At 58.0% G+C, this 57671-nt stretch carries 42 protein-coding genes and 1 pseudogene (2 of these 43 cut by a window edge); 21 read left to right on the forward strand and 22 right to left on the reverse strand.

Features of this window, described 5'->3' with window-relative positions; genetic code table 11:
- On the reverse strand, window positions 1-39 hold the 5' end (the start) of the coding sequence (locus E4K65_RS34940; RefSeq protein WP_135178037.1) for an IS110 family RNA-guided transposase. Its footprint begins 1149 nt before the window's first position; 39 of the gene's 1188 nt are visible here — the first part of the coding sequence; the start codon lies at window positions 37-39; the stop codon falls past the left edge of the window.
- Between the two features lie 250 nt (window positions 40-289).
- Between E4K65_RS34940 and E4K65_RS34945 the strand changes: the two are divergent.
- Window positions 290-509, forward strand: a pseudogene (locus E4K65_RS34945) (transposase domain-containing protein); the annotation flags it as partial.
- Between the two features lie 221 nt (window positions 510-730).
- Here the strand turns inward: E4K65_RS34945 and E4K65_RS34950 are convergent.
- The 4 genes from E4K65_RS34950 to E4K65_RS34965 form a co-directional block, all read right to left on the reverse strand.
- Window positions 731-3628 carry a Ulp1 family isopeptidase gene (locus E4K65_RS34950; protein ID WP_235885843.1) on the reverse strand — a complete coding sequence of 966 codons (2898 nt, stop codon included), beginning with the start codon at window positions 3626-3628 and terminating at the stop codon, window positions 731-733.
- A 2210-nt stretch (window positions 3629-5838) separates the two neighbouring features.
- The gene (locus tag E4K65_RS34955) at window positions 5839-6672 is read right to left on the reverse strand and encodes a YopT-type cysteine protease domain-containing protein (RefSeq protein ID WP_135177997.1); all 834 of its coding nucleotides are present in this window, start codon (window positions 6670-6672) and stop codon (window positions 5839-5841) included.
- Between the two features lie 666 nt (window positions 6673-7338).
- A complete protein-coding gene (locus tag E4K65_RS50075) occupies window positions 7339-7758 on the reverse strand; it encodes a DUF7694 domain-containing protein (protein WP_135177998.1) in 420 nt (139 codons plus the stop codon).
- Window positions 7759-9726: 1968 nt separating this feature from the next.
- Window positions 9727-9933: a hypothetical protein gene (locus tag E4K65_RS34965; RefSeq protein WP_209312117.1), complete on the reverse strand. Its 207-nt coding sequence runs from the start codon at window positions 9931-9933 to the stop codon at window positions 9727-9729.
- Between the two features lie 2457 nt (window positions 9934-12390).
- Between E4K65_RS34965 and trpD the strand changes: the two genes are divergently transcribed.
- The 7 genes from trpD to E4K65_RS35010 all read left to right on the forward strand — a co-directional run bounded on the left by trpD (window position 12391) and on the right by E4K65_RS35010 (window position 19319).
- Window positions 12391-13404 carry an anthranilate phosphoribosyltransferase gene (gene trpD, locus E4K65_RS34980; RefSeq protein ID WP_135178000.1) on the forward strand — a complete coding sequence of 338 codons (1014 nt, stop codon included), beginning with the start codon at window positions 12391-12393 and terminating at the stop codon, window positions 13402-13404.
- 238 nt (window positions 13405-13642) lie between these two features.
- On the forward strand, window positions 13643-13825 hold the full coding sequence (locus E4K65_RS34985) for a hypothetical protein (protein WP_235884872.1): 183 nt from the start codon (window positions 13643-13645) through the stop codon (window positions 13823-13825).
- Between the two features lie 440 nt (window positions 13826-14265).
- Window positions 14266-14790: a flavin reductase family protein gene (locus E4K65_RS34990; protein ID WP_235885845.1), complete on the forward strand. Its 525-nt coding sequence runs from the start codon at window positions 14266-14268 to the stop codon at window positions 14788-14790.
- Between the two features lie 446 nt (window positions 14791-15236).
- Complete coding sequence (locus E4K65_RS34995) at window positions 15237-16361, forward strand: M20 family metallopeptidase (protein WP_135178001.1); 1125 nt, start codon at window positions 15237-15239, stop codon at window positions 16359-16361.
- A 740-nt stretch (window positions 16362-17101) separates the two neighbouring features.
- Window positions 17102-17338, forward strand: a complete 237-nt coding sequence (locus E4K65_RS35000; protein ID WP_135178002.1) for a hypothetical protein — start codon at window positions 17102-17104, stop codon at window positions 17336-17338.
- Window positions 17335-17598 (forward strand): hypothetical protein, encoded by a 264-nt coding sequence (locus E4K65_RS35005; protein ID WP_135178003.1) that lies wholly within the window; start codon window positions 17335-17337, stop codon window positions 17596-17598. The genes E4K65_RS35000 and E4K65_RS35005 overlap by 4 nt, the downstream gene beginning before the upstream one ends.
- A 404-nt stretch (window positions 17599-18002) precedes the next feature.
- Window positions 18003-19319 (forward strand): preATP grasp domain-containing protein, encoded by a 1317-nt coding sequence (locus tag E4K65_RS35010; protein ID WP_135178004.1) that lies wholly within the window; start codon window positions 18003-18005, stop codon window positions 19317-19319.
- Window positions 19320-20024: 705 nt separating this feature from the next.
- Here E4K65_RS35010 and E4K65_RS35015 read toward each other — a convergent pair.
- The 16 genes from E4K65_RS35015 to E4K65_RS48985 form a co-directional block, all read right to left on the reverse strand.
- Window positions 20025-20702, reverse strand: coding sequence for a 2OG-Fe(II) oxygenase (locus tag E4K65_RS35015; RefSeq protein WP_135178005.1), 678 nt, complete (start codon window positions 20700-20702; stop codon window positions 20025-20027).
- A 6-nt stretch (window positions 20703-20708) separates the two neighbouring features.
- The gene (locus tag E4K65_RS35020; RefSeq protein WP_235885846.1) at window positions 20709-22199 is read right to left on the reverse strand and encodes a GFA family protein; all 1491 of its coding nucleotides are present in this window, start codon (window positions 22197-22199) and stop codon (window positions 20709-20711) included.
- Window positions 22200-22987: 788 nt separating this feature from the next.
- The gene (locus tag E4K65_RS35025) at window positions 22988-23830 is read right to left on the reverse strand and encodes an electron transfer flavoprotein subunit beta/FixA family protein (RefSeq protein ID WP_135178006.1); all 843 of its coding nucleotides are present in this window, start codon (window positions 23828-23830) and stop codon (window positions 22988-22990) included.
- A gap of 574 nt (window positions 23831-24404) precedes the next feature.
- The gene (nifA, locus tag E4K65_RS35030; protein WP_235885848.1) at window positions 24405-26159 is read right to left on the reverse strand and encodes a nif-specific transcriptional activator NifA; all 1755 of its coding nucleotides are present in this window, start codon (window positions 26157-26159) and stop codon (window positions 24405-24407) included.
- Window positions 26160-26413: 254 nt separating this feature from the next.
- Entirely contained in the window at window positions 26414-27250 is an 837-nt protein-coding gene (locus E4K65_RS35035; protein WP_135178008.1) for an SDR family NAD(P)-dependent oxidoreductase, read from the reverse strand.
- A gap of 633 nt (window positions 27251-27883) precedes the next feature.
- Window positions 27884-28090, reverse strand: a complete 207-nt coding sequence (locus E4K65_RS35040; RefSeq protein ID WP_135178009.1) for a hypothetical protein — start codon at window positions 28088-28090, stop codon at window positions 27884-27886.
- Window positions 28087-29193: a nodulation protein NodZ gene (locus E4K65_RS35045; RefSeq protein WP_135178010.1), complete on the reverse strand. Its 1107-nt coding sequence runs from the start codon at window positions 29191-29193 to the stop codon at window positions 28087-28089. The genes E4K65_RS35040 and E4K65_RS35045 overlap by 4 nt, the downstream gene beginning before the upstream one ends.
- Entirely contained in the window at window positions 29190-31238 is a 2049-nt protein-coding gene (locus tag E4K65_RS35050; protein ID WP_135178011.1) for a carbamoyltransferase family protein, read from the reverse strand. The genes E4K65_RS35045 and E4K65_RS35050 overlap by 4 nt, the downstream gene beginning before the upstream one ends.
- A 323-nt stretch (window positions 31239-31561) precedes the next feature.
- A complete protein-coding gene (locus E4K65_RS35060) occupies window positions 31562-32350 on the reverse strand; it encodes an ABC transporter permease (protein WP_135178012.1) in 789 nt (262 codons plus the stop codon).
- Window positions 32351-32353: 3 nt separating this feature from the next.
- Entirely contained in the window at window positions 32354-33274 is a 921-nt protein-coding gene (gene nodI / locus E4K65_RS35065) for a nodulation factor ABC transporter ATP-binding protein NodI (RefSeq protein ID WP_135178013.1), read from the reverse strand.
- Window positions 33275-33276: 2 nt separating this feature from the next.
- The gene (gene nodU / locus E4K65_RS35070; RefSeq protein ID WP_135178014.1) at window positions 33277-34986 is read right to left on the reverse strand and encodes a nodulation protein NodU; all 1710 of its coding nucleotides are present in this window, start codon (window positions 34984-34986) and stop codon (window positions 33277-33279) included.
- 13 nt (window positions 34987-34999) lie between these two features.
- Window positions 35000-35629: a nodulation methyltransferase NodS gene (gene nodS / locus E4K65_RS35075; protein WP_135178015.1), complete on the reverse strand. Its 630-nt coding sequence runs from the start codon at window positions 35627-35629 to the stop codon at window positions 35000-35002.
- A gap of 11 nt (window positions 35630-35640) precedes the next feature.
- Window positions 35641-37017 (reverse strand): chitooligosaccharide synthase NodC, encoded by a 1377-nt coding sequence (gene nodC, locus E4K65_RS35080; RefSeq protein ID WP_135178016.1) that lies wholly within the window; start codon window positions 37015-37017, stop codon window positions 35641-35643.
- Window positions 37018-37033: 16 nt separating this feature from the next.
- Complete coding sequence (gene nodB / locus E4K65_RS35085) at window positions 37034-37693, reverse strand: chitooligosaccharide deacetylase NodB (protein ID WP_135178017.1); 660 nt, start codon at window positions 37691-37693, stop codon at window positions 37034-37036.
- Window positions 37690-38322, reverse strand: a complete 633-nt coding sequence (locus E4K65_RS35090) for a NodA family N-acyltransferase (RefSeq protein WP_135178018.1) — start codon at window positions 38320-38322, stop codon at window positions 37690-37692. Before E4K65_RS35090 ends, nodB begins: the two co-directional genes overlap by 4 nt.
- A 41-nt stretch (window positions 38323-38363) precedes the next feature.
- The gene (locus E4K65_RS48985) at window positions 38364-38705 is read right to left on the reverse strand and encodes a hypothetical protein (RefSeq protein ID WP_235885849.1); all 342 of its coding nucleotides are present in this window, start codon (window positions 38703-38705) and stop codon (window positions 38364-38366) included.
- 451 nt (window positions 38706-39156) lie between these two features.
- Here E4K65_RS48985 and nodD1 point away from each other — a divergent pair, with 451 nt between their 5' ends.
- From nodD1 to E4K65_RS35145, 10 genes are all read left to right on the forward strand, one after another.
- Window positions 39157-40101: a transcriptional regulator NodD1 gene (gene nodD1 / locus E4K65_RS35100; RefSeq protein WP_135178019.1), complete on the forward strand. Its 945-nt coding sequence runs from the start codon at window positions 39157-39159 to the stop codon at window positions 40099-40101.
- A gap of 635 nt (window positions 40102-40736) precedes the next feature.
- The gene (gene nodD2, locus E4K65_RS35105) at window positions 40737-41708 is read left to right on the forward strand and encodes a transcriptional regulator NodD2 (protein ID WP_135178020.1); all 972 of its coding nucleotides are present in this window, start codon (window positions 40737-40739) and stop codon (window positions 41706-41708) included.
- Between the two features lie 229 nt (window positions 41709-41937).
- The gene (locus tag E4K65_RS48990; RefSeq protein WP_235885851.1) at window positions 41938-42498 is read left to right on the forward strand and encodes a hypothetical protein; all 561 of its coding nucleotides are present in this window, start codon (window positions 41938-41940) and stop codon (window positions 42496-42498) included.
- A 120-nt stretch (window positions 42499-42618) separates the two neighbouring features.
- Window positions 42619-43332 carry a MerR family transcriptional regulator gene (locus E4K65_RS35115; protein ID WP_209312119.1) on the forward strand — a complete coding sequence of 238 codons (714 nt, stop codon included), beginning with the start codon at window positions 42619-42621 and terminating at the stop codon, window positions 43330-43332.
- A gap of 303 nt (window positions 43333-43635) precedes the next feature.
- Window positions 43636-44745: a branched-chain amino acid ABC transporter substrate-binding protein gene (locus tag E4K65_RS35120; RefSeq protein WP_135178021.1), complete on the forward strand. Its 1110-nt coding sequence runs from the start codon at window positions 43636-43638 to the stop codon at window positions 44743-44745.
- Window positions 44746-45221: 476 nt separating this feature from the next.
- Window positions 45222-46253: an LLM class flavin-dependent oxidoreductase gene (locus E4K65_RS35125; RefSeq protein WP_135178022.1), complete on the forward strand. Its 1032-nt coding sequence runs from the start codon at window positions 45222-45224 to the stop codon at window positions 46251-46253.
- Window positions 46254-46458: 205 nt separating this feature from the next.
- Window positions 46459-46788 carry a hypothetical protein gene (locus tag E4K65_RS35130; protein WP_135178023.1) on the forward strand — a complete coding sequence of 110 codons (330 nt, stop codon included), beginning with the start codon at window positions 46459-46461 and terminating at the stop codon, window positions 46786-46788.
- Window positions 46789-48635: 1847 nt separating this feature from the next.
- A complete protein-coding gene (locus E4K65_RS35135) occupies window positions 48636-49013 on the forward strand; it encodes a NolY (RefSeq protein WP_135178024.1) in 378 nt (125 codons plus the stop codon).
- Between the two features lie 681 nt (window positions 49014-49694).
- Window positions 49695-49922, forward strand: a complete 228-nt coding sequence (locus E4K65_RS35140) for a hypothetical protein (RefSeq protein ID WP_135178025.1) — start codon at window positions 49695-49697, stop codon at window positions 49920-49922.
- Between the two features lie 869 nt (window positions 49923-50791).
- Window positions 50792-51517, forward strand: a complete 726-nt coding sequence (locus E4K65_RS35145) for an outer membrane protein (RefSeq protein ID WP_135178026.1) — start codon at window positions 50792-50794, stop codon at window positions 51515-51517.
- A gap of 336 nt (window positions 51518-51853) precedes the next feature.
- On the opposite strand, the gene E4K65_RS35150 is transcribed toward E4K65_RS35145, so the two are convergent.
- A complete protein-coding gene (locus tag E4K65_RS35150) occupies window positions 51854-52579 on the reverse strand; it encodes a LuxR family transcriptional regulator (RefSeq protein ID WP_135178044.1) in 726 nt (241 codons plus the stop codon).
- Window positions 52580-53920: 1341 nt separating this feature from the next.
- Between E4K65_RS35150 and E4K65_RS35160 the strand changes: the two genes are divergently transcribed.
- From E4K65_RS35160 to hemN, 3 genes are all read left to right on the forward strand, one after another.
- Window positions 53921-54637: a sulfite exporter TauE/SafE family protein gene (locus E4K65_RS35160; RefSeq protein ID WP_135178027.1), complete on the forward strand. Its 717-nt coding sequence runs from the start codon at window positions 53921-53923 to the stop codon at window positions 54635-54637.
- Between the two features lie 64 nt (window positions 54638-54701).
- Window positions 54702-54968 (forward strand): hypothetical protein, encoded by a 267-nt coding sequence (locus E4K65_RS35165; protein WP_135178028.1) that lies wholly within the window; start codon window positions 54702-54704, stop codon window positions 54966-54968.
- Window positions 54969-56578: 1610 nt separating this feature from the next.
- Window positions 56579-57671, forward strand: the 5' portion of a protein-coding gene (hemN, locus tag E4K65_RS35170; protein WP_135178029.1) for an oxygen-independent coproporphyrinogen III oxidase. The gene runs 245 nt beyond the window's last position; only the first 1093 of its 1338 coding nucleotides appear in the window; it begins with the start codon at window positions 56579-56581; its stop codon lies beyond the right edge, outside the window.

Raw genomic sequence — 57671 nt, forward strand, 5'->3', positions numbered from 1 at the left:
CAGGATCGCCACCTGGGCGAACGATCGATGGATGTCCATGCCAACGATTTGCATGCTTGGTTCTCCTTTGTCTTAGGAGCCAGTGGCTTGCACGACATCTACGGATCCGCGCTCGCAGCGCAGCCGGGCAAGTCGTAGGGGGCGGCCAAGTAAAAGCGAGCTCACAGCTCATGGTCATGGCGGCCTGCCACCGTTTCGTGCTCCAGCGCCCCTATCCCGGCTTCGACAGACTAATCCGGACGACCAGTCCTCTCCACCGGGTTTGAGCGCTGAAAACATCATGCCCTTTAACAATTGCGCTGAGCGCGCATTGAGAGGCATCGCGTTGGGAGCGCAACCGGACCTTCGCCGGTAGCCGGCGGGGGGCCGATCGTGCCGCCATCATGCTGACGATGATCAGGACCTGTCGCCTCAACGACGTCGAACCCAAGGCCTGTCTCGCCGAGGTCCTGGTCCGGATCGCCGACCTTCCCGCGACACGCCTGCACGAACTGCTGTCCTGGGAATAGAAGCTCCTGCGCCAGGCCGATAAGCCCGCCGGTCAGCAGGCCGCCTGACCTTCACACAGCTGATCGTAGAGCTCGTTGTGCCCGCGCACATGCGTCAATCAGCCGGCCTTCGTCGTATGCGCACTCAGCTCCTCAGGTGAGACACTATGATGCTCTGCGAACACACCGATGGCGGATCTTCGATCGGCGAGAAGCGCATTTGACTCGGTCGCACACCCTGTTCAGTTGAAGCCGACACCAGCGCCTAGTCGGTCCCCCAGTGCCTGCCGACTGATGACGAGATTATTGAGGTTCAGGTCCGGCCGTCTTGCTGCCAATCGCCTAACCAGTTCCCGGGTGCCGTCCACGACAAAGACGCCGCAGTCATAACCGTTCTGCTGCTGTCTTATCGGGGCCTGTTGCAGGTGAGCGTCGAGCCGTCGTGCGAGCTCCGCTGCGGGCCTGTCATTATATCCCTGCGTGGAGTCATAGTGATAAGCGACCGGCCGGTCCCGATCGCGGCGATCAACCAGCAGCAGCGACCAGTGACTGCCGCGCCGATGTCTATCCGTATTGCTGGCATCGCTTACCGGCAGGAACAGGAAGTCGGCTGTATCATGGAGAAACCACCCTAATGCTCGTTCGGCGACCTCCTTGGAGGGGGATCGCAACATTTGGGCAATCAGGGGATCCACGAACCGCGTCCGGGCGGCGAGATCCGGATTGTTCTGCTGCAACTCATTCGCCAGGAGCTCATAGTCCTGCTGGATATGCTCGTCACCCAGCCACTGCGTGGGGCCTAGCACGGGTCCGCTGCGGTGACCGGAAGAGGCAACGCTAGCCGAGGAGCCGATCTGAGCACCCGGGACAGGAGACGGGCGAGGATGATGGATGAATTGCGCACCGCGGCGTCCTCGCGGCCCCAATGTGATCGAGTACTCACCTTTGGAGACCTCGGTTGGGCCGCTGAACTGGGTCGGCAGGACCCCGATGTTATCCAGGACATCGAGTAAGAAATTTGGCACCGGCTGGGAGCCATGCTGCCAATCCATGTCGACTCGGTCTCCGATGTCCTCAAGCTCTTGAAGTACGCCCGACCGCCCGACGAAGAACGTGGGTTCACCGGCAGGGCTGAGCACCGGCGCTGACTGAGCATCGTCACGCATCTGCTGCGGTGCGTATGGCAGATCAACGAAAGAGTTGAGACCGCGGTAGATGTCTGACGATTGAGCTGGCACGTCTGATAATTCAGTGAAGACCGGCGATTTGGCGGCAGCTCCACTCACCGGCGCCGACTGAGCATCGTCTCGCATCTGCTGCGGCGTGTACGGCAGATCAACGAAGGACTGAAGACCGCGGAAGGTCTCTGCCGACTGAGCTGCCGCGTCCGATGGTCCGGTGAAGAGCGGCGATTTGGCGGCAGCCCCACTCACCGGCGCCGACTGGGCATCGTCTCGCATCTGCTGCGGCGTGTACGGCAGATCAACGAAGGACTGAAGACCGCGGAAGGTGTCTGCCGACTGAGCTGCCGCGTCCGATGGTCCGGTGAAGAGCGGCGATTTGGCGGCAGCCCCACTCACCGGCGCCGACTGGGCATCGTCTCGCATCTGCTGCGGCGTGTACGGCAGATCAACGAAGGACTGAAGACCGCGGAAGGTGTCTGCCGACCGAGCTGGCGCGTCCGATGGTCCGGTGAAGAGCGGCCGTCTGGCGGCAGCCCCACCCACCGGCGCTGACTGAGCATCGTCTCGCATCTGCTGTGGCGTGTACGGCAGATCAACGAAAGACTGAAGACCGCGGAAGGTGTCTGCCGACTGAGCTGGCGCGTCCGATGGTCCGGTGAAGAGCGGCGGCCTGACGGCAGCCTTACCCACCGGCGCTGACTGAGCATCGTCTCTCACCTCCTGCGAGATGTACGGCAGATCAACGAAAGAGTCGAGACCTCGGTAGATCGCCGACGACCCATCTGGCACAGCTTCCGGCGTCGGCCACTCAAAATCGTGCGGCAGGTGCGGCGACCACGTAGAGTTCGACTCGCCACGCCGCGGCTCGCCACCCGCCTGCTCGGAGGAGACGCCCAGCGCAGCGTTCGCCTCGACGAGCCATAGGTAGCTCCGAAGACGATCGAAGCCCATGTCAGCATTTCGACTAGCTTTTTTAAAGTCCGTGTGATCGTCGTTCAACGACTTTTGCTGCTCACTGGTGCCGGTGAGTCGGCTCACTATGCTCCCTCGCCCATTCCTTTGGAGCCAAGCACCGAATCTTCGTTGGTTGCGGGCTAGATTTTGAACAACTTCTCTCCGGCTAGTCTCCTCGGGTTTGAGCATGCTCAGCTCTGCCTTTTCCAGGCCGTCAATGATGCGGGCGTCATCGGGATGAAGATGCAATGTGCGCGACGGGACAGCATGACCGCTGGGCTTCCGAGACGCACCCGCTCTGGAAACGTGCTCGGCATCGCCAACCTTGTTTAACGCGAACAATAGATGCTCGTCCTTCGGGAACAACTTCTGAGCGAATTCAATGCGCGCAGCGTGGTCTAGCCCGGATATCGAGTGGCCCGCAAGATTAAGCGCGTTAGAAAATCTGCGAAGACTACGATCATGACGAGCAGCGCTACCCGACGTCATGCCACTGGCATTAAGCCGGTCTGAGAGGGGCGCGTCGTCCGCTGAGGGGATTGTGCGCGGCCGCCCGCCAGAAGCTACATAGCTCGGGTCATGATACGCACGAAGAACACTCAACCCTTTCTTTATGTCTTCGTCGTTAGGGAAGTAAGTCTTGACGTGACGGACCAGGGACTCGTGGTCCCCCAGATCAATCTTTTGGCGATGAGCGCCAAGATGATTTCCAAGTCGGCGAAGCGCCTGAGTATAGCGCTTAACCGTCTTCGGTTTTGGGTTTTTCTGAGCCGCATATTGGGCAATCGCCTTATCGATAATGTCCCGATCTTCTGCAGAGAGATGGGGATGGTAGTTGCGGCCGCCACCGGAGACAGGACCCGGATCCGGTGGGCGCGCCTCCGCCAAGTGCTGCTCAAAGCCCTCTTGCCCGGCATGCCCCCCCTGGGGCTCTTCCAAGACCGCGTGCTGCACCCGGGACCAAGCTGTTACATTGGATGGATCGAAATTGTACGGGTCCACGATAGCCTCACGTCCAAGAAATCAATTGAGCTGATCCTATTATGGATAGGCTTTCCAGAAGCTGACGAGGCCGTCGCTCGCGAAGCAATGCATCGCCACATCGGCAAAACGACTGCCCGGCGGCTCTCAATCGTCGCGGGGCTTCATGGGTTTCAGGGCCCGCCTTGCTCTCGGCCGATGAAGCTTTCCGGCGGCATGGGAGCCGACGACTTGTCATTGCTTTGCTTGAAACGGCATACCGGCGGCCCCGCACTTGTCCGCGGTCGATCTTCTCTCCCGGCTGGAAGCGTCTGCGCGCGGTCGGCTGAGCGGCCATCAGCGACGTACGCTGCAGTGATTTCTGAAGTATTGGCGATCAAAGGCCGCTCGACGGCTCATAAGCACCGCAGAGATCAAACTAGCGGTCCGAGCTTCATGTTTTAGGATCTAATCTCGACTGGTTATTTCGTCGAACACCGCAAGCTGTTCGCTCGCTACGGCGCTCTGGAGGGCACGCTTCGCGAGCGGCTTGCTCGACTCGCGGCAGCTGATTCAGGAGAGACTACCGTGGGCTTCCGGCCACAATATCGACAAACGAGGAGTTCGTGAAACAGTAAGCGTAGATCGGATCCCGTTTTGACTGGCGCTTCACCGCTATATTAGCCCGCGCGATGCGCTGACGCGCCTTCCACTTTCCGGACAATGCGAAGAGACCGGCATCACTGTCCGCCAATGAAGTGGCGATCACATCTATGGGCCGCACGGGCGCACATGTTCGTGTTCGGGAAAAGACGGCTCACCCTGTGACATCGGGGTATTCGACATCGCCCGACACACCGCCGACATCTTCCGGAGGACGCGACCGAGGGCATCGGGCAACCGTGAAAGGCCGTTCGTTGGCCTGGTGTCCGATCACTTTCGAGCTTGATCGGATGTGCCCGGCTGTCATCGACGTCGCGGAGGTAAAGGATCGTCTTTCGTGAATGATGTCGCAGAGCCGGGCCTTGCAAATATCGATAGGCTTCTGCTGACACCTTCTCGCGGCACATGGCATATGCGAGTTTCACGACCTCTTTGAAGAGATCGGCTTATGTCCATGCTTGACCATACTCTTCGGTCGGACGCCCGCTGGACAGATCGGTGGCTTCCAGTCAGGAGGGCATCGACCCACACCGGCCGCTTTCGTTTTTATGAATCGCGTCGGGTTCGTCAGCTTTCGGAAAGCTTGTCATTCTACAGTGACGTCGAAGTTAGCGGCGCGTGGTAGGGACAGCGCTTACCCCGTGTATGCGTGGGGCTTTTGGGCGCCGAGTCACGTTTCTGCTAACTTCAACCAGTGCGGGCGTGGCAGCGACAGCGTCTGATTCACCGTCCTGACCAGCGCCGAGTCGCGCCCGCGCTGCTTCCGGTGTGACACTGGGATCATATGTAAGCCTTCGGATCTTCCAGAACTAATAGCCAGCCTCCGCGGAGAGGGAATCCAGGCCGTAAATTCGAAAATTGTTGAAGGACCTTGTAGTCGGCTCGCCCAAAAGTTTGACCGTTAGGCTTGGAACGAACACAGTGCATAGTGCTATCAGTTTCGGTTCCGGTGTTGAGATCTTCAACCAGAGCCGGACCTCAGCGAAAGCGCAATGACGAGGACAAGCACGGATTGTTGCCGAGCTCGTGGCGAGCGTCGACTCGGTCGTGCGATGGTGCGACGGCACGCATTGTCGTTGACAGCAGCTGTTTGGCTGGCGAGGTCAGTGGAGAAGCGGCCGGTGACGATTCTAAAGCAGACGAAAATAAAACTAGTGCCGATTGTTTTGGATGCGTGATGCCCGCCCTTAGCCCTGAGCGCAAGAGCTAAAGGCGTCGAAACCCACGCGGGGAGCTTAGCCAACTTTCAGGAAAATCTAACGGGCCGCCGGTCCCGCATGAGTGCAAGCGCAGCCCATTCAGGCTTTGACGCGCCAGGGCACGAGCTCATCAATCTGAGTGACCGACCAGCCTCTCTCTGAGCATTTTCCCCTTGCTGCATTACTTCCAAAGAGCCTCGGCCGAGCATGGCCCTCCAACGTCCGAAGGGGCGCTGTGAGCTCTGCTTCACGTCGGGCGCGCGTTCAGGACGCCACAATCCATGTTCCCTGCCGTAGTTGCACTGCCGGACGCGAGGCGGATGTCCGGCATCGATCGCGAAAGGATCCACTCGCTGGCCTCGGCCAAGTATGTTGCAACCTCCCAAACACTCACGTCATCCTTAGTGTGACGACAGTCGATATATCATGTCGGTTCGGGTTCCTGTAGCGGTCGGCGAGACTTTTGAACAACTCACCCATCTGATCTGAGCGAACAATAAATTCCCCATAGTTGGGATCAAAGAGGGTCGTCATTCCATTCGATGTCGACGTTGCGATTGTGTGGGCGCCACCTGCGGCGAAACGCAAGCTGATCAAGTAGATCGACCCATCGTCGGCGACCTCATTCACGATTTGGTCAATGCGCGAAGATGTACCAAACCTATATCGCGTCTCTTGGGCGAACGGCTCTAGGCCGGCTTCGCGTAACATCGTCCTTTTTGCCTGAAGGTTGTGGGACCCTTCCGCCCTATTCCTTCGCAACAGACTCTTGAGGTCTTCATATCGCTGCTGCCGGATTGCCGCTGAGCTGTGATTTTGAGTTCCTGGGCGCAGCGCCGTCATCCGGGATGATGGGCTGCTCGGGAGATTGAGGAGCCACTCCGCTGCCAATCCAACGCAGATTCCGTCGACATTGGCCTCGGACAATTCAGCAGCCCTGTATTCGAACAGAGGACGAATAGGCCTCGCGGGAGAGGATGGATTTGAGCTGGAGGACAGAGAAGATGTGCTGGGCTCCGAGGTGCTTGGACTATAAATGACTGCATCTGAGGTCTGTGGCTTGCTGCAGCAGAGCCCCATTTTGTCGGACAATTCCCCAGATGGCGGGCTCTCCCGTTGAGCCAGATTCGTCAATGCTTGAGCAAATTCGTAGCTGTCCGCCGCCCCACTCGGTTCGTCAGCTTGATTAGGGCGTGTGGATCGGTCACTAACTCGATTATACATACCGCCTCGCCTGCTTCTTCAGCCTACGTTTCCTCAGAACGAGCGCGGGCTGCTTGCACTCTGCTTGCAAATGATCTCGCGGCAAGCTGACGACGAGCTGACAACCAGATAACTTAGCGAAGCTACCGCCCCGCGCCTAATTGGTGTCTCGACGGTCTCTGCTCACGGGCCCCGCTGCAGATGCGAGATTGTGGCCGACGAGCTGATGACTGTCGCACAGCGACGGCAGGCCCGACCTTCTGCAATTCCGGATGCGGTCAGGGTGATGCGGCAAGAGCGCCTTCGTCAAACTGAATTCGACCGTCGCCTTGAACTCGATCTCACAACCATCGCGTTACGCCGCCGGTCGGCACACACTTCTCGCTGCAAAGAGTGCGCAATTCGCATCGTCGGATCGCCCAGTGATGCCTAGTGAGGATCGTCGGCCCGGCGAGATGCTGTTGTTGCCGCCGAACTGCGTTCAGCATGGCTCCGCGATCTTTACCGGGACCAGTGCACTATTAGATTCTTCTACTCGATAGTAGCTAATTCGGCCCAGCCCCGCGCACGGCTACGACCAGTTGATCCTGACATACACACGCTTTTGACGCCTCAGGTCGGCGGCGCCGAATCGGTGCTTCTGCAGCCGCTCGGCGTCACCTTCCGCTTGGGTTCCTAATCAGCTCATCATGGTGCAGCGCTCATCCGCGCGAACAACATTGCTGCGTCTGAGGGCCCTAGTCCAACGATGCCTACAAAGCTCGGCGGCGGCATCGGAATGTCCCGATGCGTGGGTCTCCACAGGTGAAGGCAATATCGGCTGTTATTCACATACTGCGAATATGGCGGATGCAGTTGCATGACGCACTCCTCTTCATCCCAGAACAGGTCTTTTACAAAGCACATCTCTTCCCAATTCGGACAGCGCCGCGGCGTCGAGACCGCAACATGCTCCCAGCCAGGACGAACGAATCCACTTATCTTTAGCTCACACCCGCAAGGCCCCTGCACAAGGAAAACGCCGCAAGGGCCTGATCCCGGAACCGTAGCGAACCGGCCGTGCTGCACGCGGCCGGCCTCCAGCTTCTCTATCAACTGCGCTCGCACGCCCGCCCCTTTGCCTTTCGGAGGTCCTTGAAACCGACGCAGAGCACGTTGTCTCGCAAAGCGCTACTATGCCGCTCTTCAGAGCACCATCTGAGAAAGCCGCAGATGTCCATCATCACTCGTTCTCCTGCTATAGTCTTCTAACGATCGCATCGTGGACCGAACGCTCTCAGCGGCCACTGATTACGTGAGTACGAGCGGTAGCACGATCTGAGCGATGGCGAATCAGTCCGCCGACCGCACCTTCCCGCTCATAATACAACTCTGTCATCGAGCCGCCCTCATGCGAAGGCATCCTACTCATCGATGCCAGCCAGTATTGGTCGCACATCGCCGAATAGAGCGCGCATCAGCGACACTTATGTCTGCCATCGCTCTCCCGCGCTTCAGCAAGCGTTATCGCGCATTCACGTCATGGCGCTTGAGCAGACACTGGCGGCACCTCCTCTTCAATGAATTGGTCGTCATCATGGCATTCTCTCTATAGTGGGCTTTGAAATCTAGATTCCATGATGACTCGCAAAGCTAGTGATGGCTCCCGCTGAACCGACGATATTACTGCTTGGTGAGATCGTGCCTGATCATTCACGGCTTTCTCGTCGAGACTGAACAGTGACAATGCGCCCATCTATGTGAACACGATTGAAATGTACGGGGGTGCGTCGAACCGGCCTGCACCGAGAGCCGTGGACGCCTGGTATGAACTGACGTCGAACCGATGACATCCAACGGATCGCCCGCCACCTCGGCCCTCTCCTTGTAAGCTAACGGTCAGAAACAACGATTAGTGGATCTCAATCAGGGCGACCGTCGGCCGATCTTCACGGGACACTACGATGCAAGTCCGCACTCATTTCTCACGGTATAGCGCTCGCGATACCGCTCAGCCTTCTGTTGCTAATGCGAGTGTTGTTTTTCGGACATGGACGTCGCGAATCCGACCTCTGGCAGCGGCTCTGTGTCGACAACGTCCGACATGCGCGCTTTTGTTGGCATCAAAGCGGTGCTGATACTTCTGCGTCATGGCATGTAGATTGCTGCGGTGACGGAAAGCGACCCTAACTGCCATACACGAGCCTACCATCGGACGGAGGCTCGCCGCGCAACAGGCAACCTTCCGATGCTCTCCTTATGCAAGAGGACTGCGAACTTATGAGTGGTACGAGGCATGCAAAGTCCGGCATTTTTCGGTCGATCAGGGCGACGTCTGATGAAATGACGCATTGGCGCGCACCAAAGCACCCGCCGACCAAGCATTACGGCGCCGTTTGTCGCTCCCGGCAGCAAAGGGGGTGGAACCTTTGGCCGCTGGCCGCACTCCTCATAAATGCGCTGCTTTGGGCCGGACTCTGCTGGATCATCGCAACGTTCTTCTGAAATCATCTCGCGGATGGCAGAGGCGCTAGGGCTTTGCGACGCCTTCGCATGCCGCGACCGCACCGAATGCGCACGCACCATCAATCGGACGTGCCCCCTTTCACACTTGGTTCCGGCGCAAACTTCGCGGGACTACCTGGAAATCCGCCCCTCGGGCGAACGCAAAGGAAATCTTGAGGCATAACGCAGATACCTCGAATTGGCGAAACTGATATGCCATTGCAGCCTCGACGAAGTTCCACGCACTGACCTGTAACAGCTGAACGTTCCGGCGCTGATGGCATCGCGGCGTCCGCGTTTACTGCGACGCATTGACCGCAAATTGAGGTCTAGGCTGCGCATTTTCTTATGAGGATTAGCTTTCGAGAAGCTGACGAAGCAAGTCGGCCTGAAGGAGCGTTGGGCAGGCGGACTGCTCCGCCATATATGTCGCGATCCGGAGCGCGGCACAAGACCGTCAGGATGCCCGCCCTACGGTGCCCCTCAACGTCCCTTCCAGGCACTGACTTGCTTGCTGAGCGACATTTGCGTGGCCATTGGGTCCGGTAGCGACCAACAGGCTGGCGTCTTTTGATGATCTGTGGGGACGCTTTACAGCTCTTCCTCATGCCACGGATCGTCCTCGTCTTTGTGCATCTGCCACACGTGGGCGCGCCGAGCCAGCTTGTCGTATTCCACGGCAATTTTGAGCAGCCTGTCTTTAGCTTTCCCGTCGGCGAGCGCCTCCGCTTTCTTTCGCGTTGCTTCCGCACGGCCTCGCCAGTGCTCGGGTTGGTAGAGTTTACTCTTCGGATTCATGCCGAGAGCATGCAATTCGCAGATCAAAGAAATGCGACACCGGCGCTCCGTATAATCACGTAACAGCGACGCTTGGAGCCTCGGGTGCCGAGGCGGGCAGTCGCCATGCACAGCCGCTATTCTGAAACACCACTGTGCGCGTTGCGGCCGAGGCTCGTACGAAGAACGCACAGCCCCGACATCCTCAGACGATCAGACGCACGAAGGGGCTTGAATCGCACGTAGCGTTAGATTGTACGATCCTCGACAAGCCGCAACCACCTCCGACAATCCGGGCCGTTCCAGACACGTCAAGAGAATTGCGAATGTTTCAGATATCTAAACTCACCTGGCGCGACTCGATCAGGACGCTAAGATCCTCAACGAGCATCCTTGTCCGCGCTGCGTCGGAGCTGCTCGTGTCGCGACTGGACGAAATCGCGCGTTTCGAGCTCTACACGGCAGGCGCTCCACCCCAGCGGAACGCCAGACGGAGACTCCATCCCAGATAACCTCACCCAGCGTCTTCACATATCGCTGAACACAGGCGCGACTACAGCAAACGTAGTCTCGTCGCGCGCCATCATGGTTCGCTAACGATCGAATGCATCATCAACAGTAGCTTGGGCGCACCTGCGCTTTTGCCTGCCCTCTCCCTGCGTCGCGATAGGGGCATGCCCTTCACCCCGGCGTCGCGCTGGCTACGGCGTCGGTTGGCGGTAGGCTGAGCCAGAGTACCTAAGCACATGTCAGGCCCAAACAGTGCCTCGCGACATCCAGGCATGTACCGAACCACTGGAAGCTCCAGAATGATCACTTGCTGGGCCAGCTCAGCCGCCAGTGCTTCCACTCTTCGTGGTGCTCCGCCACTAGGCAGGTGTCGCTTCTGTCGTGCCGGACGGGATGACCAGCACCGCACGGACCGCAAAAGCGGAAGAACGAGCATGCCGGCACCTTCCTTAAGCAGTTCCGGCCTGTTCCTGCGGACAGGTCACGTTGCGCTTCGCGCAGGAAGAACAATAACGCAGCCAACCGGACTTGAATGGATATCATGACTCAAAATCAACGAAGTCATTTGGCTTCGCGCCTCACAATCTCCCGCTGCGCCATTGCTCTTGTCATCGCAATGACAGCGGTAATCTCAGGGCCGGTCAACGCGGGCGAGGAAACGCCGACCGCAGAAGAGAAAGAGGCGTGCATGGAGGACGTGTTCCGCCTTTGTAGCAGCCACATACCAGATCGCACCGCTATCACTGCCTGCCTCAGATCCAAGCAAGCGAGTCTCAGTCAGCGATGCCGCTACGTGATCTCCGTGCGAGACACTGGCAAGAAAAGCAGCGACTCGAAGTGAATGTGGCGGCCTGTTCGTTCGCCTATCCGCGGAAGCGATCGCAGCGTGACCTGCAGGACACCCGCGGTCAGGTGACGCGCATGGCCGCCTATAATTGACCAACGCTCTGGTTCAGTCGCGCTTGTCGAGATAGGCGAATGCAGAAATTGCCCTTCGATACGTTCCGATTGCCAATAGGGGTGCGGCGTACGTTATCAAAACGCTGCACAAGCTTGAAATTCGCTCTGCAATCCTACCATGAGGTTGATGCGGGGCCCGCTCTTCGAGCGCGAATGTTCGGTGCAGCCCGTTTGCAGATGTTCATCCAGGACCTGCACTTTCGCAGCCCGACATTGTTTCAACTGGGCATGCAATCGAGCTCACCCCCTGCGCGGCGGCTCCGATACGCGGATTTGTCCCGACCACCGGCAAAGTGCTTCGTCTCGAGTCTCCGGATGGCCTATGGATCGACAGCGGCATCATGCAAGGCCGGCACATCACGGCGTTCGATCCAATGCTCGCCAAAATCATCATGCCACCGCAGAGGCTGCTCTGAAAACCGATCGCCTCGACGGGCCACAGCACGGCGTATTCTGCTGTAAGGCAGGACCGAACATGACCGGGCCCCACGCGGGCGGATCAACGGGACGCGTCCATCGCTCTGGAACGGCCACCTTCATTTACAACCAGGTGGGGTTATTGTGTAGAGCCAGCTAAGATCGGGCTCGACCTACCCAGCACGGATAGCCTCGAAGCAGGTAGAGGAAGCCGCTTCAACGGTTCACCACCGCGGCCGGCGACGGAAGGCTAAAGGCTTTGAAGGATGCGGTGATCCGGCCGGAACACCGCGGTAAAGAGGCCACTGCGGGCACGAGACAGCGTCATCGGTCCTGCGGCAAACAACTGCAGTGTTCTAACTGACCGACGATCTCCTCTCGACGGCACCACCGAAATGGAGAGCTTGACCCTCACGTAGCGTCAGGTTGTAGCCTCGCCAAGTGTGCCCACCTCAACCGACGGCCGCCTCAAGCGTCAATGAGGCCATGTCACGTGGGGCGGGCCACTGCATCAAGGCAATCGGCGCCGGGTCTCTTCAACGATGTCTTGCGGAAGAGCCCGAGGCTTGGACAGGGAACGTGTAAAGTTCGATGGAAGTGCTTAGATCGATCATCGGCAAAGTTGCCACTGGCGCCACTCTGACGCGTGAGGAAACTGCGTCAGCCTTCGACAGCATGATGTCGGGTTACGCAACTCCCTCGCAAATCGGCGCCTTGTTGATGGGGATGCGGGTCCGGGGCGAGACGGTCGAAGAGGTCACTGGCGCCGCCTTGGCGATGCGGAATAGAATGCCGCGAGTCGAGGCGACATGCAACCCCGTCGGCCTCGCTGGCACTAGCAAGACCCCTATGCATTCGGTCAACGTGTCGACGTGTGCTTCCTTCATCGTCGCCGGGGCCGGCATTCCCGTGGCCAAGCATGCCAACCGCGCTGCGTCTTCGGGTTCAAGCGCCGCAGTCGTGTTGGCGCGCCTCGGTGTAAAGGTTGATCTCAAGCCTGACGCGATCGCACGTTGCGTGCAGGAAGCCAACATCGGCTTCATGTTTGCGTCAGCCCATTATCCGGCGATGCAGCGCATCGGGCAGATCCGGACCGCAGTTGGAACCCATACGACCTTTGATCTGATCGAGGCTCTGTGCAATCCGGCCGGGGTCAAGCGGCAGATCGTTGGGGTACTGTCTCCCGAATGGTTGCAGCCTCTGGCATACGTCTTGAAGAACCTTGGTGCCGAGTCGGTATGGGTTGTTCATGGCTCGGACGGGTTCGACGAAATAACCCTCACCGGCCCAACGTTTGTTGCTGCGCTTGAGGCGGGTATAGTCCGCACCTTCGAAGTGACGCCGGAACAAGCCGGGCTCCCCCGCTGCCGCAACGACGCGCTGGAAAGCAGCGATGCGGAGACTAATGCCGTTGCGCTGCAAAATGTGCTCAATGGCGTACCAGGTCCATTTCGCGACGCCGCGCTTTTGAACGCGGCGGCGGCGTTGGTCGTGGCTGGGCGGGCCTCGACACTGCAGGAAGGCGTAGCACTTGGACAAGAATCACTTGATCGCGGCGCCGCAGCCGCTCGACTGAAGCGCCTGATCACGGTTTCGAACGCCTGACAGCCGAGCCAGCCGATGTTCCAGTATTGCGACCAGGTCTGCTGCTCACGAGCGCGAAAATATTGGAGCCACCAATGCACGTCACTTCTGCGGAGCCTGCGCCGCCTGCGCTCGGTCGAAAGCAATTCGCGCCGAGCACGGGCGCGAGAGCCAACCTCAACGATGAAACCCTGTTGCAGCCCGCGTTGCCGAAGTGAGGACCCGCGATGAAACGCGCTGCGCGCCAAAGGAGATGATGATGTCCCGGCAGAAGATTGAAACACTCGGATCTATTGCTGCGATAGAACACATCATACGGAAGTTTCGGGAATTGATCGATACAGATAGCTCGATCCCACCGGAGTTGCGGGGTGCGCTGCACGCGACGCTCGATGAGCATCTTCTCGCGGCAAAAAAACGTGTTCTCCTAAAAGTACATTAGGTGCGCCGATGCCGTCTACATGCGGAGACACTCTGGCAGGCAGGCGCCGTTACCGCAATCGGCGTCATCCCGTCCGAAGGGGGCTCAGCGAGATTCCGGCCCAGCTGGTTGGATCGCGACCACGATTCCCTGTGCACTGGCGCGTCGCCGGGCTGCTCAGCGCGGTTTGCTGTTTAATGGAGGCCTGTCGAAACAAGGCGGCGGCAATTCTCAGTTCTGCCGCTGCGATCGCCATCCGGCGTAACCCGACGAGATATTGCACATCCGTCCGGTCATGACTGTAGCTAATCCGGAGGACATCGAAGTCATACCCGGTCTCCATCTGAGCCTATTCGTCACGCAATTTCGACACCGGCTAACTCATTACAGGCCCCATAGGGATCAAAGTCGTCTCTGGGCGTGGAGACACTAGAAGTGGGGTTCAACTGCAGAGACTAATCATGAGCCACCAGTTCCCTCCTGCGATTCGGGATATGCCATCTATCCAACCGGCAGAGTTCCGCCATGCCATGCAAAGCCTGGCGAGCGGTGTCGCCATCGTGACGACCGGGACGGCAGCCGGTCGACGTGGACTGACGGTGAGCTCTGTGACGTCCATCTGCATGGAGCCGCCGTGCCTGGTCGTTGGCATCAATGCCCGCTCCGAAGCACATGATGAGATCCTTGCCAACGGCAGCTTTGGAGTCAGTGTTCTACGCAGTGACCAGGAGGACTTTGCGCTGCGTTTTGGCGGTGGGGAGGGGGCGAAAGGCGTTCACCGCTTCGACACCGGGGCCTGGGATCAGGGCGTCCTCGATGTACCGCTATTGCCCAACGCATTTTGCGCGCTCGAATGTGTTTTGTATGACCACAAGGCGCTTGTCACACACACCGTCTTTATCGGACGAATTGTCGCGGCCCGACAAAGCGATGGAAATCCATTGATCAACTTCCGGGGCGCGCTTCGTACTTTACTGCCAGACTGAATGCGGTTTTTGCGCAGGCCGTCGGGACAGCAGAATGGTCGATGGCCTCACTCCCTAGTCGCCTCCACGACAGCCATCCAACAATTGCCTGGGCTGCGACTGGCTCCGCAGATTAGGCTCGATTGAAAGGTCTCATCAGCTCCGGCGATTTCGGCGCTTCGCTTGTCGAGCTATGCTTGTGCCGGTCTGCGACCTCCCGCGTCGAAATGCGTGCGGGTACCTGGTCAGGACAACTGCATAGTCCCCTCGAAACTACCAGCTTTGGTAGATCAGTTGTGAGCGATAGGCGAGTAAGCATCGTTGCCGCAGCAGGATCGGGTTCATAGGCACGCCCCGGGTCACAATGGTTGGCGCTTCTCTATATCTTTGGGCTCGATTCCGATGTGAGTACTTGGTGACGTTATGATCTTGCGATGACAAATCGAATTCAAAGGCGTCAGACAACTATGTCCAGCAACGGGTTCGAAATCGCCCAGATTCTCGAGGGCATTCGCCACTGGGTCCTGATCGAATCTCCGACGGAGCGGCCGGATCAGATCAACAAACTCGCTGATGTCGTCGCAGCAGGTTATCGCGACCTGCCGGCCGGGGTCGAGCGCGTTGCGGGGCGTGACGGCTGCGGCGATCATTTGGTCACCCGCTCTTCTTGGGGGCAGGGCCTACCGGGCATTCTGGTGTTGAGCCATCTCGACACAGTTCATCCGATGGGATCCATCGAACGGCTACCCTTCAAGATCGACGGCGACCGTGCGTTCGGCCCCGGCATCTACGACATGAAAGGCGGTGCCTACCTCGCCTATCACGCATTCCGGCAAATCTGCGCCGATGATGCACGCCCGCCGCTGGGCATCACGCACCTCTACGTCTCGGACGAAGAGATCGGCAGCCCAACCTCGCGCGCGCTGATCGAGGCCGAGGGCCGCAAGGCCAAATACGTACTGGTGACCGAGCCCGCTCGCGACGGGGGCAAGGTCATCACGGGACGCAAGGGCGTTGCGCGCTTTGACGTATTCATCAAGGGCGCTCCGGCGCATGCAGGTACGCGGCCCGAGGACGGCCGCAGCGCGATCCGGGAACTCGCCCATGTGATCCAGACGCTGGAGGCGATGAACGATCTCACGCGCGGTATCACCGTCAATGTCGGCGTCGTCCGCGGCGGCACCAGGCCCAACGTCGTCGCGGAACTGGCCTATGCGCAAGTCGACGTGCGCGTCCCCACCATGGCACATGCCGACGAGCTGGTGCCGAAGATTCTCGGCATCACCTCGCGCTCCGACGGCGTCAGCGTGACGGTATCAGGCGAATTGAACCGTCCGCCATATGAGAAGACCAGCGCCGGTGCTGCACTTTACGCACACGCCAAAACGCTCGCCGCCGAACTTGGCTTCGAGCTGCTCGACGCGTTCAGCGGCGGCGGCTCCGACAGCAATTTCACCGCGCCGCATACCGCGACCCTTGATGGCCTTGGCGTTGACGGCAAGGGCGCGCATACGCATCATGAGCAACTCTACATCTCGTCGATCGAACCTCGCGCGCGGTTACTGTACCGCCTGTATCAGACGCTGCGATAATCCTGACGCCAGGCGAAGTCAGTGACGGCGAGGTGCGTTTGATGACGGCCGCCGCACATTGGCAGGATCGTTCCTCGCCCTCCTCCACGGGCTACAGGCTGCGCCCCCGTCAGGCCGATCTGATCGAAAACCATCGGTCGGATGCCGGATTTGCCATTGCCAAATCATAGAAGTGACTGAGCTATCCAATGACGGCAGCGGAGGTCAGGCGGGCAATCGGCTGCAAAGGGCGCGAGCCCTTGGTCGCGAAAGGGCGAACGTTTCCGAGAATGGGCTTATCGGCAGCGGCCCTGATCTCAAAGGCAGGCGAACTTTCTCGACGCAAATCGCAGCGCTGAATGCGTGCGACACCTGACCGGCCGGCGAGCCGATTTAAGAGCTTGGCCACGTTCACACAGTGCATAAAAGGGCTTGAATCGGACGTAACGTTAAGTCGTACGGTCTTGAGGTGGGCACCTGTCTCGGTCTGCTGCCAAAATCGTGAAGGATTGCGAATGTCTCAGCTGGTCGGATCCTCGTCCCCATGGTCAATCATGATCATCATCCCCGGTGGCGCGGCGGTCGGAAGGGTTCTGCAGCCAGTCCTATTTGCGGCGCTATGGCTCGAACGTAGCTTTGAAAGGCTCGCCATTCCGAAAGCGAGACTACGTGGCTGTTCTGGCCCGGGGCACCAGAGAGCCGACGAGGTCAGAGTTGAGCGACGTAGACCTCCATCCGACCCCCTAAGTCGGGGACGCTGCTTGCCGAAGCTGAACAAAGCCCCTCCTCTGGCGCGACACCGCGCCAAAATCAGTTCGCCGAACTGGCTTTCCGCTCTGTCACTGCTTTCTCGTGGTGGCAAGGCATGGCGATCGCGCAAAGGTGCGACAGATGGCTGGCCTGCGCAGGTTTTCAAGGAGCCTGAGCTGCAATTGTCGCTCCGCGTGGCCCGCGCGGCATCGGAAAATATTGCTTGGCATTATGGAGCAGAAAGTTGAAAGAACCCGACGGCCTCAAGAAGGTCCTGTTGATCGACCATATTGAAGGCCAATGCCGTTGCATCATCGGCTTCAAATATGGAGATGCCAGAGAGGCCTATATGTGCGGCGAGCCTGTATATCAAAGACGCGGCAAGAAATTGTCTTCGTGGTGTTTCTATCACCACGGACAGATGCACACGACCGTCGCCCAGCAGAACAGAGAGAGTGATCAATCGGCCGAGATCCCTCAAGTAATATCCATTGTTCGCACCCCATGAGAACCATCATCCCTCCAAGGCCGTCTGATCATAGCCTGTATAAAGGCCAACCGAATCATGTCATCGGAGACTCGCCAAGCAATTCCGGGTTGCGGCGGAAGCCACTCGCTGCAAGCGTACTATGCGGGCGTGAGGCGCTTGAATATCGAGTTGAATCTCCGCAGCCTGACCGACCAAAAAGCTGCGTATACTCCAGGCGAAACTGCGATCTATTTCGAAGGGCAGCCTCTCAGCTACGTCGGCCTCGGCCGACAGACTGACGATATCGCTCGCGCTCACCGACCTAGCCTCTCTCGGAGCAGGACGGCGCCAAATCAAGCTTCGCTCAGTGCTCAACACGGCGCAGCAGGTTCACCATTGTTGGCATCACTGTCTGATCGCGCCCAAATGCCCGGAGGTCGCAGATGCCGCGGATCCTGATCATGAATGCCGGTACGGCTCAAATGTCGGGCTCCGATCTGACACGAGCTCAACTTTCGCTGGCCGCCAATTCGGCATACCGTTCAGCGTGGTTTGCTCATGAGGGTGACTTGATAGTCTCCCCGGTAGTCATCCCCGCGGATCTGCTATCCTTCATTGGCGCGACGCTCAATTTCGACGCATCGAGTCTCTGTCTGCTTGTACCTCAAGGCGGCAACCAATCGCCGGTGCTTGATGATTGCGCACTCCTGTCCAAGACTGTTGTTGAGCGAATCAACAGACATATTCGTCAGAAATCAACCTGGCGATTGTATCCCTGCTACTCTACTGAAGGCGTCGCACGCCTGGCGGCCATGCTTGGCATACCGCGGACCGGCGACGACTTCGCTCTGCAGCGAGGGCCTGATCTGTTGAACCGCAAGAGCCACTTCCGTCAATTGGCGACAAGCGTCGCACTTCCGCTGCCAAATGGGGCTGTCACGACGGACTCAAACGAACTCTTCAGGGCGGTCACTTCCCTCAGAGCTGAGACCGGCAGCGTCATTGTAAAGCTGGACAATGGAGCCGGTGGAGTCGGAAATGTCATCCTGACCGGCAACGAAAGCGATCCACTACCTGGGGCAAGAGATACCCGGCGGATTCCATGGCCGTCGTTTGATCCTGACGCGCTTTGGTCTGAGATGACAACGGCATCGTGTAAGACGCTGGTCGTGGAGTCGTACCACCTAGCGAAGTCTTTGTTCTATCTCGAGTATGAAATCGAGGATGATGGTTCAATCGTTTTTATGAGCAGTGGAAACATACGTCTGCGTAAAAGCGCCGACCGATCCGAAAGAGCTCTGATCTGGACAGGACTTGAGCTTCCAAGCGACCTGAGGAACGAGCAATGGTTGACTGCCCAGGCGCATGCTTACCGATTTGTGGCGCTTGCGCGAAACCTGGGATATCGCGGAATGATCAACATTGACGCCATTTTCGCTACTGACGGACGGTTGCTGTTTAATGAAGCGAACGGCCGTTGGGGTGGCGGCGCGGTGTTACACAGCATTGCCGTCCGGCTGCTGGGATTCGACTATTCCGGTTGCAACATCATTTTATCCGTAAGAAATGTTCGATCAGGATCCCTCCAAATAGCGCATGATCGTTTGGTCAAGGAAGGATTTCTGTTCGACCGCACACGCAAGGAGGGCGTGATCCCGCTTGCCGCCGACCAAGAGGCTGGCACGGTGGAGTGCCTTGTGATTGCGCGCGATAGGGCCGCGGCCCGCGATCTACAGCACCACCTACTGCGAATGGTTTGATTGAGATTCCAGCGACCATATCTTCAATCGCTCAATTCATCTGAACTTGTCCCTGCTTCGATCACGCGAGGTATCTGACGACGCGACGTGAATGTTTGCCTCGTCTAGCTCGAGCTCCGTCAGCCCCTAATCGGGACCATCCTTAAGTCGCTCCTGAAGTGCCGATCGGCGATGAGGTGCTCGAGGTGCAGCGGCGCATGGTCTGGCCGCTCGCCCTGCGCCAATCGTCCAATCAGCGCTCGCGTCGCGTCTACCACCTGGGTACCCTATCCAAGCCGTTCTGCTGCTGCAAACGGTACTGTTGGAAGACTGGGCGGAGTCATAGTGATAGCCAACCGGTGCCGGTAGGCACGCGCTGGTTAACCAACAGAAGCGACCAGCGGGCGCCGCCGCGAGTAACGCCCGCATCGTTCACAGGCATGAACAGGAAATTGGCGGTATCGTTCCCATCCTGATCATTGACGATCTGCTGGAGGTTTGTACGCGCTCGCTCGGGATCGAGCGCAGCAGCTGGGCTTGCGCGGGTTGGACGAATCGGGTCTGGGCGGCGAGATCCGGTTCGTTCCAAAGCAACTCTTCTTCCACATGCTCATCGCCCCGGCGCCTTTTGCCGGAGACAGTCTGAGCACAGCATGCCAAGCTCCCCCCTCTCCTGAGAGCTCCCCCTTGGCAAATTCATTCGAAAGCGATCTCAGCCACCCCACCTCATGCGTCAGCGGTAGAACTTTCGATGATCCGGCGGTTCGCGCCGCTGCGTTTTGAACAGAAGTAGACCAGCGATCGGCGCTCGCCGGACAGCACAGGCTTCACCTCGTGCCGGAGCTTACATGTGGTGACAAGCACAGCGCCAAATGGCGGTCTGAATACCTGGTGTTCGTACCCGCTTGGATATACCACGAACTCCCCCCCCTCGAAGTCCCTCGCCAGCTGCACAATGACCGCGTACTCGAAATCCGGATCGCTCGCAGCATCCAGATGAATGCCAACAAACGAACCAGGAGGCATCCGATGCATTTGGCATCTGCGGATCACGTGATCCGACGTGGCCCCCAAGATCTTTCTTATCGCGAAGCTGCGGTCTTTCCTTTCAAGTAGTTCCATGATCTGCCGTGGAGCTGCACCGCTCACGTCGCTAGGAGCGCGGCCGGGCGGGTCTACCCTCACGCGTTTGACGAAAACATTGTGGGAGTCGCCGGCATCTCCCTGCCTCACTTCTTCTTCGGAAATCTCAGCCTGCAGCTGATCGATTTTGGACAAGTCATCTTGGGTGAACAATATCTGGGGGCCGATCACGACCGTCCCCTTTACCAGCAGTTCTATGCGGTATTTTGTCAAAGCTTCTTCTGAAAGAAGACGAGATTTATGATTCATTGCGCGCGCCATTCGAGTTCACTCCAGGGTTTTATCTTCGACGCAGGACTGAAGGTCCTGGTGCATCGAGCGGAAGGCTTGGTCCCAATGCTCGCCATCGAACTCGCTTACTGTTATGCGTTCGATGGTCCCCTTATCGAGGCATCGAATATTTACGCTGAATCCGGCGGGGTTCGAGCGCGGCCTATAGAATGGCTTTAAGCCACAAACCCGGCAAAACGTGTGCCGAGCGATGTTCTTATTGAACTGATACGTCGTGAGGAATTCTTCGCCACACTCAATGCGAAGCTTGTTGCCGGGTACGAGCAAGTGCAGAAATCCAGACATTTCGCAGATTGAACAGTTGCATCTAACTGCAGAGAGCTCTCGCGGTGCTTTGACGTAGAACTTGACAGAACCACAATGACAACGGCCATGGTGCTCGACCTCCGAGTGATCATCTCCCTTCAGTGAGACAATTCGGCGCAGATCGCGGCACCACTCTAGGCTGAGCCGATAGGCTCGATCGAATTCATCTAAAAAGCGGTTATTCCTATCAGCCGGGATAAGTTCGCCAATCAGCCGGCCTGTCATTTCTCCGTGGTACTTCTCCGCAGGATCTTCTCCCCCGACGTGGCTGCGGAAGTACTCAAGATCGTCAGGCCGCGCCTTAAAGGTTTTGACCAGAGTGGTCCATAGCGACTCGATCATGTCCGCAGCATGTAGCTCAAAAGCGACCATGTAGGCGCAACGCACTAAGGTATCTTTCGATGACAAGCCGGCATAGAGAGAATGCAGGTACCGCTTGGTCGTGGCGCTGTAGTTGGGCCGTATTGCTCTGCCGAGTAGTTGCGACGCATCCTTTCTAAGCAGGTTGGAGTGGAAGTTCTCAGTCACCAGAATGTCGGGTAGCGCCACCTTGCCGCCCTGGAGAATTTGGCCATAACCGCCCGTCTCATCCCAACAGATGAAATTTCCAACCACGCTGGTCAGTTCAATGTCCCTCGGAATATCTCGATTGTGATTCATTGCATCGAAAATGAGATCCCGTTGCGACCCCGCCTGCAGGTACGGGAACGCCTGTGACATCGCCAGATAGTCAGGCAGCAGGCGAGCGACCTGGTCCTCGGACATCTCCGCAGCGAACGGGTGCGGGCCGAACAGGGCTCGCGCTTGCTCAGTCAAATACTTGCAGCATATCTGCGGAGACTGATCGGGTGTCCATCGAGACGTTTGAGATGTCATGTGACCCCTGGGATGAGGAGAGAGCGGTCTTTGACCGAGCACCGCGCCAGCTATTGGCCACCGCGAGTTCGTTGGTTTCGATGGGCTTGTCTTCGCGTTCACCATCCAGGCGACATTCTTGGTTGCGCCTTCGCGGTAGCAGACAGCGGCATGTTCAGTGCTGCTCACCCGCATCGAGCGGAGCACGTAGATCAACTGAGCGGCGGCGATCAAGACGGATTCTGGTCCACGAAACGTTCGATGCCGCGAATTTCCGGGCCGGCCATCATACGCTTTCAGCGTCATGGTGAGATATTACGCCGCGCAGGCCCTCGCTGTTGCTGCTCCTGCCAGTCGATCGAACCGCTATGAGCTTCGTACAGCATTGCAAGGATTGTCCGCATCTACCTGGCTCGCTGCTGGCCGCCACGAGATTCTCAAAGAGACCGACGCTATGTTTCACGTTCGCGAGTGCCACCACGATGTCTTCTTGCACGCTTACAGCAATCACCGTGCCAACTCGTGCACTCGCTCCAAAGATTTTGAGTACATTGACAAAATCGCGACCGACTCCTCGTCGCAAGTGTATTGAACCTGACAGCGCTTGCACGGCTGTCGGACACCAGACGGCGAAGAGCCAGCCGCCACTCACAATGGGTTAATGAGTATAGGGATACTGAATCGCGGAGATTGGTCCAAAGTGCCACAAAGGTCGGCTTCGCGCCTTGAACAGCGCGACAAGCGCTTTGGGGAGCGGGCGCTAGCATGGTGATCCCGTTCGCTGACGTAATCCATCTTCGCTCGCGACAACTACGTGCTAAGCAGTTGCCTCAACGCCATCGAACACGACCATATAGTGGGATCTAGACGCATTCGCAGCCTTTTGTCGATGCGCCTGACAACCGCGGCCAACTCCGGGCATTGATCGAGGCCATAACGCGGTCTAGGGAACACGCGGTCCCCGATGCCCTTGGAAATCGAAGAACGCCATGGACCAAAACGCGCAGGTCGCGAGCTGAAAAACCTAGCTACATCTTGCGCGCCCACGCGAGTACCTCATGGTGTTGGTACATCTCGGACCGTTTCGCGCCAGATCAAGCGTCACGGGCAAGTGCAGCAAGATCAGCTTCGAGCTTCGGCTGATGCTTGAAAATCGCGTCTATCAGCGCCAGCGCCGGTTGCTCGCGGGCCTCGACCAGCGCTGCCTTCTCGGCCCGCGCAGAGGGAGCGAACACTCGCTTGACGACGGTCGGTGATCCCTTGAGGCCGCATTTGGAGACGTCGTCGATACCGGCATCGTTTGCGCTCCATTTCACGATTTTGGCACGCGCGGCACGCAAGGCATCCGCCATCGCGCCTCGCCGAATCTGGTTCGTTGCCTCCAGCATGGTGATGAGGCAGGGCAGCCTCGTGTGCAGCACCTGGACACCACCTTCGGAGCGTCGTTCTGCTTCAATTGTATGGGCGGCGAGATCTAAGGATCTGACTTTCGCAACGTAGGTTAGCTGCAGTACGCCCAGCCGCTTTGCGATGCCGGGCCCAACCTGCGCGGTATCGCCGTCGATGGTCTGCTTCCCCGTGAAGATCAGATTTGTCGGGCCATATTCCTTACCAATTTTTCGGATGGCTTTTGCAAGTGCATACGTTGTGGCCAGGGTGTCGGAGCCCGCAAAGCAGCGATCGGTGAGCAGGACGGCGCGATCGGCGCCGTAAGTCAACGCCTTTCGCAAAGAATCTTCCGCCGATGGCGGCCCCATTGTAAGCACCGTAATTTCGCCGCCGAACCGATCACGCAGCTCCAGCGCGGCCTCGAGGGCGAAGAGGTCATATGGGTTAATGATGGTCGGCACTCCCTGACGCATGATTGTATTGGTCACGGGGTGCACGCGGATCTGCGCCGAGTCCGGAACCTGTTTGATGCAGACGACGTTGTGCACGGTGTTGCTCCCAAAAGCTGCGACAGCTGCGGAGAGCACAGCAAGTGTTGTACCATCGCCCGCCCTTTTGGGGTCGGCTTGCCATCACAGAGGCTTAGTCCCGGTAATGCCCGCCTCTAGGCCGCTCCCCGACGAACGAATGCTAACACTGTCAGAACTGCGACAGCGCTTTTCAGCAGGCCGCGCCAGCTGAGTGATGCTAGGACGGCTTGCGACAGATTACCCCCGCCAATCACCAGCGGCCGGCTGACCGGGTGACGTTCAATGAGCATTGGCGCTCACTAGTCCGGAGCTTGATCGACGGATAGGCATGACGCTCGTTACATGATCCGCAACCGACTGTTCGCGATTGCATGGCCCGCAATGACGCTAAGTATGTCATTGTGAGCAAGTCCCTTTGTCATCGAACCAGGTGAGCCCGCCCTTCGACAGCAGTCCCGCAAGCGCGCGGGATGCTCGGGGCCAAGTTGCCCCCGTGGGCGGACCCATTTCCTTCAGATTGTGATGAGAATGCCTATCGGAGATCGTTCTCATATAGCTATTTGGCAGTAGCAGTTCCGACCGATGTCGTCGTTCAGAACCGCTTTATCTCTATTCCATATTTCCTCAGCGCGTAGCCAATTTGACGCGGCGTTAGTCCGAGCAGGCGCGCTGCTTTTGCCTGCACCCAGCCAGATCTTTCCATGGCGGCAATGACCCGTTCGCGATCGGCCATCTTTGCGCCACTAACGAGAACTGTGCCGGGAGGCCCCAGTGAGGCCAGTTCGCCGCCGACAGACTGGACCGGCTGGGTCGCTTCAGCTAGCGGAATGGTGGACTTTGCAGGCACCGATGGCGTGGGTACGGGCTGGTCCGGTCTCTCGTCGGAGGTGCCTTTCCACAGCATCGCAGAAAGACACTGGCCGTGGCTGCATGCAAAGTCACTTCTCACAATCGATGATCCGGCGCACAGCGTCGCTGTCCGCTCGATGCAATTTTCGAGTTCGCGGACATTTCCCGGAAAGCCGCAGTTCATCAGTACATCGATCGCGCTCGCCTCCAAGGTCAGAGTACGACCGTTCTCGTTATTGAAATTTCTGAGGAACTCCCTGGCAAGCAGGGGAATATCACTGCGTCTTTCGCGCAAGGGCGGCAACAGCAAGGGAACTACACTGATGCGATAGTAAAGGTCCGCGCGGAACTCGCTTCTTGCGACAGCCTCTTCAAGGTTCTTGTTGGTCGCAGCTATCACTCGAACATCGACCTTAACAGTCTGGTTGCTGCCGACGCGCTCGAACTCCTGCTCTTGGAGAACGCGCAGCAACTTCGCCTGGAACGGAGCTGAGATCTCGCCAATCTCGTCAAGAAACAGCGTTCCTTTGTCAGCAAGTTCGAAGCGTCCCTTGCGCGAGCTGAACGCACCGGTAAAGGCGCCTTTCTCATGTCCAAACAATTCTGATTCCAGGACGGTCTCAGGAAGCGCCGCGCAATTCAGCTTAACAAACGGGCGCCTGGCGCGGGACGATGATTCGTGAATGGCCTTGGCTACGAGTTCCTTTCCGGTACCGGATTCGCCACGCAGCAGAACCGTGCTGTTAGATCTGGCTACAACGGCAATCTTCTCGAGCAGCCCGCGCAGGGCCGGGCTGTCGCCAATGATCCCATGGGAGTGTAGCTTCTTGCTCTCCCGAGGGGTTTGCCTGAGGTCTAATACTTGCTTTTGTAGCCGGTCTTTCTCCGCCATCAGTCGTTCGCGATCGCAGGCGAACAAGCGATGTAACTTCACTGTTTGTCCCACCAGGTTAGCGATCATGGCGAGCAGTCGCGCATCGTACTCGAGCCCGAGACTCGACCTATCGTCGCGGATGCGGTCAACCGTCAGCGTACCCACGACCTTCGGCTCAATGCGAATCGGAACCCCGATGAACGACACTGGCATATCATCCGAGGCGCCGAGCACTTCCCGGTCGGCAGCGCTGAATAACGGCTCGGCGGCTACGTTGTCGACGATAACAGGCCTGTCGGTCGCGATGATCTGGTCGATTGCCGTCCGCGGCAATCGCATCCGATAACGTTCGTCGCTGCCTTCGCTCCAGCCGGCGCCCACTGTAATGTCCGGCATGCCGTCGTCATCGAGCAGTGAGACGATGCCGTGTCGCATCTGCACAAACGACTGCAGAAGACCAACAACGTTGGCCAACGTGACTTCGAGCCGCGAGGGAGCGGCGAGTATTTTCGATATCTCGAAGATGCCGGTCAGCGCGCTCTCACGCAACGGCTCGCTCGAGATCTTACGCTCCGGCTCCGGTTGCGGTGCAGGTCGTTCGCATGAGGAAGGTATATCCAGCATGAGGCGGTCTCCGTTCTCTCGATCATCCTCCCTGGTACCTTGTCCGGGTTGGCGAGCTTCGTTTCGCATGTCACTCTCGATCTAACGCCAAGTGTTCACGAGATGACATAGAACCGTAACACCTTTTCATGGCACGACGGTAAACTTACGGTGTGCTGTCATGTCATTTTTGCGGATTGCATGCGCGTCGTCAGCGGAGAACATAAGCACCGCTGCTGCAGCTCAAGTCAGCTGCGTCGCCAAGGCCGGCCGATTCACAGATGTTGCCCACCATTGATCGGCACCTCGGCTCCCGTGACATAGCTGGCCGCATCTGAGCACAGGAAAAAGATGACCTTGGCCACTTCATCCGGGGTTCCCACTCTGCGCAGCGGGATACTTGGCACAAGACGCGCTTCTGTATCGGGCGATAACATGTCCGTCCTGATTTCGCCGGGCGCGATCGCATTCACGCGAATGCCATGCGGCGCATAATCGTGGGCCATTTCGCGTGTGAGGCTCGCAAGCGCAGCTTTCGACGTCGCATAGGCACTGCCGGCAAACGGGTGCACCCGCGAGCCCGCAATCGAAGTCACATTCACGATCGATCCTGACGCGGCTCTTAGCTCGTCAAACAAGCCCTGCGCCAACAAGATCGGGGCCACCAGATTGAGATGGAACACCTTCATCCAAGTCTCGATTGACGTCGTCAACGACGTCATCCGATCGCCAGCGGGCGTTTTCGGCGAAACACCGGCATTGTTCACTAGCGCGTGCAAAGGTGCACCGGCTAAGCGTTTCTTGACCTCAGTGATCGCGCGCGGCAGCATTCGATGATTGCTGAGGTCGATCTGGACATGATCTTCGTCCCCTGCCTCCCATGGGCATCGCTCGCCGTCGAACGGTTGACGCGCGCAAGAAATGATGCGCCAGCCCGCCTCCGAGAACAGCTTGGCAGTGGCATGACCAATACCGCGCGATGCTCCGGTGAGCAACATCGCCTTCTGTTCTCCGCCATGAACCCGGGCTTTATCGACCTGAAAGGGGCAAGCCAAATGTGTGTCGGGCAGCGGGCCTCTGATTAGATCGTCATTTGGCAGATCCAGACCCACGCCCGCCTCCTCCCCTGTTGCGCGCCGCACGCGTAGCAGGATTTGGGCCACTGCGATGCATGTAAATCCGCTTCCGTTTTGCGTCCTAATGTCGCGCACGCGGAATGCTTGGCGGGTTCAAGACACGCTGGGTGTGCTTTGTGACAGCGATGGTGCATCAGCTACGCAATGTCGCGAGCACACTCGCTTTCGTAAAGATAAGGCGACGAGCCGCGCTCTCCTTCCTGATCGCACAACTGGAAGGGCCAAGAAATGGCCAGCGCCTCTCGTCGGGCAACGATCGACTAGGATAGCGGCCGCCGACAGTAGCCGCTTCAACTCGAAAGCTGACGTTACCAATCTGTACGTTAGATTTGTCCGCAACTGCGGCCGACTTCATCGCGCCCTGCTCTGCTGTGTCCAGCACTGGCACATCGCCGGGCGGATTGATCCCGGACCACGACCTGGCGCACTGATTGCTTCTTCAAAATAGTGAATCGCCGAGAGCGTCCGTTTACACCGGCGAGTACCGACCGTAAGACGGAACTCGCCGGCTGAACGGAGACGCTTTCGATATGTCCATCCGCGACCGACCACCGATTAGCTTCGACTTGCGGCCTCCCCGAGCCGAAGACGAAGACGTGTTACACCTGTTTACCGGGGCGGCAGCACGTTAAGGTCATTGTTGTCGACGTCGAGCTTCAGCGGAAGACATTCGGACCCGGCGTCGCGCTGTTCTTCGGTGGAAGGCCGCGACAGAGCTTCACATTGGACAGACAATTGCCGCCCCGAAAAGATCTGCCAATACTGCTGGATGCAAAAAGCGGCAATCAGATCGATCAGGCGGGCTACGACTTTCATGAAGCCACGAGCTCTCGCGAGGTTTGTTCAATCAGGATCAATCGGCTCGGATCCTTCAAATCGAATTCTATAACGCGTGGGGCAAAGAGACGCGCATAGCGCGTAAAGGCGCTCGTCGGGGGAAAACGGATCACGGTATCGCAGCGCGCAAGGAGGTACATATCGATGAGGGCGGAAAAGCCGCCCTCGGCTCCGAGCGCGGCGTTGTGCAATGGGCCGGCCTGAGGTGCCTGGAACTGTTTTGGAATCGTGAAAACATCAGGAAATATAGTCGAAACCTTCTCAAGGACGATCGCGCTGTCCGTGCACAGGAAAGCCTTCACGGGTTTTGCGTGGGGTAACCCCCTAGCCTTATCAATGGCATTACAGACCTGTCGCAAGGCGCGCTCCGGGTCAGCCCAGTAGGGAGCATGGCCCATAATGTCCTCGCCGTTGCCATGCCGGACATGGATTCCAATTACGCTGTACGATTCAAAGTGCTCGCGGTAGATAGCATCAATCCGAGACTGAATTTCAGGTCGTGGCTTGATGCTCCGAAAGATTTCTCGTTCGGCCTCCTGATCGCAGCGCCACATCAGGCACGCATCACACACAACCGTGTTAGCGTCACTATCTTTGTGACTTTGGAACAGTTGATCGAGTTCGTCGCGCTCCCGGAAAATTTGCTCGTCCGGGCGATAGACGCAATCGATGGATGGCTTGTTCCACCATGTCGGGAAGAATGGTCCCGGAAATGAACACTGATTGATCTTGTCGTCGCAAATCACCCGCACGCCAGCAATGTCTTGAACCGGTTCGAAGAAGACTGGAAAGGCGTTGGTGGATGGCTCATCGAGATAGCAAGATCCCCTCCAATCGATGGCTAGCGTCCGTCCTGTCTGCTTTGCAAAACGCCAAGCTGCCGCCAGTGACCACAGGCAGTCGCCGAACCCCGTGCGTCGCCGGGAAACTACGAACCTATCATTCTTCGAACCGCTCTGCATTGCCTCTTCCCGGGCTCCTGGTTGGACAAGAGACGTCATCGCAGACATCTCACGTATCATCTTGTCCGACGTCGCGGTCTGAAATCGCGGTGCCGGCGAGCTGCGTCGGTAGAACTTCATAGCAGCGCTATCCGTGATGGGCCGCGTTCTCGCAACACTTTCCGTCTTTTCTTGATGCGCGGCGGATGCAGCCGAATGCCCCGCAGCTCCCACACGAGCCGCAGTTCCTTCACGAGATCTTCACGCTTGGCCTGGTCCTGCATGGTTGCGTCGAGAAGCCAGCCGAGCGACGCCTCGCCCTCGATCCGCATCAAGATCTCGAAAAGCTCATGTGAGACACGCATACTATCGTGGGCGGAATGTCCCGTGCGGATCTCGCAGACCGTTTCCTGACGATCTGGCGCTGTGTGGGAGCGAACACGATGAAGGGATGCATACGGCGGCAATGAAACGCCCAGTGCACTCCAATCCTGCAGTGATGCTGCGCGCTTTCTGACGAGGAACGGCCCAACAACAAGTCCGTCCAGGTCAGTCGTCAAGAACGTGGTGATCGCATCTGACACGGACTCCACGATCGGCTCGGCATTGTTGTTAAATGAGGTATTCAGAAGAACTGGGATGCCCGTTCGCCTCTTGAACGCATTAATTACATCCCAGTAGGTGGGGTTTGCCTTGCGCGATACTGTCTGCAGCCGAGCGGTCCCATCAACGTGTGTGATCGCACCGAGCACGTTACGCTTGGCTTCACGCACACGAACCACGAAGTTCATGAAGGGGAGCTGCCGCATGCCGTCCGGGAGCTCAAAGAACTCGCTCGCATCCTCCTCCAGTACAGATGGCGCAAAGGGGCGATAGCCCTCGCGCTTCTTGACCATCGCATTGATGCGGTCCTTGTTTCCCGCAGGCCGCGGGTCCGCAAGAATGCTGCGGTTACCAAGCGCACGTGGGCCGAACTCAGAGCGGCCCTGAACCCAGCCGATTACATCGCCATTCGCCATCCAGTCTGCCGCACTGGATGCTATGTCATCACTTCGTTGAATGTCGAGGTGGCCTGACCATGCGTTGAGCTCATCCTCAACGGCTTGCTCGTTGCCGAGATCGGGCCCCCAATAAACGTCCGGCAGTCGCTCCCGCGGCGCCGGCCTGCCCAGCTCGTTTGACAGCATCAACGCAGCGCCGAGCGCGCAACCGGCGTCGTGCGCCGCGGGTTGAACAAAGATGTCTTCAAATAGCCCGGAATAAAGCAGCTTACCATTCAGCGTGCAATTATGGGCTACTCCCCCAGCCAAGCACAAGCGTGTAATGCCCGTCGCTTCACGATGGTGCCGTAGGATGTGAAACACGATCCGCTCCAGCGCCTCCTGCAGCGAAGCGCTGACATCTCGATGCTGTTGGGTGAATGGCATTCCTTTTCGCCGAACCTCGATGTTGCGGACCAGGGCCGGACCGATCCGATCCAGGTGAACGCGATAGCCACCGTTTTCCAACAACTCGTAGAACTGCGCGAAGAGCTCGCGATAGGGAGCGGGATCACCATACGGGGCAAGCCCCATCACTTTGTACTCGTCGAACAACCCGTAGCCGAGATATCGGATCGTCTCGAGATAGAACAGCCCCAGGGAGTTATGTTCCGGGAAGCTTGCAAGTTGCGCAATTTCGGTGCCAGACCCCACCGCCAATAAGCCGGAGAGAAAATCACCACCGCCGTCGATCGCAAAAACGAGACTTTGCTCGAAGCCGGACATGGCAAACGCGCTCACGGCATGCGCTTCGTGGTGATTCACGAAGGAAAGCCGCGACGGATCGATCTCAGCGCCGAACTCCCGTGCCAGCAGCTGGCGCAGCAACAGTTTGGCGTCCAACGGAACGGGCTGAGAAACAGAAAGGCGCTCGAGCATGGTATTGCAGTAGGCTTCAGTCGCGTAGAACGCGATACGGTCGATCTCGCCGAGCTCAACTCCTGCGGTAGAAAGGCAGTATTGGATCGAATTGCTCGGAAACTTGTTGGAGTGCTTGACGCGGTTGAGGCGCTCCTCTTCGACAGCAGCAATCACGCGGCCATCCTGCACAAGAACCGCAGCGCCATCGTGAAGAAATGTATTCGGCAGCTCCGGCGAGCTTTCATAGATTCTGTCAAGACCGCCACTCACTCCCAGGCACAACATCCCGTTCTCCATTTGACCATGACGGGAACGCCAACTGCGTCCCACCTATCTAATCTTTACAGTCACGCTCCGTCGGGTGCGCGGGCCAGATAACACACACAACTTTGCAAAGTCCGTCTCGGCGCCTAGCGACAGGCGCTCAGAAAGTACCGGTGCTGGCGTCCGCACCGATCAACCGAACAGACGGCCGTAGACCTTGCCCGATCGGGGCCTCTTAAGGCCATTGAAGCGGCTGCTGTGACAGACCAGGTCATCCCGAGCTGCCGCAGAACGCATCGTGACATTGCATCGATGTGACTTTCTCCATTTTCGCTGAACTCACGTCAACGCAGCAGGCGGCGCCGAAATAGTGCTGTCGAGGCGAAAAAGGGCAGGACCGCGTAAACGCAGAGCGCACCTACGTGCAGGGCAACGCTGTCGGCGCCGCGCTCAAGCATCGCTGGGCGAATAAGGTCGACCGAATGTGCGAGAGGCAACAAGCCGGCGAAATGCTGAAATGAGCCGGGCAGTTGGCTCGTCGGAAAGACCGCGCCACACAAAAACACCATAGGAGTGAGGACAAGTGTCTGGTAAAACACGAAGTAATCGTAACTTGGCGCAAGAGATATGACGACCATAGCAAGGCTGGCGAAGACAAGGCCAGTAAGGGCGATTGCTGGCATCGCATACAGAATGGATGGCCATGAGGCATAACCCAGCGTGGCAGCGACGATCCAGATCGCTGTTCCGGCCAGAACGGACTTACTGGCCGCCCACACCAGTTCACCCAGAACGATGTCGCCAAGCGTGAGCTGAGTGGAGAGGATTGCTTCCCAGGTGCGCTTGGCGTCCATGCGCGCAAAGGCTGCATACATGGTTTCAAAGGTCGCGGACGTCATGGCGCTGGTCGCGACCATGCCTGCCGCCAGGAACGCGATGTACGACGTCCCCTCAACGCGCCCCACGATCAGTCCAAGGCCAAAGCCGAGGCCAAACAGATTGGTTATAGGATCTGCGAGGTTGCCGAGAATCGATGCAAGTGCGACTTTCTTCCATGCTAGGAAGTTCCGACGCCATACCGCAATCCAATTGTACGCGTTAGCGGGCATCACCGCCGCAAAACTTTCACCCATCGCTCACTTCTCCATCTCGCGCCCAGTCAGCCGCAAAAACACGTCCTCGAGATTAGGGGGGCGCTGCAGAATACGAAGGCCCGCCCGCCCGCGCAGTTTCACGCGTACCTGGTCCGGATATGGTGTATAACAAAAGAGCGTCTCTCCACTCACTTCGATGTGCCGTGCATGCGGCCTGATCAACTCGCAGAGCTGATGTGGATCATCGCCATAGATTTCGACCACGTTGCAGCCAATATGCTCATCGATCAGGCCGTCCGGCTTGCCTTCGGCGATCTTGCGTCCACCCTCGAGGACACACAGCCGATCGCACAGGCGTTCGGCCTCTTCCATGAAGTGAGTGGTCAAGAGAATCGTCTTGCCCCGCGCAAGCAGAACTCGCAGACGTTCCCAAATCAGGTGGCGGGCGTGCGGATCCAAACCAGTCGTCGGCTCGTCCATCACGAGCAGATGCGGGTCATTGATTAGCGCACGCGCCAGCGTCAGCCGCCGTTTCATGCCACCGGACAGCTCGGCGACGCGCGTGTCCGCGTTGCTTTCGAGGCGTGCAAACTCGAGCAGCGATGGCGCGACCGCCTCGATCTTGCGAGCGCTCATGCCGAAATAGCGACCAAACACGAGCAGGTTCTCTCGAACGGTGAACTCGCGTTCAAGGTTATCGAACTGCGGCACCACGCCGATGCGCACACGCGCCACACGAGCGCGGGAAGGCACAGGCTCATTGAGGACCGTAATCTTGCCTGCGTCCGGCGAAATCATGCCGAGGAGCATACGCGCAATCGTGCTCTTGCCAGCTCCATTTGGCCCAAGCAGGCCGAAGCATTCTCCGCGCGCAACCGAAAACGATAGTTCATTGACGATGACCTTGTCGCCAAATGACTTTTTCACGCCGGCAAGGTCGATTGCTACGGTGGACATGGTCACTCTTAGGCTGACAGAAGTCGCTCGGCCGACAATGGCTTCCTTACCACCTTGTTGGTCCAGAGCTGGCCGTCGCACCACACATGCTCGACACGCCCCCATTGGCAGGCCGCGGCAGCATCCGGGAAGAATCCACGTCCATGGAGATTGGCGCTCGTGTTGCAGAGCAGCGGTATGCCCGTGAGTTGCTCAAATTCGACGAGAAGCGCGGCGATTTTGTGCGGAGAGTTGCGAGAGATTGTCTGCAGCCGGGCGGAGCCGTCAAGATGGACCACAGCGGGGACCTTGTCGCGCCATTCCGCCCGGGTCTGGTGATCGAACAGCATGTAAGGATCTGGCGTACCTGGGCTGAAAATTTCTGGCGCCCGATCCTCCAGACAGATCGGCGCCACTGGCCGGAAGTGCTCGCGACGCTTGATGTCGTTGAGATGATCCTTCATCGCCGGGGAGGTCGGCGCTGCAAGAATGCTTCTGCCGCCCAACGCCCGCGGCCCAAGCTCGGCGCGACCGGAAAGGAAGATGACCGGCTTGTTGTCGGCCAGAATCGCCGCAAGTTCACGCAGACTGCATGGCGCCGCCTCCCAATCCGGCGGAAGCTCGCTGTCCTGCAGGTCCGGACCACTGTAGACTGACCATTCCAATGGCCCGAAGCCATTTTGCGCCGCCATCGCCCCGCAAGCAGCGCCGATTGCCGAGCCGCTGTCATTCGGAAACGGCGGCACCCAAACGTCATCGAACAATCCCGCCGCACGAAGCGCGCTGTTCCACTTGATATTGAGACCGCAACCTCCGGCGATACATAGATTTCGCGCTCCTGGAAGCGACGAGTGTCGCAGCAGAACCATCGCCATTTCCTGGACAAGAAGACGTTCCACGAACACATGAAACGACGCAAGGACGTCCTCCGCTCGCTTGGCCGTCAGGCGCAATGCGCTTGCCTCGAAGAAGTCGTGCATAGCTGCAAGCGACGATTCCGCATTGTTGATGTCAGCGCGGTAGCGACGAGCTTGCTCCGTGTCAGCGGCGAAGCGCTTTTCATAGAGCTCCTGAAACACTGCCACGATGCTTTCGTCGACAGAGCCAAGCGCGATGTAAGCCATCAGCTTGCCGGCGATGCCCAAATCCCAACTGGAGCGGTTCGGCTGCCTGTAAGGGCCGAAGTGAAGGCCAGCGGCAGCATAGGCATGGCCGATCATCGGAAACAGGGATGCAATGAACCGTGCCCCCCGAGGTTCCACATAGTAAAGACGTGGAAAGATGCAGCCGTCCCATACCAGGCAGAACGCGGGTTTTCCCGCGCTGGCAAAGGGACTGGTGCTATATGCTGACGCAACGTGTCCCGTGACGTGCGGGTAGCTCTTATATGGAAACACCTTGCCTCCGAGGATCAGGCCAAAGCCGTCGACGGAATCAAGAAGGCCCTCAGCATGGCGCTCGACATACGGCGCCCCTTTCAGCGCGATCGGCACAGCGCCACTTAGGACCTGGAACTGCGACTCAATCTCCCCATCCCAGCCGTCGATGACGAACTGATCGATATCCCGCGGATCCAGGCCATGCTCCGCCAAGGCGAGCACGACTGCATCGAGGTTCTCGACGGATTGATAGCGTGGACCGTTGCCGCGCTTCTCTTGCTCGGTGCAAAAGACAAGCCGCCCGTCCTCGACGACAGAAATTGCCCCGTCATGTGTTAACTTGATGCCGCAGATGCGCATACGATCCCCTGGTCTAGTGGCCGACGTTTGATTGTTCTGACGAATGACCCGGCTTCCGGAACCGGACGATCAAGCAGTCTTCGTTGACCGACTCGGTGTGGCAATGCAGACGCTCGACCTCCGATAGGCTCTCGTTGAAGAGAGCGATCACCGTTTCGGCACCAGCAGCATGGCCCCATCGTTGACATGTGGCATCACGTGCGGACCCGAAAATCAGAGCTCCATTTGGCGCAAGCATACTCACTAGGTTGCGGACAGCCGCATGCATCTCGACAATGTCCTTGAGGTAGTAAAGAACTTCGGCCACGACAATCAAATCGAACCGCTCCGTGGTCGAGAACCGCTGGATGTCGGAGGTCACCCACGTGATATGCGACCACTTCCTGGTCCGTCGTCGCGCTCGCTCGATCGCCTGCGGCATGACATCGACCACGGTGAGTCGTTCGCATAGCGGCGCCAGCATGCCAGTGAATGCACCGGCTGCACATCCCACTTCGAGGGCACACGCAACGTCTCCATTGCAACGCGACATCCGGAGCATTTGCGCGTATCGCTCCTGCTCGAAGGAACTACTGTCGAGGCGCCATGGATCGTCGGCAGACAACTCTCGCTCTAATAGCTGATGGTTTGCGTCCAGGATCATGAGCCTATCACCTACTTGCAGGCGGTCGAACGATCGCAACCGCAAACACTCTTCGTTGCCGCCAGGCTCGATTCAGGGCTCGAAAGCCTCGCCTTATGAATTGTTCCAGACATTCCCCTTTTACTTGCAGCATGTCGTCCAGCGTTCGGGTGCAGGATGACAGACTGCTCTTCCCCTTCGGCCGGCACATTGGCGACCTTGCGCGATAGCCAATCGCTGTTGCTCAAGGTACAAAGCGCATAGGCCTTCAAAGGAAGTAAGAGAAAGATATTGATCGGTGTGTGGAGCGCGAAGCCGAGAAACCGCAGTTCGCGAGCACGAAGGGCTGCCACACTGCAGCGGACCATTGTCATTGCAGCAATCGTCAATCCCGTCCACCAGGGTACAGAGCCGGCGATTAGGAGCTGTGCGAGCGCAGCCAGTGATGACAGGGCGAGAAGCAACGGGCCGAGATTTTGCCCGATAACGTCTAGCGTCAGATAGCCATCGAGCTCTGGCAGCAGGCGTAATGCAAGGAACGTGTCCCGGAAGGTACTGCGCGCCCAGCGGAGTTGCTGGCGTAGATATGGCCCAAGGCTGTCCGGGACGACTGTTGCTGCGATCGCGTCCGAGACGTATTCCGTTCGAAATCCCGCCTTGAGCATGAGGATCGTTAGATGGCGATCCTCGCCGAAATCGCTCGGCTTCCCACGAAAGAATTGGGCTTCGTATTGATCGAGAAGCAAGGCGAGCGCGGAGCGACGATACATGGCACATGGGCCGCAGCAGCACATGACGGCACCGAAACGCGCCTGCGCCGCGCGCTCCTCGTTGCATGCCAACCAGTATTCCATATCGATCAACCTGGTCAGCCAGGTTTGGCTGCGGTTGCTCGCTATCAACTGACCCATGGCCGCACCGACTTCCGGGTCGTGCATCTTCAATACAAGCTTCGTGACGACGTCAGCGGCAATTATCGTATCCGAGTCGACGTTGAGGACCAAGTCACCGGATGAGCTGCGTATTGCGGCGATCTGCGCCTTGCGCTTTCCAACGTTGTTTGCCAGCAAGATGACGCTGAACCTCGGATCGTTCGCATAGATTTTGTGTACAGGCGCGACAACGTCGCGATTTGCAGATCCGTCGTCGACCACATACACCTGTAGCTTTCCGGTGTAGTCCTGACTCGCAAGCGACTCCAGACATTGGGCGAGCGTGATTGGATCCTCGTTGAAGCACGGTACGATGACGTCTACACTGGGAAGGACCGCTTCCGATCGTCCCAGGCTGTCCTGCAGCGATGGGTTCGTCGCCGGTTGGGCGTAAAGCGCTTGCGCGCTCTTGTAGATCGTCGAGAGCAGCGCATAAGACGAAACAGCGACAGCGCTTGTTGTAGCGAGCAGGTCCATAGGGTGTCAGTTTTTTTCAGTGAAGTTGAGGGAGTGGACGGATTACAAACCCGCGCCGTTGTAATGCCGGGATCAGATGTGACAGCGCGATGGTGGTCTGATCGCGCAGCGTGGCATCAGTGCACGGTCGCTCCTCATCAGGAGGATATCCGTCGTGCAGGAGCACAATTGCACCCGGGCGAACGCGCGCTAGCACTGAATTCACAATTCTATCAACCCCGGGGCGGGACCAATCTCTCGGATCGACCGACCAGTGCACAGCTGTGAGACCAGCGCTCGCTGACACAGCGAGCACCTCTTGTGTCCACATGCCGTAAGGTGCTCGCATGTGCCTGGGTGAGGCCTGCGGGCACGCCGAACGGATCGCCTCGCTCGCCGCCAGAACTTCATCGCGTACCTCCGCTGGTCCGCATCTGGATAGATCCGGATGCGTCATCGTATGGTTCGCAACCTCGTGCCCTTCCGCGATCATTCGTCGAATGAGTTCAGGTTGTTCGGCCGCGTACGTGCCGATCACAAAGAACGTCGCCGGAATCCGATGTTGCGCCAGCACATCGAGCACCTCTGGCGTGCAAAATGGATTTGGCCCATCATCAAAGGTCAAAAAGACGGGGCGACTTCCACTCACGTCAGCGTAGTCGCAACGGACAGCGGATAGGGGGAAAAGCTCTTTCACAACTCGGGCCCGTTCCGATCGATGATCGTCCCGGCCGGCCACTCGCTTATCGAGCGTCCAACCGGAAAAACCACCACGATCACGTCTTCGATGCGGATCGGCGACAAATTGGGATAGACATCCGGATGCGTGGAGCGGACGCGAATGCCAGATATGAGGGTTGCGAGCCCCTGCCTTTCGACCAGTCGGGTCATATGTTTCTCGAGCGCAGGCCGAACCGTGCCAAAGCCGAATGGAATCCCAAGCTGCTGCAGCATGGGATACATCACGCGCATTGCGTGGCTAATTCCCAGGCCTTCAAGATCCGGGCGCACCGCATATAACCCCAGTTCGCCCACGAGAAGATCGACCCCACCAACATTGATGAAACGGCGTAGTAGCCCGACGTGAGCAGCTATCCCGCGCGCGTCGTAACCGATTACGCGGATCTCAGGTCTTGCACCGGCCCAACTTCGGTTGCCCTCAAATGGCTGCGCATTGAACGCACCGGTCGGCCCGTAACTTTTGCGGAAGAACTCGGCGAGCTCGGAATGATCAGCGAGCCGCAGTTCGCTTTCCCAGCGAAGGCTCCACTGCACTTGAGCGCGCGCAGTAGGAGCTCCCGCAGTCCGGGATGCGGCAATGTTCATGGCGAGCTTCCTTGCGCCAGTGGAATTATGAGCGGAGATGGTCACGAGAATTCGCTAGTCGCCGAACCGCTGATCAATACTGAAATGCGCTGCCATGCCCCCTCGGAGCGCGGCACTCCTCGCCTGCACCGCGCCAGCGCCTTCGCTCGCGACGAAGCGATCTCATGGTTCGCGCTCGTCATCCGGACAATGCCCTGCGCGAGATAGGCCGGAAGATGCCGGCGAGGCGATTGGACTAGCCAGAACCTGTCTGCACCACGGAGCTTTTCGGCCTCGTCTAACATCTCTGTCGACGTTTTGACGTCTGCGGGCAGGCCTTCGATGCGCGGCGCCTCATCGATGGCGCAGCCGAGTGGCATCAGATCACACTGGTTCTTATACATCTTCGACGCGCCCTGAATGCGGTGGACAGGCGAGCCATTTGGAGAGTCGCCTGAATGACTGGGCATCCGCAATCTGCGCCTGCCGCTATTTCCCGACACTAGAACGCGGCTGAACGCGCTCTCAAGTGTACGCGGGTAAACCTGCAATATGGAAACGGATGAAACACGCATACCAAGGTTTATGGAGATCTGCCTGGCGGCTCGATCGAGCAAGCTTCGCACCGAGACGAAGCGACGCGGCTCGCACGGCGCGCCCATAGCCGCCCTCGAAGCGGATGCGCCGGCTGCTCGCACGTCCAGGAGTTTTTCTCTGAGCCAGCGTGAACGAGCAGCAGCCATCATGGTATGCCTGTTTACTTTTGCAAACTGATGTTTGCTATCCAACATCCCGCAATTTGGTAAAATCGATTGTTCCGATGGAACACATCCACACGATGGATAGACTCACAACATGCGGTTCAAGGGACTTGATCTAAACCTTCTGGTTGCGCTCGATGCTCTGATGACGGAGCGCAACCTCACAGCGGCGGCGCGCAAAATTCACCTGAGCCAGCCCGCTATGAGCGCTGCGACCGCGCGGCTGCGCACCTATTTCCGCGATGAACTGTTCACCATGAGAGGTCGCGAGCTCGTCCCGACACCTGGCGCGGAGGCGCTTGCAGGTCCGGTGCGCGAGGCCCTGCTGCACATCCAACTCTCGATCATATCGCGGGACGCGTTCGACCCTACTCAGTCGAGCCGACGCTTCAGGTTCATCCTCTCCGATTTCATGACGATCGTCTTTCTTCGCAAAATTGTGGACCGTATTGCACAGGAAGCTCCCGCAGTGCGCTTCGAATTGCTGCCATTTTCCGATGAACCCGATGAGCTGCTCCGCCGGGGCGAGGTGGACTTTCTCATTCTGCCGGAGCTGTTCATGTCGAGCGCGCATCCTAAGGCGACGCTGTTTGACGAGACCCTCGTATGCGTCGGATGCCGCGAGAACAAGCAGCTATCGCGGCAGCTGACATTCGAGAAATACATTTCGATGGGGCACGTTACGGCGAAGTTCGGACGGGCGCTCAGACCAAACATCGAAGAGTGGTTCTTGCTTGAGCACGGCGTCAAGAGACGCATTGAGATCGTTGTGCAGGGCTTTAGCCTGATTCCGCCCATATTGTTAGACACAGGCCGTATCGGCACAATGCCCTTACGACTCGCCAAACACTTCGAAAAGCGGATGCCATTGCGGATCGTCGAACCGCCGCTCCCCCTGCCCACATTCACCGAGGCTGTGCAGTGGCCTGCGTTCCACAATACCGATCCGGCGAGCATTTGGATGCGGCGGATATTGCTGGAGGAAGCATCCAACATGGCATCTGGGCATCAGGAGCCTCCAACTCGCAGGCGCTGCTAGGCTCACCGTAAGCCACTCTCGGCACGTTCCAAACACGCTAACAATCCTTCGACCTGCTCGGCCGCTTTCGTCACTTCAACGTCTCTGAGGCCAAGCTGCCAGCGACGGGCGATCGGCTGCGAAGACTTGCCGAGTCGTGAGCGTGGCGACCTCGCAGATGAGGCGCTTGCACCGCAAACAGGCAGCGCCCAGCACTATCGCGGCACACCACGCCTCCTCCAGTACAATAATGTTTGGCTTGCCCCATAAAATCGCTTGAACCATACACTGCGTCAGGTTGTAGGCTGGCCGCCGTGACTAACGCTGCGCTACGCGGCCCTCGACTGGGCGCTTTGGCGAACTGACGGCACTGGCCGGACACCGGGTTGATCTGCCATTAACCAACCGACCGGGTCCTGTTGCGTGGCTTGCCGGAAGCGGCGAGACCGATCAACTTTGGGACTCCTGACGGCTTCCGGCCGCTGCTGGTCGGCCTACCGCCTTGCTCTCCGTTGTTGCGGTCATTGCACGAGCGTCTTTTTCGCGGTCGTAGGATGGAAACGATGTCCATTCGTGCGAGCCAATAGGATCTCTCCAGACGCAGCCGTCACCGCTTGGTGTATGCGCCCAATTACGTTCATGCCGGATAAGAAGACATGCGTTTCAAAGGTCTGGATCTAAATCTTCTCGTCGCGCTGGATGCTCTAATGACTGAGCGCAACCTCAGCGCAGCGGCCCGCAAGATTAATCTTAGTCAGCCGGCCATGAGCGCAGCTGTTGCCCGGCTGCGCTCCTACTTCCGTGATGAGCTGTTTGGGATGAGGGGGCGGGAACTTGTCCCGACCTCACGCGCGGAAGGACTCGCAGCCCCTGTACGCGAGGCTTTAACGCACATCGATCTTTCAATTATCGCGCGGGACGTGTTCGATCCAGCTCGATCGAACCGGCGATTCAGGATCGGCCTTTCTGATTTTATAACAGTCGTATTCTTCCGAAATGTCGTGGATCGCGTCGCGCGAGAAGCACCAGCCGTCAGCTTTGAACTGGTGGCGCTCACCGATGAGCACGATGAGCTTCTCCGCCGCGGCGAAGTCGATTTTGTTATCTTGCCGGAATTATTCATGTCCAGCGCGCATCCCAAAGCGGCCCTATTCGAGGAGAGACTCGTCTGCGTAGGTTGCCACACGAACAGCCAACTACTGCGGCGGCTTACATTTGATCGGTATACGTCGATGGGCCACGTGGCGGTTACGGTCAAAGGTGCGCGCAAGACGCCGGTCGAAGAATCCCTTTTACTCGATCTCGGTCTCAATCGGCGCATCGACATTCTCGTGCAGAGCTTCAGCATGATCCCGCCCCTGCTGGTAGACACCAACCGCATAGGGACGATGCCATTAGGGCTCGTAAAGCATTTCCAAAGAACAGTGCCCCTTCGCATTGCGGAGCTCCCGCAGCCGTTCCCCGCCTTCACTGAGGCGGTTCAATGGCCCGTGCTTCACAATAGCGACCCGGAAAGCCTGTGGATGCGAGAGATATTGTTGCAGGAAGCTACCCGCATGGCAACTGGGCAAGAGGCCTCCATCATCTGCACTTCGGAACGGGCTGATACTGCCGGAGATTTCGCATGATCTGTCCCGCCGTTGTCGTAAGGACGTTCGCAAGATCTGTGAACCTCATATCCCAACGAATGTCTCAACGCATACAGTTTTGGCTCGCCTCGCTCGAATTCATGGTCGCTCTATCAAGAGCATCGCAACAGGCGGCTATCATGACGACGTTGTGTAGGTCTTTCGCACGTGGCAATAGGCTCGACGTGCGAGCGGCGGGTCGGCCTGGTTTTAGAGCCAGGGACGTACGTTGCACCCGGCCGTTGGCCGCACCTGCATCGATACAGCAGAATCGGCGCTGGGCTGCCCTCGTCAACTCTCCGAATCAGCAGTGGCTCCCGAAGAGCGGAGACGCTTCAGCTTCTTCGGAAGCCGACCATCACGCACCGTGAGCGTGATGGTCATCGATCATGCACATGACCACGATCTCTTGCGCCATCGAGGCAAACATCGCGCACGCATGTTGCCCTGTCGCATCACATGGGAGTACATCGCATCTTCGTCGCTCCGCGCCGCGGGTCTGACTTCTTTTGGCCCCATCGCAGCCAAACGTCTTGACGACGTGCGCTGCCATGACGCAATGACAAACAAGGAGCTGAACTTGGAGCAATGCAGCGGCGTGTTCGATCCGGAAGAGCTTTCCGTCCTGGGACGCCTTTATGATAGTGCGATCACCGCGCTACCCCCATCGATGCGAAGTCCGGAAAATCGCACAGCAATCGCCAAACTCATCCTGGAGCGTACAGCGGCTGGCGAGGCTCAACTGGCATGCCTGACGAACTTGTTGATCACCATTTCCCCTCAGGGTTGATCCCCCGCCATTCTGAGGATAGTCACCAGTCTCGCGCTGGAATGGAAGACGATCCAGCTAGAGCTTTGAAATAGCTTGAATCACACGTGACGTCAGGTTGTAGGCTTTGAAATGAACACCATGAGCAAAGCTACACCACGAAGGCGTCGATGGCGCATTGGCGAACTTGCAGAGGCGACCGGAGTAACGGTACGCACGCTGCATCATTATGAACACACCGGGCTCCTGGCAGCTTCAGAGCGCACTGACGGCGGCCACCGGATGTACGACCGCGAAAGTGTGCAACGGGTTCACCAAATTCGAGCGCTACGTGAGCTTGGCTTCTCCCTTGTCGAGATCCGTAAAGCTATGGAGGGCACGACCTCACTTATCGATCTTCTACGCAAACATTTAGAACGGATAGAACTTCAAGTCGCTCGAGCAACTCTGCTGCGAGATCGCTTGCGCAACATGACCATCGACAGTGATACCCAGGTGAGTGTGGATGAGCTGCCTGCCACCCTCAATGCCATGTCGCGGGTCGAGACGCATAATCAGACGTCCCGATGCACCTGCAAGTTAGCTGCAGATCGCGAGGAGCGGTGGCGGCGGATCCGCGACGACCTGCGTGATTGTATGGATCGAGGCGAGCATCCTTGCGGCGAGCGGGCAAAGGCTGTCGCAGTTGCAGCACGCTTGCTGATCGGCGAAATCGCTGGCGCCGATTCACGCGTTTCGATGATCCTGAAGGTACTTGCACGATTAAGCGCCCCCCGTAGTCTGGCTGGTTGGGATCCCTGCCTCATGCAATATCTCGATCTGGCCCTTGGCGGGTTGGAGGATCAGCCGTACTGACGTCCTCCTGGCCGGCTCCGCACGGCATTGCCGATAGGCGCTCGTCGGCTCTGATGCGGGCCAACAGTTTTATGGACTAAACCGGACAGTCGTCGTGACCTCGTCAATCCGCGCTCCCTGACGCACCGTCGAGGCTCATTCAAAACGGCCTTGAAACGCACCTAACGTCAAATTGTAAGTTCTACCGTGGTCGCAATCTGGCGACCAACACCAGCTTCGCTTTGACAGACAATCTCAACGTGTCGACACGTCTGATCACAGCTGCTGGCGATTACACTTCAGGTGAACATTGGGAGCTCTACAATGTTAAATCGTTGTGCGCCTGCTGCGAGTGCAGCGCTTCTCTTCTGCGCCCTCGTCTCTGTTGCGCGCGGCTCCGACGTCAATATTGCCGTGGCTGGCCCAATGAGCGGAAGCAGCGCTGCGTTCGGCGCACAAATGCGCGATGGTGCAGCTGCGGCAGTCGAGGCGTTGAACGCTTCTGGCCTACTTCTCGATACCAAGGTGATATTGACTGTCGCCGACGACGCGTGCGACCCGAAGCAAGCTGTCGCAGTCGCGAATAAGCTCACAACAGAGCGGGTCCGGTTGGTCGTTGGCCATTTTTGTTCTTCTGCGTCGATTCCGGCCTCCGAGATCTACGCCGAAGCAGGCATCATTCAGGTGTCACCCGGCTCGTCAAATCCTCAGCTAACAGAACGCGGCCTTGAGAGTGTCTTTCGGATCTGCGGACGCGACGACCAACAGGGCTTCGTTGCCGCCGAGCACATTCACCGGAACTACCCTAACGAGAAGATCGCAGTGCTTGACGACAAGAGCACCGCAGGCAAGGGTATCGCCGACGTGGTTGAAGCACAGCTTCAGAGATTCGGCGAACAAGTCATTCGGCAAAGCTATGTAGCCGGTGAAAAGGATTACAGGGCGCTGGTCTCAAGAATGAAGAAGGATCGGGTGCGCGTCGCCTATATCGGCGGCTATCATACCGAAATCGGATTGTTTGTACGCCAGGCGTCAGAAGCAAGAGCGGAACTTATGATCATGGCGAACGATCCTTTGATGACCTCTGAATTCTGGGCCATTACAGGCAGCGCCGGAAATGGCACGTTGTTTACCTTCATGCCGGACCCCGCCAGGAATGCCAATGCGGCCGGCGTGGTGGCCGAACTCAAAGCATCCAACCTATCTGCTGAAGGCTATACGCTTTACGCCTATGCAGCCGTGCAAGCATGGGCAGAGGCGGTGAAGCGGACCGGCTCTTTCAATGCTGCGCGCGTCGCCAACGCACTTCGTTCATGGCCAATCGATACCGTGATTGGCCCAGTCCGGTTCGATGCAAAGGGAGACAATGCGGCTCCTGGTTTTCTGGTTTACCGCTGGCGAGACGGCCATGTTGAAACTGTCGAGCAGAACTGATTGGCATCAACGCCGTCTTCCCAAACCCAAAGTGATACGAGTTATGAGACGCACTCAGGTCGTTGGAGCAGCGATACTCGCAAGCTCTCTCATACTTGCAGCCTTCGGAGCGTTTTTCGCGTTCGTTGCAGCGCTTGCAGAGCTACCCGACCTCGCCCTGACGGAGACGCTACGTCCGATGATAGACAAATAGTAGCCGTGCCGGGCTGATCTGGCTCGCGAGGCACAGGACCTCTGAAGCGAATAACGATGCTTCTGGTCGAGCATAACTCGCCTTTGGAGGCGGTTCGCGGACGTCTATCAACAACGCGGCGACGGCATTCGCATTCTCGTCACCCGCTCACATGGTGCAAGCCCAGATCCACGCACTCAAAGAAAAACGGTCTGACCGGTCAAATGACGAACGAGACCTCTTTGAGCGCAAAGGCACGAAGCAACCAGGACCCGCCATCTGACCGTAATCGGAGATTGATCGAGTGAAGAGTGGCCTTTCTTCAAGACTAAGGTGCGGCATTTTCGACCATTTGGATGACGACGGCCAAGATGCCGCACGACAATATGAAGATCGTCTCAAGCTGATCGAGGTCTGCGACTCGCTTGGCTTCTACGCTTATCACCTGGCCGAACATCACTGCACACCTCATGGCAGAGGGCCCTCGCCGCACCTGTTCCTATCAAGTGTCGCGCAGCGCACCCGGCGATTACGGCTCGGTCCGCTCGTACTGTTGCTCAACCTTTATCATCCATTGCGCGCATTCGAAGAGATCTGCATGCTTGACCAATTGAGCGGCGGCAGGCTCGAGGTCGGGATAGGCCGCGGCTCCCAGCCGATTGAATGGGGCTATTTCGGCATCAGTGCAGACGCCGCACCAAGTCGTTATGCGGAAGCCAGTGAAATCTTGAATATTGCGCTGAAGGGACACACACTATCTTATCAGGGAGACTACTTCGAGTTGAGCGACGTACCCTTAGCGTTGAGGCCCCATCAACGTCCATATCCGCCCATCTGGATCGCAAGCAATCGGGCTGAGTCGGCGCAGTGGGCCGCGGCAAATGGCGCCAATCTGGCGTGCATAGGCCCCGCCTCTGTTGTCCGGAACGTTACGGACGCCTACCGTTCCCATCGACCCCACAACACAGCCGCACACGGCCGCGAGCCATTTCTCGGGCTGGCCCGCATGGTCGTGATTGCGAAGTCTGATCAGGACGCTCATGCGGCGGCCGAAACTGCGTATCGCCGATGGCTGGAGAGCTTTAAGTTTCTTTACGAGCTTAACGCCATTCCGACACCGCCCGCCCTTCCGCTGACCTTCGATGCAGCACTTGAGAGCGAATTGTGCGTCGTTGGAACGCCGGCTTCCGCCCGACAGGTCCTTCTCCAGCAGATGGAAGTGGCGGGTGCCAACTACTTGCTTTGCCAGCTTGCATTCGGAAACCTTCCGCTGGAGATTTCCCTATACACCGCAACCGCAATCAAAGCTGAAATTCTCGATAGCTTTGGCGGATAATGTCTGCATTGGGGATCGTATGCTTGGCAAGTAGACCGACGCACTGAGGTTGTCCGAAGCTGGCTGCGATTTTGGGTGCCGTGTGCCCCGGGCGCGCAAGCTATCGTCAGCTTCAATGGCAGCGATCAAGCCGCTGGCTTTTCTGACTGCGCTACTTTCTTACTCGGACACTTGAAACTCTGCTTTGCGAAGGGAATTCTTCGTTGTGAGTGCGCTTTACGCAATGAGCTTGGTCGGCATGGGCGGAACTGGCGGCGGTACCGTCTACGTCGGCAACGGCAAGATTGTCGGCGTCGGCGCTGGAAACCTTCGCTATAGCGGCACCTACATCGAGCAAGCCGGCCGGATAAAGGGGACTGTCAACCTATATGCGCCAACCGGCGGAACGCTGGTAACCGGCGCTCAAGTAACGGCAGACAGCAGATGGAGCCTGACGCTCGATTGGCCTGCCAACTTCTTAGATGGAAAGCCACAGGCCCTCATGGTTGAGGGTCATCCGGTGCACATTATTATGGAGAAAATCGGCGATATCTGACTGCGAGGCGCTCCTATTTGGGGGCGAGCTTTGGATTAGGAAGTTCTTGCGAACCGCTTTATCAACTCATCCGCAACCGAACGCTCTTCGTCCGCTTCGATCTCGCGGGCCTTTTCAATGAAGGTCCGCGATTGCTCAAGGTCATCCGGCATCTGCGGGAGGCAGGAGCGGGTGTCTAGTCGCAGACGACACTCAATGGCCTTCTCTTCGGCTTATGGAGATCGAGGAGTTTTTCTGGCGCCTTCGTGACATCTAGCGTCCAATTTAGAGGTATTGGCCGGCGGTCGTTGCTGCGACCTTTCTGTCTTCTCAATCATGGCCGGTCATCAACGAAGCAGCAGGCTCCCCTAAAAAACCCATAAGCTCAGTGCACCAAGTCGGCCGGAAACAACTAACTGACCCGCTTTCGATGTAAGAGATGAGATTACGCGCGTGCGCGATCCACGAACTGGATGCATCCCATCGACACTTTCGATTTTACCAATTTCAGCCAAATACCCATAAGTCGATCGCCGGTTTCCGGAAAGCACATTCCACGGATGTCGTTTGAGCAATGAACCCATTTTACTTTCAGCATAGTCGCAGGGCGCTTCAAGGTTCTCGTGGCTGCATCGCCAACGACAGCCATCAATCTTTGGAATCGACGCACGAGCGGCGTAAATGCGGTCAGATCGCTAATCGCAACGTCTGGCGCGTAATCTGTCGCGCTGGCGCCTCCCCCTTTGCAATCATACTAGGGCCGTCCAAGAAGATCGACTCTCACGCACACTGCTTGGCCAAGGTAAATGCGTGCGCTGCATAGAATTGGGCCAGGTGAACTGCCCGCTACACCGGTGAGGGGTGGACTTTTTGCCCTGACCAGGCGGGCAGCGCCGACCATCCGACGCTGTCGCGGCCTTCAAACAAAGCAGTCCGGTCAGCTATCTGACCAAGCTAAGTGCAACCCACATATCCTCCGGCGAAGACGAGGCACTGATGTCGACCCGTGTGATGAGACCAGCCTTGCGATTTTACTACCCACCCCTGTACGTGGTGTGATCGTGGATTCTCACTCTGCTCGCGTCCTCGGTCTTTCGTCGGGGGGCGGCTTCTACACCCATCGCCTACAGACTGACGCCACCCTATCTCATTCTATGCGCCGGCCCTCTTCGACCATATCCCGGCGCGGTTATCCCTTCTCTGCAATCCTTACATCGCCACCGGAACGAGGGGTGGACGCGATCTGGCGCTCTTGTCTCTTATCGCGCCCCCCTTCCAGGAGCCAATCCGCCCCCTCGCCGGGCCAGGCATCGCCTGTCAACGAATGCAGAGAGAAACCGCAGACATGTGATGCGGATGTTAATTCTAGGTTGCCTGGCATGAGCTGGGCCATAAACGTCTGGCATGATGATGAGACCGGTCTGGACCAGCTGACGGCGCGCCTTCAGCAACAGCTTCGTCCAGCGCCGAGCGCTCTTTGTGGCACTCTGCCTGGCAAGGCCTCCGGTTACGTCTGGATTGCTATGTCAGGCGACAAGCAATCGTGCAGCAGTTCGAGCCGCAATTCTCGACTTGCCGTCATCGCGGCGTCCCCGCCGGCTGGAGCTACTGCGACTGTCGACGCGCTGGATCGGCTCAATGGTCGAATCACATGACAGTTCACAGCGTTCTCTGGTCGATTCCGCCTTTGCGCTCTCTTCGCGGCACATGCCTGCAACCCTCTCCCTTCGGCGACCGCGCGTGCGCACCTTGGCTTGTGCAGCAGCCATTCGTTCTTTCGCCGCGTCTGCGGTCTCGCGGCCGGGAAAGCACGACACAACCCTTACTCAGCCTGCTTCCTGCATTTAACTAACCTTGGAGCAAACACCGTGGAACTTGACCCTTCCAATGCACGCGCAGAGGACCTCGAGGATCGCATCGACCTGCAACTCGACCTCGTGGCCGCCCTCGTACGCGAAGAAGGCAACGAGCTCGAAGCGGTCCGACTGCTAAACGCCCTGACAAACCAAATGATCATGGCGGAACTGGAGCTCGGGCAGCTCGGGGATGCCAAAACCGGGGACCCCGCCCGCGACCAGCAAACGACGCGACTCTCGCGAGACCGTGGCGTTTACTACCCAGAAGACCTTCAGATTTTGGGACGCCTTTTCGATCAGGCCGTGGCGGCATTACCCGAAGTGCTCCGAACTCCCGCTAATCAAATGAAGATCGCGAAACTAATTCTGTCACGTGCAACAGTAGACTGAGCTTTCATTTGGGTTTCTCTGTGGTTGATGCCGCTTTTATTGAACGTTTATCGCTGGGCTGACTGCGATGGTCGTACGCGCCAGGGATCGGCGAACCGGTGTTTATGGGCTACCGTCCCGTAAGCGAGCCGGTTCCGCTGGCTTTTCCGAATCACAACTGTTCGCCACCACGCTCAAAAGCGGGAGCCCGCACCCAGAGCAGGAGGCCGCGAAGGGTCGAACAAAGAACGACGCCCCGCGGACACATGTCAGAAAGCAAACAAGCAGTGACCGGAAAACGCCACACGCTTCGATAAACGCGTCTTACCTAGAGACTGGGAAAGGAGGGGAACGATCCATTTTCGTCTTTACTCGTGATTGGCATGGCCCGATCTTCCGATTGCAGGAAGAAGAGCCTCAATTATCGACCGATACCGAGCAACAAGAGCACTTCGGCAACGAAGCCGCGCAAACAGCGCGAGCTCGTTTCAGCCGCTTCAGAATTATTCGAATGCGCCTGGCAATCCGACACGCGGGTCATCGGAACTTCAACAAACATCTGTAAATTCATTGAACATGGAGAGCAGCTCGATGTCCGAGCGTACTGCGGCTCTGATGTCTTACTAGCTGGGACAAGCCACAGACGCTCGGTTTGCTCTTGCGAAGGTACTTCCTTGTATCAGGACGGCGTGGAGTGTTGAGATGGATCAGCAGATGCAAGATGCTATCGTGAGCGTCGCATTTGATAAGGCCTGGCGCTTTGTTGAGAAGGATCCGTTGCTGGCGCATAATCGCAAGACGGTCCTCCATAGCCGGTTGTGCACTTTCCTTGAGTCTTCGATAAAGAAGGGCGAACGGAATACGTTGAATCTGGCTAACGCGGCGATACGCAGCTTGCGGGCTGAGCTGGCGCGGTCGACCGAGCAATAGGCGCCTGAACCCGCACTGCCACATAAGCTTGGCTTGTTGAGGGTCTTGGGAACCTTACGCGGCGGAAAACACCGGGGCAGAGCGTGGTGGAGCTTCCCCTCCAGTCATGTTCAGCCCGTTGACGAGGAGCACATTCGCGACGACTATCGCCTATGCAGCTCTTATGGTGACCCCAGACCAGTCACCTGGAATCCAGTGCAAGTCGGCGACGAGGCGGGACAGCCGCGCTAATATTCGCTGGCGCCAGGAAGAGCCATACCGTTTCCTCTCCTGACTTTTGGCTCGGCACGAGATCCCGCAAGTTCAAGCAAGAGCCTCGTCAAGCACAGCCGCAGCGGCTCCTTGACACCCGTCGATCGAGGTCGAGGTTGAGGAACATCGTGCTAAACTTGCGATAGGTCCTGAGCCAGAGCGGTCCAAGCCTGCGATCGATCATCGCCGTATCACTCACGATTGCAAGCGGCAGCACGAGTCGTCCTGCCGGGGAAAGTGAGCCTGATCGCAAGAGACGCGTTCTGGATCAGCGGTCTTCATTTGCCGAACTCTCTAAACGAGCATGCCCGGGACGTGGTGGCGCAGCCTGGCTTTGTCGCTAGTCAGCGAAAGAGAGAGCCAAACAGCTCGTAGCACTGCGTCCCGTCACAGGCCATCATGAACGGATCGTATTCAAAGAATCATCTGCGCGAAGCGACCAGTGTCCCGGCCCCAGCATTTCGGTCGAGGCATGGAAAAGATGCGCGCTCCACAATCTGACGCGGCGTGCGATTGGGCTCATTTCTTTCGACGACATGTTGTGCGGCAGTTACAGCAATTCGCGATCTTATTGTTAAACGCACGGCGCCGGGGGGCATCGAAAGGAACGAACTCAAATGAAGAATTTTCTGATTCTGACCGCAACCATCGGCGCACTCGGTGCCGCCGCTCCCTCGTTCGGCACGGACTTGGCGGGGCAACCTGTCAAGGTCAAGGCGGCACCGCTGCCGGTCGCAGCCCCGATCATCGATTGGTCCGGCTACTATATCGGCGTCAATGGTGGCTGGGGAACGAGCCGCAACTGCTGGGATTTCAATGGTGTCAGCCCCGAGGGCTGCCATAATTCGACTGGCGGCACCATTGGCGGCCAGATCGGCTATCGTTGGCACATCTTCAACATGGTCTACGGCATCGAAGGACAGGGCAACTGGGCCGATTTCAGCGGCTCCAATGTCAGCACCGCCTTTCCGGCAAACACCATTGGCACCACGACAGACGCATTCGGTCTACTCACGGGACATATCGGCTACGCGTTCAATGCCGTCCTACTTTACGGAAAGGGTGGCGCTGCGGTGACCAGCAACAACTATCTCATCAATTCGGTAGCTTCTCGCACCGAGCTTGCGAACAGTAATGATGTGCGTTGGGGTGGCGTGCTGGGAGCCGGTGCGGAAGTCAGCCTCACGCCGAATTGGTCAGCTGGCGTCGAGTATAACCACTTGTTCATGCAGCGCAGCAACATTAGCTTCCCAGGGTTTCTCGGCACGGACCGCGCCCACCAGGACATCGATCTCATCACGGCGCGGCTCAATTACAAGTTTGGCTCGCCCTTTGCCAAATAAAGACCTCCACGCGGTCGCGTGAATCGGAACTCCGACCCCCGGGTCGGGGTTCTTTCCTCAGCTGCTCCTCTTCCTGCCGGCCCCAATCCAGTTCCGAAGCACCAGGTGCGAGCCCGTCTGAGTAATGGATCCAGAGGCTGGTTGGAGTGTGGCCGAGATGCCGCCAACACACTGGAGGAACAGGTCAATTCATCGATCTGGTGAAAGTCCCACAACCTCACGCAGCGTGAGATAACGGACTTGCCCAAAGGAGCGTTGCGAGCTCGCCGAAGCTGCCATGCACTATGTCAGAAGCTGGAAGCCCACGATTTGGCTGCTAGTGCCCCGTTCTCAAATTCAAAGAACATTTAGGCGAACTGCCACAACGACCGCTTGAATCCGGCTGGCTGCACCCAGCTTTCGCATCGCATTCTTGACATGAAAGTTGACTGTATTGTCGCTGATTCCCAGGATTTTCCCAATTTCCCATGACGATTTCCCCTCCGCCACCCACTGCATGCAACTGATCTCCCGCGGCGATAGTGCAACTTTTCTTTCGCAACCATTATCGCAGGGACGAGAGATGTCGCCACAGGCGGCGTGAAACTGCCAGGCCAGCGCGTTGAGATGACCGATGCGGTGCTGAGGATCAGCATCGTCGAACGCAGATGCAAACGACACCACAGATATCCGACCCAACGGGCCAAACAACGGCACACTCATGCCATGCTTCAGCCCCGCCTCTCTCGCCTCGTCCAGTACGCGTCTTTCGTCCGGTAGAAGCTGACAGTGGTCGGCGAGTTGATCCCACAAAAACGGCCGCGAAAGCATCGGCGTCCGCCGGACCACCGGATCGATAGTATGGTACTTGCGCTTGAAGTAGCGGTCGCACCAGTCTGGCGGCCACTTCACAGCCACAGTCGGGGGTGGATACTCTGCCAAGCGAAGTGGCTCAACGAAGTTGAGAGAGCCGTATGCGACTTCACTGAAGCCTTCCTTGGTGGCACAGCCTACAAGAAGCTCGAATAGCGCTCTGAGCGAATGAGTCTGGTTCGCGCATTCGGTGAAGCTAAAGAGGTCCATGATGGGCGCTTGAGCACGACGAGCGAGCTCCCCGTCGTCGGGTTCGATTGGGCTTGTTTCAGGCGGAGCCAAATTCCAGTCCATGAGCTGAACTCGAGGGTTAGTTTATTCGTGCAGTCTGAGCGCTCGCGCTATGCCGGACGCCATTCGACGAATTCGTTGCGCCGCCGCCGCATGCACCGGCATGCTCGCATCAAACACCGGAGATAGCGTCATCATCCCTGCCTCCGAGGCTGAGCGGAAGTGATCGGTCCAGTTTGCGGATAACGCACTGGCCAAATCGAAAATCATCGCCCCTGATCCGTATTGGAGGAGGATGCCATCGATACGAACCCAAAGGTGTCCCGTTTGATCATCCCGATGGTCCGCGGGGCCTGGACTGAGCTTCCAGACAGCTCCACCGGCTAGAGGCTTGGCTCTGTTGAGCTTGCATGGCGAGAAAACGCAGCCGAACGACGCTTTGGATTGTCTCGGGGCCGAGCACGACGAGATCCTGGGCTCTGATCTGCGCGATACGGCTAAGCTCGAGGGGCTTTGCGGCGCGGAACTCGACGAGTGTCCTGTCAGCATCCATTCTTTGCTTAGGGACGAAGACAATACGAGATTCATATCTTTTCCCAATCTTGCGAATTGCCGTCGCTAACCGTTCGCCGATTCTCCGCCGTGCGACGGCGCCGGTGACGGAATCGATGAGCAACACGGAACAGTCGAGGCAGAAGCCATACTCCCCGCATCATTGTGCGGCGTCTCATCGAATCCGTCCGGCGGGCCTGGCGCAAACGTACCGAACGTGCAGAAAGGGGCCACCTTAAAGGCGCAACGAGAGATACTCGCAACCGCGAGATCTGCTTGATGCGGAGGACATTTTGCATGCGCTTCTCCAGCAGGGAGACGACCCGCGCCAGACCAGCAAGTGTCATACCAACTGCTGATTTCACAAAACCAGACGTCCAGAAAGAGCTTCGAACGCGCATGGTTGGCGCGACGTCGGTCCGTCGAAGCATTCATGACATGCGGAAAGCCGACAGCACGTCGCGAGACGCGACACGAGGTGAGTTACAGCAAGAAATGCAGCTCACCTCGGCGGCCCGTCGTGCTGCTTCCTCAGGGCGCAACGCAGTCCTATTCCAGCCAGTCAAGTACCAAGTACGGCAATTGATTGGACGGTCCAAACATGGCACTCGCTAAAGGAACTTGAACTGACTGGACCTTTGCCCAGCTATTCCGGCGAAGCGGTTCGATCCGTCCCCGAGCAGAAAAACAGTCAGACTGCACCTGATTGCGCGACTCATGCTGGGCTCGGTGGAAAAAGGCGAAGATCGTCGCCAAGATCGGTGAAGCATGGCTTGTCTGCTCATCGCGATCATCTCACTGCTCTATGCGAGCGTTGGCCAGGCTGGTGGCACTGCATTCCTCTCGCTAATGGCATTTTTTGGTATGTCATCGACAGAGATGCGCCCGACGGCACTTGGTCTCAACATTGTCGTCGCGGCTTATTCTACGTGGCTCTTCAACCGCAACAAGGTCGTTGACTGGGCCATCCTGCGCCCGCTTCTCTTTTCGTCCATGCCAGCGTCGCTTGCCGGCGGCTTGATTGTGCTCGATGGCCACGTGTACAAGACGCTGACCGGGCTCGTTCTTCTTCTGGCGAGCGCCGTGATGATCATGCAGCGGGGACGTGCTGCTGATCGTGTTTGCGAAACTCCGCTCACGGCAATCGTGAGCATTGGCGCGGCCCTTGGCCTGGTTTCCGGTCTGACCGGCGTGGGTGGTGGAGTGTTTCTCGCGCCGACGCTCATCACACTGAATTGGGCATCACCGAAGCAGACCGTCGCGTTATCACCCCCTTTTATTCTGGCCAATTCCACAGTCGGATTCGTCGGAACTTTTTTCACCGGCCAATTTCCCTCTCCGGATTTGGCTCTTTACGCTATCTCCGCGCTGGCGGGTGCCGTCGCTGGAACGATAGTCAGCCTGAACTGCCTGAACCCGGCAGGCATCAGATTTATCCTCGTTGCGGTTCTGGTCATTGCCGGCATCCAATTGGTTCTCGCTTGAAAGTCTCAACTCCCATCTTTCGTGGATCGGCAGGAGATCCAGCACGGTCAGATCGGGGCGCAACATGATGAAGGCGGCAGCTTATGTCTGTCCGCGCGCCTTGACTAACTCTGAAAGCCGCCAACGCGAACACGAAAAGCTGTCGGGTCGAGCGGCGATGGGGCGGATCACCTCGTGCATCCCAGCTGATCGTCATGGGCCGAGCGGTCCGTACCTCGTCACATCCCGTTCGCGCTTTCCAGTTGCCGGGAGGGTCAATGTCGGCGCGGCGCGCGAGCGGGATGAAGCGTACCTCCATCTTGTCTATGGCTTGCGCGACCCTCTCATCTAGGGCGCAAGAACGCGGGAAGAAGAGCATCTGATGGGAGGCGATCGGGCACGCTCTCGCTACCCTGCGGATCGCGCCACGGGGGCGCATTCGACTTCTTCAAGAGCGGTCGGGGCCTGAAAACTCTACTTCAATGTAGAACTGCAACGCCGCGCGTGTGTGTGGGTTACGTTCTCATGGAGAATGTCAGGGAAGATGATGTGCTGAGCGCCAGAAAGACGCAGGCAATTCTTGAGCGCATGGATGCAAAGGCGCGGCAATGAGCCGCCTCGGCCACGAAGCCGTCAAAATGTTGCGCGTGCTGCCTTTGAAATCAGCCGCGCCAATATACTCATCCTTTTACCGGTGCCGAATGAGTTCGATGCCTTCGGCGTTGTATAACAGGGCTTGGGTGGGGTGCCCACTTTCGACTGATCGAGCTGTTTGGCGGCCATCTCCATCCGGCCTGGCTAGGCTCAGCTCTCATTTTCGCGAGGCGAGCTCCAGGTTCGGTGGCCTACCGAACCACAAACTTCCACGATCTGTTGTGAATGGACTGAAATGCCAGGCCGCGAAGGCTACTTTCATGCAATGAACAGGCGCAAGATCATCTCCCAGTCGGCTCCTGCATGGCAGCGCCAGCTCGCAGCATCAGAACATAGTGACGGGTCGGTCGAAACCTGACCAGGCGGTCTATGTGAAGCTGAGAGCTGCAGGTGCATCGCATCGATACGACGCCAATGGAGGCTAACGAAATAGATATGCGCGATCTGGCAGGGATCGATAGCTCCAAAGCCGATGTAAAAAGAAAACAACCCAGTTTGAAGCAGAATAGAAACTATTGCAGATAGTGTCTCGTCCGATTGCATCTGGCCGGGATTCGCTTGCCATCAGCAGGCGCCCAAAAGTCGTTGTGAGTTGGTGAGCTGCATTAGACAGCGACGACACGCCGCCGAACCAAGGCGCCCCGACGCACTTCGCCGGGGGGCTGAAAGTGCGCTGGGGTCGCCCCAACACCATCAGTACATCCGTGATGATGCTTGTGGCAATGAGACAACCAGCGTGGCGGAATTGAGGCTTAAGCGTTCGATACTAGAGATTAAGAATGGCTTTCGTCGGCCGCGCTAAAGGACTTTGAATCGCACGTTGCGTCAGGTTTTGTGCTATTGCGCTCCTCGCGCTCTCATCTAGCAAGCAACCTATCTTTTGTGTCACGCCGGCCTTTGACGGAGGCATCCGTCGAACTCTGTGAGCAACCAATCGGCTTTGCTTGAAAATATCGGTTTTAAGATCGAGAAGCCGAGCTGCTCTTGGTGAGACCTACAAGTCCCTGTGTTGGTCGCAAAAATGACGGGCCGTCGGCGGATGCGAACCGGCGTGCCCTCGGATGAGCGATTGATCGCTCGCGCCGGCTCTCTAGCCGCTTCAAGCGTGCTCGGACGAGAAAATTCATACCTAAACGTCCAAATAATCGCCAACGAGCGGCTCTCTCTCCTTGCTCTGCCTCTAAGCCGCGTTGGCAGTAACATCGAAAACGGGACCAGATCTCAGAAACCACTACGTTTGACATAACGCAAAGACACAATTGACGGCATCGGTCAGCTTCATGCTGTTGAGCATGGGAAAGTTAAGTCTTGCAGACCTCCCTTCTAAACAAGTATTGCGATGCTCGCCTGCCTTGGTACACCATCTATCCAACCGTACCGGATTTCTCCGCGATGGTCGGTGCCAAGACTTGTGAGACATGGCTGAGGCGGCTGCCTCCCGACGAGCCCGTATCGCTCTACATCCACGTTCCGTTCTGTCGCTCTATCTGTTGGTATTGCGGTTTTCCTACAAGCCTCACGCGCGGCGAGCGACCGGTCCGCAATTACTTGGCAGCAGTGCGGGACGAGATATGCTTGGTCGCAGAGCAATTGCCGCGCGCTCTGCCGGTGCACGACGTGCATTTCGGCGGCGGTACGCCGACCACCATTGCACCGATCGATTTTGTCGCCTTGATGGAACTCCTGCGCCACTGCTTTGCGTTCAGTAAATCAGCTACCATCGCCATAGAAATCGATCCGCGTGGGGTCACGGCCGAGATGGTCGAAATGTTACAAGCGGCTGGGATCAACCGCGCGAGCATAGGCGTGCAAAGCTTCGACCCCGCGGTTCAAAGGGCCGTCAACCGAGTCCAGAGCGAGGTACAGACGGCTTCTGTCGTCGAAAGTCTAAGGCAGCATGGCATAAGCCGCATCAATTTCGACCTTCTCTTCGGACTGCCGCATCAGACGGTGCGGTCCTGCGTTGACTCCGCGCGAACGGCTCTAGCCATGCGGCCAGACCGGCTTGCGGTTTTCGGCTATGCTCACGTCCCCTCCTATATGAAACGTCAGCGCCAGATCGATGAGACGGCGCTGCCGGATAATGTCGCCCGCGCTGAGCAAGCCGCGGCTATTGCAGATACGCTGGTCTCAGCCGGCTACCGCCAGATCGGGCTCGACCATTTCGCCCTGCCCAATGACGAGCTCGCGCTGGCCCAGAAAGCTGGTCGGCTGCGCCGCAACTCTCTGGGCTATTCGGCTGATACCTGCAAAACCGTAATCGGCTTAGGTCCGTCAGCCATCGGCCGTCTGCGCGACGGTTACGTCCAGAACGAGATCGCAACCGCTTCCTATCACCAACACATTCAGGCTGGCCGCCTGGCAACCTCAAAAGGCTACTGTCTCACCGCCGAAGATCGCC

It is taken from the genome of Bradyrhizobium niftali, from assembly GCF_004571025.1.
Classification (GTDB): Bacteria; Pseudomonadota; Alphaproteobacteria; order Rhizobiales; family Xanthobacteraceae; genus Bradyrhizobium; species Bradyrhizobium niftali.

What these genes read in the sequence shown, in the direction of transcription:
- E4K65_RS34955 (WP_135177997.1), bottom strand. Translation starts at nt 6,672, where the DNA reads ATGTATAATCGAGTTAGTGACCGATCCACACGCCCTAATCAAGCTGAC.
- E4K65_RS34965 (WP_209312117.1), bottom strand. Translation starts at nt 9,933, where the DNA reads ATGAATCCGAAGAGTAAACTCTACCAACCCGAGCACTGGCGAGGCCGT.
- trpD (WP_135178000.1), top strand. Translation starts at nt 12,391, where the DNA reads ATGGAAGTGCTTAGATCGATCATCGGCAAAGTTGCCACTGGCGCCACT.
- E4K65_RS34985 (WP_235884872.1), top strand. Translation starts at nt 13,643, where the DNA reads ATGTCCCGGCAGAAGATTGAAACACTCGGATCTATTGCTGCGATAGAA.
- E4K65_RS34990 (WP_235885845.1), top strand. Translation starts at nt 14,266, where the DNA reads ATGAGCCACCAGTTCCCTCCTGCGATTCGGGATATGCCATCTATCCAA.
- E4K65_RS34995 (WP_135178001.1), top strand. Translation starts at nt 15,237, where the DNA reads ATGTCCAGCAACGGGTTCGAAATCGCCCAGATTCTCGAGGGCATTCGC.
- E4K65_RS35010 (WP_135178004.1), top strand. Translation starts at nt 18,003, where the DNA reads ATGCCGCGGATCCTGATCATGAATGCCGGTACGGCTCAAATGTCGGGC.
- E4K65_RS35015 (WP_135178005.1), bottom strand. Translation starts at nt 20,702, where the DNA reads ATGGCGCGCGCAATGAATCATAAATCTCGTCTTCTTTCAGAAGAAGCT.
- E4K65_RS35020 (WP_235885846.1), bottom strand. Translation starts at nt 22,199, where the DNA reads ATGACGCTGAAAGCGTATGATGGCCGGCCCGGAAATTCGCGGCATCGA.
- nifA (WP_235885848.1), bottom strand. Translation starts at nt 26,159, where the DNA reads ATGCTGGATATACCTTCCTCATGCGAACGACCTGCACCGCAACCGGAG.
- E4K65_RS35040 (WP_135178009.1), bottom strand. Translation starts at nt 28,090, where the DNA reads ATGAAAGTCGTAGCCCGCCTGATCGATCTGATTGCCGCTTTTTGCATC.
- E4K65_RS35045 (WP_135178010.1), bottom strand. Translation starts at nt 29,193, where the DNA reads ATGAAGTTCTACCGACGCAGCTCGCCGGCACCGCGATTTCAGACCGCG.
- E4K65_RS35050 (WP_135178011.1), bottom strand. Translation starts at nt 31,238, where the DNA reads ATGTTGTGCCTGGGAGTGAGTGGCGGTCTTGACAGAATCTATGAAAGC.
- E4K65_RS35060 (WP_135178012.1), bottom strand. Translation starts at nt 32,350, where the DNA reads ATGGGTGAAAGTTTTGCGGCGGTGATGCCCGCTAACGCGTACAATTGG.
- nodU (WP_135178014.1), bottom strand. Translation starts at nt 34,986, where the DNA reads ATGCGCATCTGCGGCATCAAGTTAACACATGACGGGGCAATTTCTGTC.
- nodS (WP_135178015.1), bottom strand. Translation starts at nt 35,629, where the DNA reads ATGATCCTGGACGCAAACCATCAGCTATTAGAGCGAGAGTTGTCTGCC.
- nodC (WP_135178016.1), bottom strand. Translation starts at nt 37,017, where the DNA reads ATGGACCTGCTCGCTACAACAAGCGCTGTCGCTGTTTCGTCTTATGCG.
- E4K65_RS35090 (WP_135178018.1), bottom strand. Translation starts at nt 38,322, where the DNA reads ATGAACATTGCCGCATCCCGGACTGCGGGAGCTCCTACTGCGCGCGCT.
- E4K65_RS48985 (WP_235885849.1), bottom strand. Translation starts at nt 38,705, where the DNA reads ATGTATAAGAACCAGTGTGATCTGATGCCACTCGGCTGCGCCATCGAT.
- nodD1 (WP_135178019.1), top strand. Translation starts at nt 39,157, where the DNA reads ATGCGGTTCAAGGGACTTGATCTAAACCTTCTGGTTGCGCTCGATGCT.
- nodD2 (WP_135178020.1), top strand. Translation starts at nt 40,737, where the DNA reads ATGCGTTTCAAAGGTCTGGATCTAAATCTTCTCGTCGCGCTGGATGCT.
- E4K65_RS35115 (WP_209312119.1), top strand. Translation starts at nt 42,619, where the DNA reads ATGAGCAAAGCTACACCACGAAGGCGTCGATGGCGCATTGGCGAACTT.
- E4K65_RS35120 (WP_135178021.1), top strand. Translation starts at nt 43,636, where the DNA reads ATGTTAAATCGTTGTGCGCCTGCTGCGAGTGCAGCGCTTCTCTTCTGC.
- E4K65_RS35140 (WP_135178025.1), top strand. Translation starts at nt 49,695, where the DNA reads ATGGATCAGCAGATGCAAGATGCTATCGTGAGCGTCGCATTTGATAAG.
- E4K65_RS35145 (WP_135178026.1), top strand. Translation starts at nt 50,792, where the DNA reads ATGAAGAATTTTCTGATTCTGACCGCAACCATCGGCGCACTCGGTGCC.
- E4K65_RS35150 (WP_135178044.1), bottom strand. Translation starts at nt 52,579, where the DNA reads ATGGACCTCTTTAGCTTCACCGAATGCGCGAACCAGACTCATTCGCTC.
- E4K65_RS35160 (WP_135178027.1), top strand. Translation starts at nt 53,921, where the DNA reads ATGGCTTGTCTGCTCATCGCGATCATCTCACTGCTCTATGCGAGCGTT.
- E4K65_RS35165 (WP_135178028.1), top strand. Translation starts at nt 54,702, where the DNA reads ATGATGAAGGCGGCAGCTTATGTCTGTCCGCGCGCCTTGACTAACTCT.